We start from the raw sequence: 55561 nt of genomic DNA, 5'->3' as shown, positions 1-55561 counted from the left end.
ACCCCCGGATCCGTTGGGATACGACACGGATCCGATGGTACGAAGAAAGGTCGTCGCCGGGCATCGCGACGGCCCCTCCCGCCCTTCCATTGCGCTTCCCGACCACGCGTGAGAACATCATTCTCATTTCGAAGAATGAACTTCTTTGTGGTGGTTGAACTCAATGACGAGGGAGACACGTTGGAAGCGACGGAGTACGGGCAGGCGGCCGTCGGCAGGGTGCTGAAGGCTCAGGACCAGTTCCATCTCGGCATCGTCGTCGAGGACTTCGAGACGACCCTGGCCGAGTTCTCCTCCCTGTTCGGGTACAAGTGGTGCGGCGAGATCAGCGGACCGGTCCCGGTCACGCTGCCGGACGGAGTCGCGGTGGTCGAGCTCGGGTGCGTGTTCTCGACGACGACACCCCGCCTCGAGATCGTCCGGCGCGTCCCGGGGACCCTGTGGGAGCCGGCGGCCGACGGCGCCGTCCATCACGTCGGCTACTGGTCCGACGACGTCGCCGCGGACGCCGCCGAACTGGAACGCCAGGGGTTCGTCCGGGAGGCGACGCGCAAGGGTGCCGACGGCGCCCCGTTCGCGTTCCTCCGCAGCCCGGCCAGCGGCTACCGCGTCGAGCTGGTGAGCCGGGTGGCGCAGCAGAGCCTGGAGCGGTTCTGGGGGATGAGCGCATGACGACCGTCGGGATCGTCACCGGTGCCGGCCGAGGGATGGGGCTGGCCTGCGCGCAGCGGCTCACCGACCAGGTGGACAGGCTGCTTCTCGTCGACCGGGACGAGGCGACCGTGACCGCGGCGGCCAAGGACCTGTCCGCCACCGGCCGGGGCGCCGTCGTCGAGCTGTTCGTCCTCGACATCACCGATGCCGAGGGCCTGGCCGGGCTCGCCGCACGCGTCGGCGAACTGGGCACCCTGCGCGCCGTCGCCCACGCCGCGGGCATCTCGCCCACCATGGCCGACTGGCGTCGTATCTTCACCGTCGACCTGGTCGGGACCGCGCTGCTGGCCCGGACGCTCCGCCCGCTCGCCACCGAGGGCACGGCCCTGGTGTGCTTCGCGTCGATGGCCCCGCTGCTCGGCGGCACCGACCCCGACCCGGCCGTCGACGCCGTGCTGGACGACCCGCTCGACGAGCGGTTCCTCGACCGCGTCCACGAGGCCGTCGGGCCGGGCATCGAGGACACCGGTATCGCGTACGCGTGGGCCAAGCGCGGGGTGCACCGCTTCGTCCAGCGCGAGGCGGTGCGCATCGGGCCGCTCGGTGCCCGTGTCTGCTCGGTGTCCCCCGGGCTGATCGACACTCCTCAGGGGCGGCGGGAATCCGCGAGCCATCCGGGGATGGAGCTGCTGCTGCGGCAGACCCCGCTCGGCCGGCAGGGGCGGTCCGAGGACGTCGCCGCGGCCGTCGCCTTCCTGTTGTCGTCCGAGGCCGGTTTCCTCAGCGGGATCGACCTTCTCGTGGACGGCGGTGTGTGCGCCGCCGTCCGGACACGAGCCGACCGCAAGTGAGTTCGTACGAGCGCGCATGCGGCCTCGTGAGTGCCCGTGAGCTCCCGTGAGTTCAGTGGTCCGCCATCGGCCGCTGCCGGTGGGCGGTGGCGAAGGCGCGCAGTTCGCGGGCGACGTCGGGCCCGCTCGGCGTGTAGACGACCTCATGGAAGCCGAGGTCGGCGAGCCGCGCCAGGCTTCTGCCGACCCGGGCCGCGTCGCCGACCATCGTCTTGAGGTCGATATGGCCGAGGAGCCGGCGGTCGCGGTCGGGGAGGTGTGTGACATGGCCCTCGAAGGTGAGCAGATGGCGTTCGTCCTCGGGGGCGAGTTCCTCGAGGGCCGCCCGCCAGGCCCGGCCCCCGGGCAGGGCGTCGACCGCCTCGGCGCCGCCCTTGGCGTACGCGTTGTGCCAGTCGACGACCCGCCACGCTCCGATCGCCTTCAGGACGCGGTCCGAGTCGCGGTCCTCGCCGGGGTCGAGCACGGTGCCGGAGATGATGGTCGCGGTCGGGAGCGCGGGGTGCGGAGGTCCGATGACGCCGTCGGCCACCTTCTCGGCCAGCGCCGTGCCCCGGGGACCGAACACGCTGATCCAGAGCGGGACCCGAATCGGTCGCGAGGCGGTGAGGCCGCCCGCGTGCAGCATCCGCACCGGCTTGCCGTCCGCGATCGCCGTCTCCCCGGCGAGCAGCCGGCGCAGGGCCGTCATGTAGTCCGCGAGGGCGTCCAGCGTCATCGGACGCCGGCCCACCGCGAGCCGGGCCGTGAACCCCGTACCGAAGCACGCCCGGAAGCGCCCGCCGGAGACGCGGGCGACGGTGGCGATGCCGGAAGCCATGGTCATGACCGACCGCTGGCCGGGGATGAGGACGGCCGTGCTGAGCCCGATGCGGGTCGTCCGCCGCGCGGCGAGGGCGAGATGGACGAAGGGGTCCTCCCACAGCGGCGCCGAATCGTAGATCCACACCCTGGAGTAGCCGAGCTCCTCGGCCAGTACGGCGAGGTCCGCGAAGTCCGGGCCCGGCGGGAGCCCGCAGGACAGTTCGAGATCCCGCATAACTCATTTTCCTCTCGTAATTGACTTACCGTCATAAAATATTGCTCATCGATATAATCGATATGAAGGAGAACCAATGCCCAAGGGGTATGTCATCCTCACCGAGGCCATCAAGGACGAGGCCGGAATGGAGGCCTACGGCCGGGCGTCCGCGGGATCGATCGCGCAGGGCAGGGCCGCCGTCCTGGCGGTGGATACAGGGCCCCAGGTCCTGGAGGGCAGCTGGCACGGCAACCGTACGGTCGTCCTCGAATTCGAGTCCGTGGAAGCGGCGCGTGCCTGGTACGAGTCGGACGCGTACGCGGAGGCGAAGCCGCTGCGGCAGGCCGCGGCCGACTGCAACGTGGTCTTGGTCTCGGGTTTCGATCTGCCGGCGCGAACCGCGTGACGGTGGGGGCCGGGGCGGGGCCCGCAGGGGGGGCGCGGGCCACGACCGTCAGTCCAGCGCGATGGCGCGCTCGGGGCAACTGCCCATCGCCGTACGCACGGTGTCCTCGAACTCGACGGGTACTTCCGGCGTGAGCACCACCGCGTAGCCGTCGTCGGTCAGGTCGAACACCTCGGGGCAGAGCGACCAGCAGACCCCGTGTCCCCGGCAGCGGTCCTCGTCGACCTTCGCCTTCACCGCGCCGGCTCCTCGGCGAGGGTGAACTCGACGTTCAGGTTGGTCAGACCGCGCAGGATGTACGTCGGGATGTAGCGGTACCGGCGCTCGCCCGCGGGGCCGTGCACGCGCTCCGAGAGCCTGATGTCGGCCGTGCGGTCGAGGAGCCGCTCGATGGCCACCCGGCCCTCGGCACGGGCCAGCGGCGCACCGGGGCAGGTGTGGATGCCCCGTCCGAACGCGATGTGGTGGCGGGCGTTGGCGCGGGAGGGGTCGAAGGTGTCCGGCTCCTCGAAGTGGCGGGGGTCGCGGTTCGCGGCCCCGTTCAGCACCATCACCGTGGTGCCGGCCGGAAGGTCGACACCGCCCACCGTGGTCGGCACCCTGGACAGCCGGAAGTCGCCCTTGATCGGGCTCTCCACCCGCAGCGCCTCTTCGATGAAGTTGGGGATGAGGTCGCGCTCCTCGCGCAGTCGCCGCTGCAGCTCTGGGCGCTCGACGAGCAGCTTGAGGGCGGAGCTGAGCAGCCGGACCGTGGTCTCCTGGCCCGCCGCGAAGAGATTGGTCGCCACCCGGGCCACATCGGCGACGCCGGGTGTCGAGCCGTCCGGGAACGTCGCCGCGGCCAGACCGGAGAGCACGTCGTCGCGCGGTTCGCGGCGCCGTTCCTCGACATAGGACGCGAACCGCTCGTACAGGTACTCCAGCGGCGTGTGCTCCATCTCCCGTTCCGTGCTGCCCACACCGCCATCCGTCTGCGGCCGGTGCTCCAGCCCCCTGACGAACTCCTCGCGGTCCTCGTCGGGCACGCCGAGCAGATCGGTGATGACCTGCAGGGTGAACGGGCCCGCGAAACCGCTGATGAAGTCGCCCTCGCCCTGGGCGAGGAACGTGTCCAACTGACGGTCGGCCAGCCGCCACATCGCCGCCTCGTTCTCCTTGAGGCGTCTCGGTGTGATCAGCCGCATCAGCAGCGCGCGGTGGTCCGTGTGCGTCGGCGGGTCGAGGGTCGGAAGCTGGTCGCTGAAGGGGAGTTCGGCACGGTGCCGCTCGATGAGCTCGGTCACGTCGTCCCCTTCGAGCGGGACGGGGAACCCCGGGAAGGGGCCGGTCACCGAGAGGCACGACGAGAACGTCTCGCTGTCGTTGAACACTTGAACCGCTTCGTCGTACCCCGTCACCATCACCACGTCGTGGTGGCTCTCGCGCTGTACGGGACATTTGCCGCGCATCGCCTCGAAGTACGGGTAGGGGTCCGCGACGAGCCCGTCGTCCCGGAAGAAGTTCATCGCCTCGAAGTCGTTCACCGTGTGCAACGCTCCCTTCGGCACCGGGCGGGTGTGTCCCGGTGGTCGTGAATGGTGGGTCGGCTGGGCTCGGGCGGCCGTCGAGCGGGTCAGGGCAGTGGTTCGGCGACGCGGTGGATCTCGGCGTCGGCGCCGTCGACCACCCTGGGCTGGTGCCAGATTTCGACGCACATCGACACCATGATGATCGAATGCACCAGTTCGAGGAGACGGCGTGCCCGGTCGGGCAGCGCGTCGAGCGGGAACTTGTCGCAGTACGCGAGCGCTTCCTCGATGCGGGGGAACCCGACGTCGTAGAGCGCCTGGAGTTCGGTCATGTCGCTCGCCAGGCGGCGCTCGTAGCGCTCGGGCTCGGTGGCCAGGCACCAGGTCGCGGCGAAGGGTTCAAGCTCCGCGAACGCCTCGGGCAGGAGGGTGTCGGACACCGGTTCACACCCCCGCGGTCTTGCGCTCGTATTCCTCGACCCAGTCGGCGATCGACCTGTGGAAGTGCCGTACCAGCAACTCCTGGTCGCCCAGGGGGAAGTCGTCGCGGGCCGCCCGTGACTCCAGCGCCCGCTGGGTGCCCACGAGGGTGCCGGCGTCCTGGAGCGCGAACTCCTTGAACATGACGACCGCGCACTCCTGGGCGGCGCGCTCACTGGCGGTCGTGGCCTTCGGGAAGAACAGCGTGCCCTCGAAGCGGTGCGTGTGGTACGAGGTCGGCCAGTAGCGGTAGGCGAGGTACCAGCCGCTCGCCCAGATCAGGATCTCCATGTTCGGGAAGATCTGGAAGTTGTCCATGGCCCACTTCCTGACCTTGCCCGGGTTGGTTCCGCCCGGTTCGGTGCCCAGGTCGGGCTCGTCCCAGGGGCCGAACAGGCCGCTGCGCGTGGCGATCTCGATGGGGTACTGGTAGTCGGCGGGCCACAGCCGGCGGGGTGCGCCCGAGGTGGTGACCATGCGGTGCGGGCCGTCGAGCTGGTAGTGCGGTGCCTCGAAGCCGTTCATCCTGGGCCGGGCCGCCGGGGTGGCTTCCTGCGAGTGCAGCACGGGCACGTGGTAGTACTCCTGGAAGGCGTCCAGGAAGACCTTCCAGTTGCAGTGGACGTCGGCGCGGAAGTCGTAGCGCTCGGTCAGCCGGTCGAACGGGTAGCCTTCGAGCGGCGTGATCATCGGGCCGAGGAACTCCGGCAGGGTCTGCTCCGGTTCCTTCGCCAGATTGACGAAGACGAACCCCGCCCATACCTCGCAGTGCACCGGGAGCAGGCCGTAGTCGTCCTTGTCCAGGTCGAAGAACTCGCTCTCCTGCTGGACGAAGGCGAGCTTGCCGGTGAGGTCGTAGCGCCACGCGTGGTATTTGCAGGTGAACGCCCGGCACGACCCACGGGTCTCCGCACGCGGGAAGTCGTTCCACATCAGCTTGTTGCCCCGGTGCCGGCAGATGTTGTGGAACGCCCGTACCTGGCCCCGCAGATCGCGCACGACGATGACCGACGTGTCGGCGACCTCGATCTCCTTCGTGAAGTAACTCCCCTTGCGCGGCAGGTCCTCGACCCGACCGACGTTCAGCCAGGCCCGCTTGAAGACCGCCTCGCGCTCGACTTCGTAGAACTCGGGTGAGACGCAGTCCTCGTACGACACCACTCCCGTTCCCAGGTCCGGGTAGTGCTCGGTCCAGCTGCCCTCGGCCGGCTTCGGATAAAGGGCCATCGCGTCAGTCCTCCGATACGGGCGTTGCCTGAACAGTCACGATCGCGCGGGTGAGAATTCCATTCTCGTCATTGAGTATTAGATTTCCACGGTGTGGCCGCCCCGTCAACGGTCGGTGGGGGTCCAGGTGATTCCGGGGTCACGCGCGGGGCGATGCGGCCGTGGTGCCTCTCGCCGCGGCGGGGTGAGAGGTGCAGGTCGCCGGGGCGCCGGCGCGGCGTGGACGGCAACACCTCGGCCGGTCATCCGAATTGGGCATGTCGGCATCACGCCCCGCTATTTCGGTGCGCCTGCCCTGAAGCCCGTCCTGAAGCCCGCCCTGAAGCCCGTCCTCAAGGGCCGTCGACGTCCGCGCGGCAGACGTTCGGGACGGCCGCCGCGGCCGCGAAGTCGCGGTGACCGGCCTGTGGCGGGCGACTCGTGCGCGCGTTGTTCCGGCGGGTCGGCTCGCCGCGGGTGTCGGCGTGCCCCGCCTCGGATCCGCATCGCGAATCCGGCGCCGAATCGCTCGTTTCGTACGGCGTATTACGCGGTGAATTGCTTGGCGGAGCGTTCGTGGATCGTGCGGATTTTGCGCGGCGAATTCACGCCGCGCGGATGGCGTACGGATATGGATTCGCGGACGATTCGTGACGCTCCAGAATCGTCCACTCGCCCGGTGTCACGTTCTTTGGGTGATCCTCCGGGGAATGTTCGCGAATTGTTTGGCTGACCGATATGAGGGAATTGTCACCTTAGTGCTTCGGACAGGAGGCACGTCTGTGGGAGCTGGTTCGCCAGATCGCCGGTGTCTCCCGTCCGGTTCTTTTGTGCTTGCCCTCCCATGGGGACTGCCCCGTCGGCAACCCCTGAGGGAGTTGTGAGCACCATGCGCATGACGTCCGGCACCAAGCGACACCCCCACGACGACGCACCCGACACCGCCGCGGCGTTCGTCCGCCTCGCCGGCCTGCCCGCCGGGCCCGAGCGGCAGGCGCTGCGCGAGGAGATCATCCGGTCCTGGCTGCCCATGTCGGAACGTGTCGCCGGTCGCTACCGGGGCAAGGGCGAGTCCGTCGAGGACCTCAACCAGGTCGCCGCGCTGGGCCTCGTCAAGGCCGTCGACCGCTACGACCCCGAGCTCGGCAACGCCTTCGAGAGCTACGCCGTCCCCACCATCACCGGCGAGATCAAACGCCATTTCCGCGACCACATGTGGACCCTGCACGTCCCGCGCCGCGTCCAGGACGTGCGCAACAGAGTGCGCGCGGCCCTCAAGGACCTGTCGCAGACGATGCAGGGCCAACGGCCCACCGTCGCCGAGATCGCCGCGTACGCGCACCTGAGCGAGGACGAGGTACGCACCGGTCTCGAGGCCCTGGACAGCTTCTCCGCCCTCTCCCTGGACGCCGAACTGCCGGGTGGGGACGACGGCTACGCGCTCAACGACGCGCTGGGCGCGCCCGACACCGGATTCGACCTGGTCATCGACCGCGAGTCGGTGAAACCGGCCCTGTACGAGCTCCCCGAGCGCGAGCGGACCATCCTCTACCTGCGCTTCTTCCAGGGTATGACGCAGAGCTGCATCGCCGATCAACTCGGCATCTCGCAGATGCACGTCTCCCGCCTCCTCAGCGACTGCTGCTCCACCCTGCGCGAACAGGTGCTCGCCGATGCGGCCTAGGGCCTGTCGTCAAATTCCCGTCGTCCGCCCGGAGGGCGGGCCCTGCGGCGTCAGGCCTGTCTGGGCCGTGGGCGACACCCGACCGCCCGGGGGGTTGCCCCGTCCGGGCGGTCGGAGGCGAGCTCACTGCCGAACCCTCCCGGGAGTGGTTGGCCAGCGGGCCACCTCTCTTCGAACTACCTGGGTGGATCAGATCCAAACAAATTCCGCGGCTACGGGGCGGGGGGAGTGTCGGGGATTTGCGTGGGCCCGTACTTGTCGAGCGTGTCCTCCAGGGCCGCGCGAATATCGGGCGGCAGATCTCCCTGCCGCCCCCAGACGAGAATCATTTCCGCGACAGTGCGCAGCTTGATGTTCGTGTGCTGTGAGACTTCCCGGAGGACGGCCCAGCCCTGGTCGGGCGACACCCGGCCGAGGGCGACCATCATGCCGATGGCCTGGTCCACCGTGGCGTGCGAGGTGACGGCTTCCTTCAGCTGGTCGACCTCTTCCCGCAACTCGACGATCCGGTCCTGCGTGCCGGAGGGGGAGGCCGACTCCTGCGCGGCCTCGCACGGTTCGGCGCTTCCCGAACGGGCGTCTGACGTCATCGTCCCCTCCGGGGCCTGGATCCTGGCGGCGGAAACCGTCGTCCGCCGAGTCCATCGTGGCCACTCGGCCGGCCAGGTGCCAGTGCGCATCGCCCCACAGTCCGCCACCGCCCCCACAGTCCGCCCCCCGCTCACGCGACCAGGGTCACCGCCGCCACGGCCGACGTCCGCAGGGTGCGGCGGGCCGTGCACAGGACGGTCCCCAGGGTCACGGCCGCCGCGACCGCGACGACGGCGAGCCAGATGCCAGGTCCCTGGCCCGGCCACGGGGAGCCCGTGCGCACGGCGCTGAACGCCAGGACCCCGGCGAGCCCGGCCAGGGTGCCGAAGAAGACGCCCGTCACCGTCAGGATCAGTCCCTCGGCACCGACCACCCCGAGCACCTGCCCCGGCGTGGCACCCGCCAGCCGCTGCTGCCCGAACTCCCGGCCGCGGTAAGTCGTCGACGCGTACAGGGAGTTGATCAGCATGACGCAGCAGAAGACCACGATGATGCCGACGACCGTGAGGTTGAGCGTCTCGAGGTTCTTCGCATCGACCGACTTCGCAACACCGGAGGCCCTGATCGCGTCACTCTCGACCGCCTGCATGGTCAGCGTCGCCGACGCCATGCAGGTGAAGAGGATCAGCGGCATCAGGACACCGGACATCTCCGCGGCACGCCGACGCAGGTTCCGTACGGCCAGATACCCGCTCGGGCCCGCCAGGGGCAGCCGGTCGAGCAGGCCCTCCAACAGCCGCGGCGCCAGCAGCGCGCACCCCACGGACAGCAGGACCGCCCCGTACGCGGGAGGCGCCATCAGCGCGGCGTCCTCGGCCGAGAACGCGAAGGTGGAACAGACCGCCGCCCCACCGACGAGCAGAGCCGCATAGGCGAGGAACGTCCGTGCCCGATTCCTGGGGCGACGGCGGAGCGTCACCCGCCGCACCGCGAGGAACGCCGCGCCCGCCGCGGCCGCCACCGTGATGCCGATGCCCGACCCGAGGGCGACGGGGCCGAAGGAGTGGTCGACGGTCCGGGCGACCTGGCCGCTGTCCTGGAAGACGCCCAGCAGGGCGCGTCCGCCGAGCATCGCCGGACCGATCGCCAGTACCGCGCCCACCAGGGCGATCGCCACCGCCTCCCCCACGACCATCCGCCCGATCTGCGCGGGAGTCGCCCCGGAGCACCTGAGCAGCTCCATCTCGGCGCCGCGCTGACGGACGTTCACCGTCAGGGTCGAGGCGATCGCGAAGAACACCAGCAGGGTGCCGTAGCCGCCGACGACGCCCGCCGCGGTGGACAGCGAACCCGCGCTCACGGAGTCCACGCCCGGCTGCGCGGCCGTGTCGTGCAGGGAGTTGAAGGTCATGACGACCGCCGCGCCGAGGAAGGCGGACAGCAGGGTCGCCGTGGCGCGCCCGGGGCGCTGCCGGAGGGAACGCAGGGCCAGAGCGAACACGGCTCACACCCCCACCCTCGTGTCATCGCCGAGGTGTGCCAGGCGCTCGGCCACAGCGTCCGCCGTCGGCGCGTGCAGATGGCCGGCCATCCGCCCGTCCGCGAGGAACACGACCGCGTCGGCGTACGAGGCGGCGAGGGGGTCGTGCGTCACCATGACGACCGTCCTGCCGTGCACCCGTACCGCCTCCTGAAGCAGCCGCAGCACATCCCGTGCGCTGCGGCTGTCGAGGGCGCCGGTCGGCTCGTCCGCGAAGATCACCCGAGGCTCGGCGACCAACGCCCGAGCGATCGCCACCCGCTGCTGCTGCCCGCCGGAGAGCTGGTCCGGCAGGCTGCCGAGCCGGTCGCCCAGACCGACCGCCGTCAAAATCTCCCGCGCCCGGGCCCGGTCGACGCGCCGCCCCGCGAGCTTCAGCGGCAGGATCGTGTTCTGGGCGACGGTCAACGTCGGAAGCAGGTTGTACTGCTGGAAGACGAAACCGATCCGGCCGCGCCGGAACTTCGTCAGCTCGGCCTCACCGCCTTCCGCCAGCTCTACTCCGTCGACCCGCACGATGCCGCTGTCGGGCCGCTCCAGCCCGGCCGCGCACCGCAGCAGCGTGGACTTGCCGGACCCCGAGGGCCCCATGACCGCGGTGAAGCTGCCGCGCGCCAGGCCGAGGCTCACCCCGTCCAGCGCGGTCACGGCGCTCTCCCCGGCACCGTAGGTCTTCGCGACCTTGACCAGCCGCAGCGCCTCCTGGGCCGGTTCCGATTCGTTCGTACGTCGCGAGGTGCGGCGAAACATCGTCATCACTCTCCGTCCGGCACGCCCTGTGCCTCACTCACGACGCTACGGAGCGAACGCCCGACCCACATGGGGCGCAGAACCCGTATCGCGGGGTGTACCCAGTGACACCCCGTACGGGTCACCAGAACGCGCCTTCTCCCGCCCGCCCCGGATGGAATGGACGCGTGACCGCGCCCCCGGACGACTGTCTCGCCCGCAACGAGTGGATCTGCGGTGAGTATCTGAGAACGCGCCGCCAGATCCTCCTGGACGCGGTCGTCCAGCACCTTCAGCTCACGGCGGTCTCCGTGCTCGTCGGACTCGTCATCGCGGTGCCGCTGGCCGTCCTCGCCCGTCGCTGGGGCTGGGCGGCCGGACCCGTCCTCGCGGTCACCACGATCCTCTACACCATCCCGTCCCTCGCGATGTTCTCGCTGCTCCTGCCCGTGTACGGGCTGTCGGCCACGCTGGTCGTCTCCGGACTCGTCCTCTACTCGCTGACCCTCCTCGTCCGGAACATCCTCGCGGGCCTGCGCGCCGTCCCCGAGGAGACCCGGCAGGCCGCCCGCGGCATGGGATACGGGCCCATCCGCCTCCTGCTCACCGTGGAACTGCCGCTGGCGGTGCCCGCATCGATGGCCGGACTGCGCATCGCCACCGTCTCGGCCGTCTCACTGGTGACGGTCGGCGCGATCGTCGGCTTCGGGGGGCTCGGCAACCTCATCTACGCGGGCATGAACACCTACTTCAAGGCGCAGGTCCTCACCGCGTCCGTACTCTGCGTCGTCATCGCCGTAGCCGCGGACCTCCTCCTGCTCGCGGTGCAGCGGCTGATCACCCCCTGGACCCGGGCGGCCCGCGGGTGAGCACCCTGACCGGGGCCTGGGACTGGCTCGGCGACCCCGCGCACTGGTCCGGGGACGACGGCGTCTGGCACCGCCTCGCCCAGCACCTCGTCCTGACCGTCGTCTGCCTCGTCATCAGCTGCCTCATCGCGCTGCCCGTCGCCCTGGTCCTGGGCCACCTGGGCAAGGGCGGCGCGCTCGCCGTCAACATCTCCAACATCGGCCGCGCCGTCCCCACCTTCGCGGTACTGGTCCTCCTGCTGCTCACCCCGCTCGGCAAGTGGGGCGAGGGTCCGACCGTCGTCGCGCTGGTCCTCTTCGCCGTACCGCCGCTGCTCACCAACGCCTACGTCGGGATGCGCGAGGTCGACCGGAGCGTGGTGCGCTCGGCGCGGGGCATGGGGATGACCGGCCGACAGATGCTGTTTCATGTAGAACTGCCCCTTTCGCTCCCGATGGTCATGAACGGCGTACGGATCGCCGCGGTCCAACTCGTCGCGACCGCCACGATCGCCGCGCTCGCGGGCGGCGGCGGACTCGGCCGGATCATCACCGCGGGCTTCAATCTGGCGAGCACCCCGCAGGTCGTCGCCGGCGCGATCCTCGTCGCCGTCTTCGCCCTGATCGTCGAGGGGATCTTCGAGATCGCCGAACGGCTGGCACCGCGCTGGGCGAGGGGCATCCGATGAGGCGAGGCGGCGCCGCGCTGACCCTGGTCCTGCTGACCGGCTGCGGCACCGGCCCGTCCCTGGAGAACCGCGGTGCGGTCACCGCGCCGCCCGGCGACAGCAAGCGCCTGACCATCGGCTCGGCGGGGTTCACCGAGAGCGACCTGCTGGCCCAGATGTACGCGCTGCTGCTCGGCCAGGCCGGATACAAGACCTCCATGCTGACGGTCGCCAACCGCGAACTCTACGAACCCGCCCTGGAATCCGGTCAGATCGACGTCGTACCGGAGTACGCGGCCACCTTCGCGGACTGGCTGAACGCCAAGACCCACGGTGCGGGCGCGCCGCCAGTCGGCTCACCCGACCTCGCCACCACGATGAAGGCGCTCCGGTCGCTCGCCACACCGCGCGGCCTCACCGTCCTCGACCCGGGCAGGGCCGTCGACCAGAACGCCTTCGCGGTGACGGCGGCGTACGCCCGGCAGCATCACCTGAAGACGCTCAGCGACCTCGGCGCGTCCCGCCTTCCGGTACGGCTCGCGGCGGGCGACGAGTGCGTCCAACGGCCCTACTGCGAGCCCGGGTTGAAGAAGACGTACGGCATCGACATCACCGGCGTCGACCCGAAGGGTGTGGGCACCACCCAGGCGAAGCGGGCCGTGCAGAGCGGTCAGGACCAGATGGTCCTGACCACGACGACGGACGCGACGCTCGACGAGTTCGGTCTCGTCCTCCTCGCCGACGACAGACACCTGCAGAACGCCGACTACATCGTGCCCGTCGTCAACCGCTCGCGCGCCGGTGGCGAGGGTGTCACCAAGGCACTCGGCAAGCTCAACGACGTACTCACCACCGCGGACCTGGCATCGATGAACCAGCAGGTGGACAGCTGGCGACGGCTGCCCGAGGACGTGGCGCGGACCTATCTGAAGGACAAGGGCCTGCTGAAGTGACGCCCTCAGACCCGGCGCCAGCGCGCCATCGCGAAGGAGAACAGACCGAACAGTACGAGTCCGGCGGCGACGCACACCAGCAGCCACGGTCCCGCCGGGGAGTGGGCGAACGAGCGGATCGTGTCGTCCAGCCCCTTCGCCCGGTCGGGTTCGTAGTCGATCGCCGCGCGCACGGCGAAACAGCCCGCCGCGGCGAACACCAGCCCGCGCGCCGCGCCGCCGCCCACGCCGGTCACATCCACCAGCCGTCGCGTGCGCGCCGACATCTGACCGAGCTTCAGCTTCTTGTGGTACTTGCGCGACACGGCCCGCCCGCCGATCAGCAGACCCGCCACGACGATGCCGACTCCGGCGGCGCCGACGATCCACTGCCCCGCCGGCAGATCGAGCACCTTGGCCGTCACATCCCGCGACTGCCGGTCGCTCGAACCCTGCCCACCACTGCCCGAGCCCGCCGTGAACGACAGCACCGAGTAGGCGACGAAGGCGTAGAACACGAACCGTACGGCCGACAGCAGCCGCTTCTTCGCCGCCCGGCCGTCCGCTCCGGCGGAACCGAAGCACGCCTCGGACAGCCGCCACAGCGCCATGCCGACGAGTCCGGCACCCAGCGCCCACAGCAGCACCGCGCCGAAGGGCTGCTGCGCGATCTTCGCGACGGCGCCGTTGCGGTCCGCCTGGTTCTTCCCGTCCCCGAAGGCGATCCGCAGCGCCAGCACACCGACCAGCAGGTAGATCACGCCCCGAGCGGTCAGCCCCGCCCGGGCGGCGTACTCCATCACCGGGCCCCTCGCCGCGCGCCGAGCCTCGACGCGTCCGGTCCGTGCCGCCGTACTTGCGTTCATGTGGACCTCCCGCGGAACGGGTGCCCTCGCATCGGAGAGACACACGTGTGCGGAAGTGGCCAGATTGCGGTATTCCGGTGCTGGATGGGGCCTTCCTCCCGGCCCTTGGCTCGCTACGCTTGAGATAGGTGCTTTGCCACGGGGGGGTTCTCATGGGCGGTGCGCGATTCCGGACTCGGAGCACGTCGACTCAGGCCGAGGCCACGTCCCGGCCCACCACCAAGACTGAGCCGGAAGTGACGCAGCCGACCAGCCAGGGGCAGGAGGCTGAGGCATCGGTGAGGCAGCCGACCAGCCGGGAACAGGCGGTTCGGCGCGTGCGAGATGACTCGGCCGTGCTCCCGTTCATCGATTACGCCGACTACGACAGGTTGCTGCGCCTGGCCCGTGAGCCGAGTCCCGAGCAGATCAGCCCCCTGCATCCCGACGAGCCGACGACTCCGTTGGTCTACGTCTTCGGCCCGATCACCGGCAGCCAGGTGGCGATCGACTCCCAAGGGAATGTGACCCAGAATCGGACCGACGTACGGCCCGAGCAGTTCTACCGGGCGCAGTTCCAGTCTGCGCGGCGTGCCGACCCCGTACAGGTGGTGGAAACCCTGCGGGTCGAGGTCGATCGGCTGGGGCTGGACCTCCACTCGCAGTACGTCATTCGGCAGGCCGCAGCGGTGATCAAGGTGGAGCTGGCCCGCCCCCCGATCAATGAGGCGCGTGTCCGCGGGGCCGTCGAGCAGATCCTCGCCTGCCTGGCTCGGCAGCCCGGCGGCCGCCCTCTCACCGCCCGTCTGTCGGCCCTGGCCGCTCGCCTGGAGGCTGTCCTCGGTGTCGTCGGCAACGCGGCGGAAGAGAACTCCGGTTCGGGAGGCGTGCGTTGACGAGCTCGGGCGGTGCCCAGTTCCACGGGCCCATTCACGGCAGCCAGATCGCGATCGGCGGTCACAACGTCGCCCAGCGGCAGTATGTGACGGCCGACGAGGGGGAGAGCGCCCGGCTCGCCGAGGCCGTGCGGTCGGTGCTCGCGGCGCTGGAGACGCTCGGCCTGGCCGCCGAGGACGAGACCGCCGTGCGCCAGGACGCGCAGGCCGCTCTGGCGGAGGCCGCCCGGTCGCAGCCGGACTTGGGACGCCTGCGCGGTCTGCTGGGTCGGATCGGGGCCGTACTCGCATCGGTGGCGGCCGGCGCGGCCACGGGGGCTGCCACCGGTGACGGCACCGGAGCGGCCGAGCCGGCACACGCCGTGCTCGTCGACCTGCAGAACGCCCTGCCCTGACCCCGCCCCCTTCTTGCCGATAATGAAGGGTGACTTCGAACTCGCGTTCCTTCCTCATCCTGCACGGCTGGCAGAACCACCGCCCCGTGGACCACTGGGAGCACTGGCTGGCGAACGAGCTGACCGCCCGCGGCCACGCCGTCACCTACCCGCAGCTCCCGGACCCCGACCACCCGGACCTGGCGTTGTGGCTCGACCGGCTCCACGCCCACCTCGACTCCCTCGGGCACGAGCACGAACGGGTGGTCGTCTGCCACAGCCTCGCCGTCCCGCTGTGGCTGCACGCGGCGGCCCGCGGCCGGGCCCGCGCCGACCGGGTCCTTCTCGTGGCACCGCCGTCCGACGAGGTCATGGCCGGCTACGAGGACATCGCCGGGTTCGCCGGTTCCGGCGCGACCGCCGGGCACCTGCGTACCGCCGCCCCCGTGACCCGGCTCGTGGCCGCCGACGACGACCCGTACTGCCCGGGCGGCGCGGCCAAGGAGTACGGCGTACCTCTCGAACTCGACACCGACGTCATCCCCGGCGGCGCCCACCTGGACCTCGACGCGGGCTACGGCCCCTGGCCGTCGGCCCTCGACTGGTGCCTGACCCCCGAGGTACGCCTCTCGTGACGGGCGCGCGCCCCCAAGGGGCGCGGGGAACTGCGCGCCCAGCCACATCGGACCTGCATCGTCGAACAACCCGTATCCCCCGCCCAACCCAGCGGAGCGCTCACGCATCGGAGACCGAGTCGAACGACACCTGCCCCCGCCGCACCCCCCGCGCATCCGCGTCCACCGACCGCCGGAGCGCCTCGTGCAGTTTCGCCGGGGTGAGTACGCCGAGGAAGCGGGCCCCGTCCAGTACCGCGACCCAGCCCGCGTCGTGCTGGAGCATCACACCGAAGGCCTGCTTCAGCGGGGCGCCCACCGGGACCCATGAGTTCATAGGATGCGCTCGGTCGCCGACGTACCCACCCGCCGCCAACTCGTCGACGCCCACCCACCCGTGCAGATCACCCTCCGCGTCCAGGACGACCGCCCATCGCGCGCCCTGCGCGTGCAAGCGGGCGACCGCCGTCCCGGCGGGCTCGTCCAGGCGGGCGACGGGCGGTTGTTCCAGGTCGTCGGGCTCGATCTCGGTGACCGACAGCCGCTTCAGCCCGCGGTCGGCGCCGACGAACTCGGCGACGTAGGCGGTGGCCGGGGTGCCGAGGACGGCCCCCGGCGTGTCGAACTGCTCGATGCGGCCCTGCCCGTACACCGCGATGCGGTCGCCGAGCCGTACCGCCTCCTCGATGTCGTGCGTGACCAGCAGCACCGTCTTGCGCACGGCCTCCTGCATGCGCAGGAACTCGTCCTGCAACTGTTCCCGGACCACCGGGTCGACGGCCCCGAAGGGCTCGTCCATCAGCAGCACGGGCGGATCGGCGGCGAGCGCCCGGGCCACTCCGACCCGCTGGCGCTGGCCGCCCGAGAGTTGTTCCGGATAGCGCGAGCCGTACGTCTTCGGGTCCAGGCCCACCAGATCGAGCAGCTCGGCGGCGCGCGTCCGCGCCTTCGCCCTCTTCCAGCCGATGAGCGTCGGCACGGTCGCCGTGTTGTCGAGGATCGTCCGGTGCGGGAACAGGCCCACCTGCTGGATGACGTATCCGATACGCCTCCGCAGCCGCACCGGGTCGACCGTGGCGATGTCCTCGCCGTTCACGAAGATCCGGCCCGAGGTCGGTTCGATCAGCCGGTTCACCATCATCATGGTCGTCGTCTTGCCGCAGCCCGAGGGGCCGACGAGCGTGACGAGTTCGCCCTCCGCGACCTCGAACGAGAGGCCGTCCACGGCCGTCGTGCCGTCCGGATAGCGCTTGGTGACCTGTTCGAACCGGATCATCCCCTCACGCTAACCGCGCAGGTCACTCCCCGCTCACCAGCACCACTTCCAGGGTGCGCGGACCGTGCACCCCCTCGACCCGGTCGAGCTCGATGTCGCTGGTCGCCGACGGGCCGGAGATCCAGGTCAGCGGGCGGGTCGGGTCGAGGCGCTCCAGGGCCTGGGGGACGGAGGAGACGACCTGGTCGGGGACACGGACGACACAGATGTGGTGATCGGGGACCAGCGTGATGCGACGGCGCCCCTGATCCGGGCCGCCGTCCAGGACGAGGGTGCCGGTCTCGGCGATCGCGAGCGCGCAGCCCGTGACCACGCTCTCGACCTTGTCGAGTTCGTGCGGCGTGCTCACGGCGCGGTCGTGCACGCGGGTGGGATCGGCGGCCGACATCCACTCCGGCGGGAGCCCCGGGGGAACGAGTACATACTGGGGTCCCCGCTCGGCAAGCAGCCGCATGATGAGGTACGGCAGTTCCTCCGCGCCTGTACGGTGCACGATCGCCCGGTAGTCCGCCAGGTTCTCCGCCAGCAGATCCACCGTCTCCGCGACGCTCCGCCCCCCGTGCTCGCGCAGGTACCCCCGCTCGATGGCCTGTTCGTACGGCGTGTCGTCGCGCGGCACATCGGCGAGCGCACGCCGCACCCGCCCCAGGATCAGATCCCTGCTGCTCACTTGGCCGTGTCCTTTCCGCCGTGCGTACGCTGCCACCAGTCACGGAACGGCTCCGCGGGGACCGCCGGTAGATCCCGGGTGCCGCTCCACGCCTTGCCGGGGCCGGGCAGCGAGCGCGGATGGAAGCGGCGGGTCCGGGAGGCGAGCCGCTGACCGGTGCGCAGCGCGCCGGGGTGGCTGAACGCCCAGCGTGCCGCCCGCATCGCCGCCCGCTCGGCGGCGTGCCCCTTTGCGGGCTTGAGGACGACCTTGTTGCCCTCCCGCGTCACCTGACCGCCCTCGGCGATCCGTTCGCGCAGGTGGACGAGGACCTCCGGGATGTCGATGGCGACCGGGCAGACCTCGTAGCAGGCGCCGCAGAGCGAGGAGGCGTACGGGAGCGAGGCGTCGATCTCGCTTGCGGTGCCCCGGAGTTGAGGGCTGAGGATCGCGCCGATCGGGCCGGGGTAGACCGAGCCGTAGGCGTGGCCGCCGGCGCGCTCGTACACCGGGCAGACGTTGAGACACGCTGAGCAGCGGATGCAGCGCAGGGCCTGGCGGCCGACCTCGTCGGCGAGCGTGTCGGTGCGACCGTTGTCGATGAGGACCAGGTGGAAGGTCTGGGGGCCGTCCTCGTCTGTGGTACCCGTCCACATCGAGGTGTACGGGTTCATGCGCTCGGCGGTCGAGGAGCGGGGGAGGGTCTGGAGGAAGACCTCCAGGTCCTGCCAGGTCGGCACGATCTTCTCGATGCCGACGACGGAGATCAGCGTCTCGGGGAGGGTCAGGCACATCCGGCCGTTGCCCTCGGACTCCACAACCATCAGGGTGCCGGTCTCGGCGACCATGAAGTTGGCGCCGGAGATGCCGACCTTGGCGCGCAGGAACTTCTCGCGCAGGTGCAGTCGGGCGGCCTCGGCCAGTTGGGCGGGTGTGTCGGTGAGGCCTTCCGGCGCCGGGCGGCCCCACTCGCTCATCTCGCGCGCGAAGATGTCGCGGATCTCGCCGCGGTTGCGGTGGATGGCCGGGACGAGGATGTGGGAGGGCCGGTCCTTGCCCAACTGCACGATGAGCTCGGCGAGATCGGTCTCGTAGGCGTGGATGCCCTCGGCCTCCAGGGCTTCGTTGAGGCCGATCTCCTGCGTGGCCATCGACTTGACCTTGACGACCTCGCTCTCCCCGGTCATCTTCACCAGGTCGGTGACGATCCGGTTGGCCTCGTCGGCGTCGGCGGCCCAGTGCACGATGCCCCCGGCCGCGGTGACCGACTCCTCCAACTGCACGAGGTAGCGGTCGAGATGACGGAGCGTGTGGTCCTTGATCTGCTTGCCGGCCTCGCGCAGGGCGGCCCAGTCGTCGAGTTCGGCGACGGCGACCGCCCGTTTGGCGCGGATCGTGTGGGTGGCGTGGCGCAGATTGCCGCGCAGGGTCGGGTTGTTGACCGCCTCGTGCGCCGCCTTGGGAAACGCGGGCATACCGACGAACGTGCCACCGCTCATGCGCTCGGCTCCTCTTCCGTACTGGCCAGGATCTCCGCGATGTGCACGGGCCGCATCCGCGTCTCCAGCCGGGCCATCGTGCCGCCGATGTGCATCAGACAGGAGTTGTCGGCGGCGCACAGCACCTCCGCGCCCGTCGACTCGGCGTTGTGCACCTTGTCGGCGCCCATCGCGGCCGAGACATCGGGGTTCTTGACGGCGAACGTGCCGCCGAAGCCGCAGCACTCGTCCGCGCCGGGCAACTCGCGCAGTTCGAGCCCCTTGACGGCCTGGAGGAGCCGGCGCGGCCGGTCGCCGAGCCCGAGACTGCGCAGCCCGTGGCAGGTGGGGTGGTAGGTGACGGTGTGCGGGTAGTACGCGCCGACGTCCGTCACGCCGAGCACGTCCACCAGGAACTCGGTGAGCTCGTACGTCTTCGGCACCACCGGGGCGAGGGTGGCCGCGAGGGTGTCCCCGCGGCCCTCCGCCCGCGCCCGCTCGCCCATCCGCGGATACAGCTCCCGCACCATCGCGCCGCACGACCCGGAGGGCGTCACGATCGCCTCGTACTCACCGAAGACATCGGAGAAATGCCGGGCCAGTGGCTCGGCCTCATGCCGGTACCCGGTGTTGTAGTGGGCCTGCCCACAGCAGGTCTGCGCCATCGGGAAGTCGACCTCGACGCCCAGCCTGGTCAGCAGTTTCACCACGGCGCGGCCGGTGTCCGGATAGAGCGTGTCGTTGACACAGGTCAGGAACAGGGCGACACGCATCGCAGCTCCTTGGGATCGATCATCGGATGAGTGCAGGGTACGCGGAGGGCGAGCGGCAGGGGAGCCCCCGTTCATGGACACGGGCGAGTCCCCCTCGCGGACGGGTGAAACGCCCCCGTCACGGCGGGCGGGAGTTCCCGTTCACCCGAGAGTGAGCCGGTCCTCCGCGGCGCGCCAGGCCGCCGCGTCGCCCCGGGGTTCGTACCGCCGCAACGGCTGCGTACGGGCGAGGAGTCGCCGCATCGACGTACGGTCGCCGACCAGACCGTGTGCACGGGCCTGTACGAGGACGTTGCCGAGCGCGGCGGCCTCCGCCGGGCCGGCCACGACCCGCAGTCCGCAGGCGTCGGCCGTCAGTTGGCACAGGAGCTCGTTGCGGGTGCCGCCGCCGACGATGTGGACGACGTCGACCGGGTGGTCGGCGAGAGCCTCGGCCTCGCGGATCGCCCTGCGATGGGCGAGTGCGAGGGAGTCGAGAATGCAACGGGTGATCTCGGCGCGCGACTCGGGCACGGGCTGTCCCGACTCCCGGCAGGCGTCGGTGATCCGGTCCGGCATCCGGCCGGGGGCCAGGAAGGCGGCGTCGCCCGCGTCCACCACCGACCGCAGCGCAGGCACCTCCGCGGCGGCCCGCAGCAACTCACCCAGGTCGGGCCGGCCCCATTCCCGTACGCACTCCTGGAGCAGCCACAGTCCCATGATGTTCCGCAGATGGCGGACCGTGCCGTCCAGGCCCAGTTCATTGGTGAAGTTGGCCGCGCGGCTCGCCTCGGTGAGGACCGGCCGCTCCAGCTCCAGGCCCGCGAGGGACCAGGTGCCGGTGCAGATGTACGCGAACCGCTCACCCGCCGCCGGCACGGCGGCGACCGCGGACGCGGTGTCGTGCGAGCCGACGGTCGTCACCGGGACCGGGCCCCTCAGCCCGGTCTCCTCCAGGACCCGCGGGAGCAGCAGACCGGCCGGGTCGCCCGGCTGCCGCAGCGGCGCGAACAGCGTGAGGTCGATGCCGAGCCGGTCCGCGAGGTCGTGGGACCAGTCACGGGTGCGCGGGTCGATCAGCTGGGTGGTCGAGGCGTTGGTGATCTCCGTGCCCGCCTCGCCCGTGAGCCAGTACGCCAGCAGGTCGGGAATGAGCAACAGCCGCTCGGCGGCGGCGAGTTGAGCCGTCGAGCGGGCCGCCGTGAGCTGGTACAGGGTGTTGAAGGGCGCGTACTGGAGCCCGGTCGTCGCGTACAGCTCGGCGGGGGGCACGGTGGCCCACACCTTCTCCGCGACACCCTCGGTGCGGGCGTCGCGGTAGTGCACCGGGTTGCCGAGCAGCGCGCCGTCGGCATCCAGCAGCCCGTAGTCCACGGCCCAGCTGTCGATGCCGACGGAGTCGACCTGCCCGGCCGCCCGCAGCCCGTCGAGCACCCCCGCGTACAGCGAGAGAATGTCCCAGCGCAGCCCTTCGGGAACCCGCACCGGCCGGTTCGGGAAGCGGTGCGCCTCCGTCAGCTCCAGGGCCGCCGGGCCGACGCGGCCGACCATGACGCGCCCGCTGGACGCGCCGAGGTCGACCGCGGCGAAGCTCTTCACATGCTCGCTCATCGCAGGAATGCCGCCGCGACACCCGCGTCGACCGGGATGTGCAGACCGGTGGTGTGGGTCAGGTCCCCGCCCGTCAGGGCGAACACGGCGTTCGCCACGTGCTCGGGCAGCACCTCGCGCTTCAGGATGGTCCGCTGGGCGTAGAACTCGCCGAGCTTCTCCTCCTCGATGCCGTACGTCGCCGCGCGCTGCGCGCCCCAGCCGGCCGCGAAGATGCCCGAACCGCGCACGACCCCGTCGGGGTTGATGCCGTTCACCCGGATGCCGTGCTCGCCCAACTCGGCGGCGAGGAGCCGGACCTGATGCGCCTGGTCGGCCTTGGTCGCGGAGTACGCGATGTTGTTCGGACCGGCGAAGACCGCGTTCTTGGACGCGATGTAGACGATGTCCCCGCCCAGCTTCTGCTGGATCATCACCCGCGCCGCCTCCCTCGACACGAGGAAGGAGCCACGGGCCATGATGTCGTGCTGGAGATCCCAGTCCTTCGCGGTGGTCTCGAGCAGCGGCTTGGAGATGGAGATTCCGGCGTTGTTCACCACCAGGTCGACGCCGCCGAAGGCGAGCACCGCCGCCTTGAAGGCCTCCGCGATCTGCTCCTCGGAGGTCACGTCGACAGTGACGGCGACGGCCTTGTCGGGCCCGCCCAGCGAGGAGGCGACCTCGGCGGCGTTCTCCGCGTTGAGATCGGCGATCACCACGCACGCGCCCTCGGCGACGAGCCGCTCGGCGATCGCCTTGCCGATCCCGCTGCCCGCCCCCGTCACCAGCGCCACCCGGGTGGCCAGCGGCTTCGGCTTGGGCATCCGCCGGAGCTTGGCCTCCTCCAGCGCCCAGTACTCGATGCGGAACTTCTCCGACTCCTCGATCGGCGCGTAGGCCGAGACCGCCTCGGCGCCCCGCATCACGTTGATCGCGTTGACGTAGAACTCGCCGGCCACGCGCGCGGTCTGCTTGTCCTTGCCGAAGGAGAACATGCCGACGCCGGGGATCAGCACGATGGCCGGGTCCGCGCCGCGCATCGCGGGGGAGTCGGCGTCGGCGTGCCGCTGGTAGTAGGCCGCGTACTCCTCGCGGTACTCGCCGTGCAGCTCTTCGAGCCGCGCGATCGCCGCGTCCAGTTCCACGGTCGGCGGCAGGTCGAGGACGAGCGGCCGGACCTTGGTCCGCAGGAAATGGTCGGGGCAGGAGGTGCCGAGCTCGGCGAGGCGCGGGTGCCCGGCGCTCGCGAGGAAGTCGAGGACGACGTCGGAGTCGGTGAAGTGGCCCACCTGCGGCCTGTCCTGCGAGGCGATGGCCCGGATGTACGGCGCCAGCGCCGCGGCCCGCTCCCGGCGCCGGGAGGCCTCCAGGGCCGTGTACCCCTCGACGACGGGCCCGAAGGGCTCCGCCTTGCCACGCTCGACGAGGAAGGCCTCGGCGGTGCGGATGATGTGCAGCGAGTTGCGCTCGCACTCCTGAGCCGTGTCGCCCCATGCCGTGATGCCGTGCCCGCCCAGGACGCAGCCGATCGCCCGCGGGTTGGCCTCCTTGACCGCCGCGATGTCCAGACCCAGCTGGAAGCCGGGCCGGCGCCACGGCACCCACACCACACTGTCGCCGAAACACTCGGCCGTCAGCTTCTCGCCGTCCGCCGCGCAGGCCAGCGCGATTCCGGAGTCGGGGTGCAGATGGTCGACGTGGGCCGCGTCCACCAGCCCGTGCATCGCCGTGTCGATGGACGGGGCCGCGCCGCCCTTCCCGTGCAGGCAGTAGTCGAAGGCGGCGACCATCTCGTCCTCGCGCTCCACCCCCGGGTAGACCTCCGTCATCGCCCGCAGCCGGTCCAGCCGCAGCACGGCGAGCCCCGCCTCGGTCAGGGTGCCGAGATCCCCACCGGACCCCTTCACCCACATCAGCTCGACATCACCGCCGGTCACAGGGTCGGTGTCGGTGCCCTTCGCGGAGGCATTGCCGCCGGCGTAGTTCGTATTGCGCGGGTCGGCACCGAGCCGGTGCGACCGGGCCAGCAGAGCGGCGGCTTCGGGATGGGATGCCATGTTCTTGGTCCTTAGAGAAAAGAAGAGTGAAGGGAGCCGACAAACCTGTGCTGAGCGCCCCGTCAGGGGCGCGGGGAACTGCGCGACCAGCCACATACGGCCCGCAGCCTGCAACGGTCCGCACAGGGCAGACGAGATTCAGCCGCTCACGCCCCCCACCCCGCCTGCTGCCCACCAACCCGCTCCGCCGCGATCTTCTCCCCCCACCCGGATCGGCGGTACGCCGAGACGGGATCCGCATCCAGCCCCAGCTCCTCACGCACCTCACCCAGCAACGGCCGCACATCGGTGTTGTACGCGTCCATGATCACCGCGTTCGCGGCGAGCACATCCCCCGCACGCTGAGCGTCGGCCAGCGCCGCACCGTCCACGAGCAGCGCCTTCGCCGTCGCCTCCTGCACGTTCATCACGGAACGAATGATCGCCGGGATCTTCGCCTCGATGTTGTGGCACTGGTCGAGCATGAAGGCGACGTCCGGAGTGAAGCCACCGCCCCGGATCACCTCGTACATGATCCGGAAGAGCTGGAAGGGATCGGCCGCACCCACCATCAGGTCGTCGTCGGCGTAGAACCGCGAGTTGAAGTCGAACGCGCCGAGCTTCCCCTCGCGCAGCAGCGTCGCGACGATGAACTCGATGTTGGTGCCGGGCGCGTGGTGCCCGGTGTCGACGACGACCTGCGCCTTGGGGCCGAGCTTGAGGCAGTGCGCGTACGCCGTGCCCCAGTCCGGGACGTCCGTCATGTAGAAGGCGGGCTCGAAGAACTTGTACTCCAGCAGCATCCGCTGGTCGTCCCCGAGCCGCTCGTAGACCTGGGCCAGGCCCTCGGCCAGCCGGTCCTGGCGCTCACGGATGTCGTCCTGACCGGGATAGTTCGTACCGTCGGCGAACCAGAGCTTCAGGTCCTTCGAACCCGTCGCGTCCATGATGTCGACGCACTCCAACAAGTGATCGACAGCCTTACGGCGGACGGCGGCGTCCGGGTGGCAGATGGAGCCGAGCTTGTAGTCGTCGTCCTGGAAGGTGTTGGAGTTGATCGCGCCCAGCTTCAGGCCGCGCTCCTGCGCGTACTTCGCCAGCGCCCCATAATCGTCGACCTTGTCCCAGGGGATGTGCAGCGCGACGGTCGGCGCGGCCCCCGTGAAGGCGTGCACCTGGGCGGCGTCGTCCAGTTTCTCGCGCGGATTGCGCGGGACTCCAGGCTGCGCGAACACCTTGAAGCGGGTTCCCGAGTTCCCGTACGCCCACGAGGGCGTCTCTACTGCCTGGGTCTTGAGGGCGGTCTTCACCGCGGCAAGCTCGGTCACTTCGGGGCTCCTGTGACTTCGGGTGTGGCTTCGGTTTCGAACGACTTGCGGAGTCGGGTCCGAACTGCGCTTCTGCCTGATCGGAACGGCTCTTCCGTCTGAAACGATCTGAAACGATTCAGAACGCCGAAGCTATGAGCCCACCGAAGGTGTGTCAACCCCCTGGGCGAAGGCCGCCGTCCGTGACTCGGTTGTGACCTTCGGCTATCGAAAATTTCGAACCGAACCCATTGACGTGACCTGGGCTACCTGCCTAACGTCCCGGCAACCTAGTTGAAACCTTTCACGGCGTCGTGAGGCCTCTCCGCCCGCGTCGTTGAGGAGCTCACATGACCCACCGGTCCGACGCGGGTCCGGCCCCCGTACTGGCGCTGGAGGACATTTCCAAGTCCTTCGGCGCGGTACGCGCCCTGCGGGACGTGTCCCTGGAACTGTTTCCCGGCGAGGTGCACGCTCTCGCCGGTGAGAACGGCGCGGGCAAGTCGACCCTCATCAAGACGCTCGCCGGCGTGCACCGACCGGACGCCGGTCGGGTGCTGCTGGACGGTGAGCCCACCGTCTTCCACGGTCCCGCCGACGCCCGCGACGCGGGCATCGCGGTGATCTACCAGGAGCCCACCCTCTTTCCCGACCTGTCGATCGCGGAGAACATCTTCATGGGCCGCCAGCCCCGGCGCGCCCTCGGCCGTATCGACCACAAGGCCACCCACGAGTCGACCGCCGCCCTGATGAAGCGACTCGGTGTCGAACTCGACCCCGACCGTCCGGCGCGCGGACTGTCCATCGCCGACCAGCAGATCGTCGAGATCGCCAAGGCGCTCTCCTTCGACGCCCGGGTCCTGATCATGGACGAGCCGACCGCCGCCCTCACCGGCAGCGAGGTGGCCCGCCTCTTCGGTGTGGTGCGCACCCTGCGCGAGCAGGGCTCGGCGGTGCTGTTCATCTCGCACCGCCTGGAGGAGATCTTCCAGATCTGCCAGCGGGTCACGACCCTGCGCGACGGCGCCTGGATCTCCAGCGAACCCCTCGACGGCATGACCGAGGACGACCTCGTGCGCCGGATGGTCGGCCGCGACCTCGACGAGCTCTACCCCAAGCAGGACGTCGAGGCGGGCGAAGTCGCCCTGAGCGTGCGCCGGCTGACCCGTGAGGGCGTCTTCACCGACGTCTCCTTCGACGTGCGGCGCGGCGAGATCGTCGGTCTCGCCGGACTCGTCGGCGCCGGGCGCACGGAGGTCGCCAGGGCCGTCTTCGGCGTCGACCGCTGGGACGCCGGAGAGGTCGAGGTCGACGGGAAGCCGCTGACGAACGGGGCGCCCTCCACGGCCATGGCCGCGGGGCTCGCCCTCGTCCCCGAGGACCGGCGCGCCCAGGGCCTGGTGATGGACATGTCCATCGAGCGCAACATCGGGCTCACCGGGCTGCGTACGACCGTGAAGGCGGGGCTGGTGGACCGCGGCGCCGAGCGCAGCCGCTCCCTCGACTGGGCGGTCAAGCTCCAGGTGAAGTACGCCCGGATCGCCGACACGGTCAACACGCTCTCGGGCGGCAACCAGCAGAAGGTCGTCCTCGCCAAGTGGCTCGCCACCGGCCCCAAGGTGCTGATCGTCGACGAGCCCACCCGGGGCATCGACGTGGGCACGAAGGCGGAAGTGCACCGGCTGCTCTCCGAGTTGGCCGCCGACGGGGTGGCCGTCCTGATGATCTCCTCCGACCTGCCCGAGATCCTCGGCATGGCCGACCGCGTGCTGGTGATGCACGAGGGCCGCCTCACCGCCGAGATACCCCGCTCCGAAGCCACCGAGGAGACCGTGATGGCCGCCGCGACGGGGAGGGTTGCCGCATGACAGCCACCAGGCACGCCACCCTCGGCGCAACACCGGCGGATGTCGAGTGGGCCGCCGGTGAAGAGTCCGGAGTCGCCGGCTCGGCCGCCCGCGCCACGCCCGCCTCCCCGCAGGGGGCCGATCCCCGCACTCGGACGGCCGACCGCCAGACCCCGAACATCCCCCGGAGGGCCGCCGTATGACGGTGACCGCACCCAATCCCGCGCCCGCCGCCGAGGTGCCCAAGTCGAGTGGCACCCGGCTGGTGGACCGTGTCTTCAAGATGCGTGAACTCGCCATCCTGGTCGTCTTCCTGGTGATGATCGCCATCACCCAGATGGGCAACAGCGAGTTCCTGTCCGAACAGGGCATCAAAGACCTGCTGTTGAACGCGACGATCCTGGTCCTGGTCGCCACCGGTCAGTCGCTGGTCGTGATCACCCGGAACGTCGACCTGTCGGTCGGCTCCACCCTCGGCATCAGCGCCTTCGCCGCCGGCACCTATCTGCACGGCGGCGGAAACCCCGTCGTCGCGATCTTCCTGGCCGTCCTGCTCGGCATCGGCTGCGGACTGGTCAACGGGCTGCTGGTCAGCCTCGGTCAGGTGCCCGCGCTGGTCGTCACCCTCGGCACGCTCTACATCATCCGTGGCGTCGACTCCATCTGGGTCGGCTCCCGCCAGATCACCGCGGCCGACCTCCCCGGCGGCTTCGTCGACTTCGGCTCCGGCGGCATCTCCGCGGTCCCGTACCTCGCCCTGATCGCGCTGGCGGTCGTGCTGGTCACCGCGTACTACCTCAAGCACTTCGGCAGCGGCCGCGAGCTGTACGCGCTGGGCTCCAACCCGGAGGCCGCCCGGCTCGCCGGCATCCCCGTCCGCAAGCGGATCCTCACCGCGTACGTCGTGTGCGGCGGCCTCGCCGGACTCGCGGGCGCCCTGTACCTCGCCCGGTTCGGCAACGTCGATTCCGGCACCGGAACCGGCTACGAACTCACCGTCGTCAGCGCGGTCGTGGTCGGCGGTGTCGTCTTCACCGGCGGCTCCGGCAGCGTCTACGGCGCCGCGCTCGGCGCGCTGCTGCTGACCTCCATCAACAGTGTGCTGCCCGCCCTCGGCGTCAGCTCCGTCTGGGTGCTCGCCATCAACGGCATCCTGCTCATCCTCGCCATCGCGGTCGACCGGATCGTCGCGCTGCGCGTGGCCTCCGCACTGAAGAAGAGGAACGCCCGCCATGGCTGACTCGCCCCTCGCGCGCGCCGTCCGCTGGGACACGGTCGTCGGCGCCCTCCTCATCGTCCTGCTGCTGTTCTCCTTCGGCTTCGTCGACGGATTCGGCAACGCCCTCAACCTGTCGTTCCTGATCGGCAACACGCTGCCCATCGCGCTGATCGCGCTGCCGATGACCCTGCTCGTGGTGGCCGGGGAGATCGACCTCTCGGTCGCCTCCACGGCCGGTCTGTCCGGCTCGGTGATGGGAGCCCTGTGGAACCAGGGCATGACCATCGAGACGATCATCCCGCTGTGCCTGCTGCTCGGCGTGGTGTGCGGACTGGTCAACGGCCTGCTGGTGACCCGGCTCGGACTGCCCTCCCTCGCCGTCACCATCGGCACGCTCGCCGCCTACCGGGGCATCGCGCAGATCGTGCTCGGCTCGGACGCGGTGACCGACTTCCCCGCCCAGTACCAGGACTTCGCGGCCGGGCGCATCGGGAACACCTTCATCCCGCAGGCCTTCCTGCCCTTCCTCGTGCTCCTCGCGATCGCCGTGGTGGTACTGCACGCCACCCCGTTCGGGCGCTCGGCCTTCGCGGTCGGCGCCAACGAGGAGGCCGCCCGGTTCGCCGGCATCCGCGTCAAGCGGCAGAAGCTGATCCTCTTCGTCGCCACCGGCTTCATGGCCTCGCTCACCGGCATCTTCTGGGCCCTGCACTACGCCAGCGCCCGTTACGACAACGCCAACGGCCTCGAACTCTCCGTCGTCGCCGCCGTCCTGCTCGGCGGCATCGACTTCGACGGCGGCAAGGGCACGCTCGGCGGCGCGATCGCGGGAGTCTTCCTGCTCGGCGCGCTGCAGAACGTGATGAGCCTCCTGAACGTCTCCGCGCAGTCGCAGATCGTCGTCACGGGCGTTCTGCTCGTCATCTCCGTACTCGGCCCCCGGGTCGCCCGGCAGATCTCCGTAGCGAGGGCGGCACGCTCCGCCGGATAGACCGTTCGAGAACTGCGGGCCGCCCGTGGCCGCTCTCGCCCACGCGGCGGAGCCGCATATCCGATACAGCCCTGCGCCCTTTCAGGGGCGCGCCGCACTCACCTCCGTCAAAAGGAACCCGCCATGCGCAAGTCATCCCTCCGCCGTACCGGCGCGGCGCTCGCCGCCGTCACCTCGCTCGCCCTGGCCGTCACCGCCTGCGGCGGCACCACCAAGAACGACGTGAAGAGCGGGGGCGGCTCGGCCGCCGCGACCGGCAAGGCCGACCCGAACGCGGCCACGAAGAAGGGCCTCACGGTCGGCTTTCTGCCCAAGGCGGTCAACAACCCGTACTTCACCTCGGCGGACAAGGGCGGCGAGAAGGCGCTGACGGAGCTCGGCTCCAAGTACAAGGAGGTCGGCCCCAGCAGCGCCACCGACACCTCCGGTCAGGTGAGCTACGTCAACACGCTCACCCAGCAGCAGGTCAACGCGATGGCCGTGTCCGCGCAGGACCCGGGCGCCCTGTGCACCGCGCTCAAGCAGGCCATGAGCAACAAGATCAAGGTCGTCACCTACGACTCCGACACCAACCCCGAGTGCCGCAACGCCTTCGTCTCACAGGCCAGCGCCGAGGACCTGGGCCGTACCGAGGTGCAGCTGCTCGCCGAGCAGATCGGCTACAAGGGCGAGATCGCGATCCTGTCCGCCGCGCAGACCGCGACGAACCAGAACACCTGGATCGACTTCATGAAGGAGGAGCTGAAGGACCCCAAGTACAAGGACGTCAAGCTGGTCAAGGTCGCCTACGGCAACGACGACGCCCAGCAGTCCTTCCAGCAGACCCAGGGTCTCCTCCAGGAGCACCCGAACCTCAAGGGGATCATCTCCCCGACCACCGTCGGCATCAAGGCCGCGGCCCAGTACCTCTCCGGCTCCAAGTACAAGGGCAAGGTCAAGCTGACCGGCCTCGGTACCCCCAACGACATGCGCAAGTACGTCAAGAACGGCACCGTCGACGCCTTCGAGCTGTGGGACCCGGCGAAGCTCGGCGAACTCGCCGCGCGTACGGCCGTGGCGCTGTCCTCGGGGCAGATCACCGGAGCCGAGGGCGAGACCTTCAAGGCCGGTGACATGGGCTCGTTCACCATCGGCAAGGACGGCGTGATCAACCTGGGCAAGCCGACCGTCTTCAACGCCAAGAACATCGACCAGTTCAACTTCTAGGATCCGGGGGTCCCTTGATGCAGCGTGTGTGCTTCCTGCTGAAGGTCCGTGCGGACCGCCTCGACGAGTACCGCGAGCGGCATGCCGCCGTGTGGCCCGAGATGCTCGACGCGCTCTCGGCCACCGGCTGGCACAACTACTCGCTCTTCCTGCGCGAGGACGGCCTGCTGGTCGGCTACTTGGAGACCGAGGACTTCGCGGCCGCGCAGGCCGGCATGGAAGCCACCGACATCAATGCCCGTTGGCAGGCGGAGATGGCGCCGTTCTTCGAATCGCTGGACGGCGCCAGACCCGACGAGGCCATGAAGCCCCTCACCGAGGTCTTCCACCTCGTCTGATACCCGCTGCCCCCCCTCTGCCGCCCGCGCGAAGCCCTACCCAGGAGTCCGGACATGAAGAGACGCACCCTGCTGGCCACCGCCCTGCTGACCGGTGTGGCAGGCCCCGGAATCGGCGCCGGTACGGCACGCGCGGCCGACCCCGGCCCCTCGGTCACCCTCACCGGCAGCACCCAACTCGACGCCCACGCCCTGTACTTCGTGTCCTACGACGGCCTGGTCAACAACAACTCGTTCCAGAAGAACGGTCTGTTGACCTACAAGGGCTACCAGTACGCCGTCTGGTACACCACCGACAGCAGCGCGGTCGTCGCCCGCCGGGCGCTCGGCGCGTCCAGCTGGTCGACACTCACCCTCGCCCATCGGCTCAAGAGCTCCGACTCCCACAACGTGATCTCCATGGGCGTGTCGAAGACCGACGGCCGGCTGCACCTCAACATGGACTCCCACAGCGACGGCTTCTTCTATGTGAAGTCGGTGGCCGGGCTGCTCGACAACCCCGCCTCCACCGCCTGGACCTCCGCGGTCTTCGGAGCCGTACAGACCTCGCTGGACGGTCTCGCGCTCACCACGCAGTTCACCTACCCCCAGTTCATCTCCACGCCCGACGGCAAGCTCCAGCTGAGCTACCGCGTGGGCATCTCCGGAAACGGGCGCAACGCCCTCGCGGAGTACGACGGCTCGTCCTGGACCGCTCTCGGGGAGTGGTCCGGCTCGACCGGCACGTACACCAGCGAGCACGGCTCCAGCACCGCCCGCAACATGTACCTGCACGGCATCGACTACGACGTCAACGGACGCCTGCACTCCTTCTTCACCTGGCGCGAGCAGAACGGCGCCGTGATGTGCAACAGCGGCGGCATCACCAACCACGACACCGGCTACGTCTACTCGACCGACCGCGGCCGCACCTGGCGCAACAACGCGGGCACCCTCGTCGGCACCACGGGCGGCTCCGACACGGTGGCCGTCACCGACGCCGGACTCGTCGTCGACGCGCTCAACCCCGACCACTCCCTGATGAACCAGGAGAGCCAGGCCACCGACTCCACCGGCCTGCCGCACGCGATCATCAGCTACGTTCCCGGGCGCTTCGGCCAGTGCACCACCAACTACGTCACCGACCGGACGAACAACGGCCGCGCCTTCCACCTCCGTAAGAACGCCTCGGGCAGCTGGACCAAGACCGAGATCCCGATCGCCCTCGGCTCGAGCCAGCGCACGAAGCTGATCCTGGACAAGTACGACAACGCCTACGCGATCATGCCCTTCGGCCGGATCGCGGGCGCCTCGAAGTCCTCCGGGTACACGGACTGGAAGCTCCTGTACGACGGCAGCGGCCTCGACGCCTTCGGTGAGGTGGTGATCGACGAGACGCGCGTCTCACAGGACGGGACGCTGTCGGTCATGTACCAGGAGAAGTCCAGCGGGACCACGCCCTCGGCGCTCCATGTCGTCGACTTCCGGCTGCCCGCATGACCAGCGAAGTCGGCGGACTCGCGGGTAATGTGAAGGCCCGCCCGCCGCTTCTCGTCCCCCTGGAGGTTCCTGCCTGATGGCACAGTCGGTGGGTATCAAGGACGTCGCCCGCGCCGCCGGAGTCTCCGTGGGCACGGTCTCGAACGTCATCAACCGCCCGGACAGCGTCGCCTCCGAGACCCGGGCCCGTGTCCAGTCGGCGATAGACCGGCTCGGCTATGTCCGCAGCGAGTCCGCGCGCCAGCTGCGGGCCGGACGCAGCCGGATCATGGGCCTGCTCGTCCTCGACATGGGCAACCCCTTCTTCGTGGACGTGGCCCGCGGCGCCGAGCGCGCCGCGCGGGACGCCGGGCTCGGCGTGATGGTCTGCAACAGCGCGCAGAGCGCCAGCGAGGAGGCCGACTATCTGTCGCTCTTCGCCGAGCAGCGGGTACGCGGCGTGCTGCTGACGCCCGCCGACGCGACCGGGCGCAACATCGCGACGTTCCGCCGCAACGGCATCCCCTTCGTGCTGGTCGACCGGGTCGCCGAGGGCACCACCGAGTGCTCGGTCTCGGTCGACGACGTGGCGGGCGGCGCGCTGGCCGTACGGCATCTGGTCGACGCGGGCCATCGATCGATCGCCTACGTCAGTGGCCCGCCCGGCCTCAACCAGGTCAGGGACCGCCGCGTGGGTGCCCTGAACGCGCTGGCCGAGGCAGGCCTCCCGCCCACCGCGATGCGGGAGCTGCCCACCCAGCGCCTCGACGTGGCCGCGGGCCGCGACGCGGGCGCCCGGCTGCTGGGCCTCGCCGAGCGGCCGACCGCCGTCTTCTGCGCCAACGACCTGCTCGCGCTCGGCGTCCTGCAGGCCATGTACGCGGCGGGCGTCGGCGTCCCCGACGACCTCGCGATCGTCGGCTACGACGACATCGAGTTCGCCGCCGCCGCGGCCGTCCCGCTCACCTCCGTTCGGCAGCCCGCCATGACCATGGGCGCCCTCGCCGCCGAACTGCTGCTGGAGGAGACGGAGGCCGAGACGGCACCCACACCGCACGAGCACCGGCGCGTGGTGCTCCAGCCGGAGCTGGTCGTGCGCCGCTCCAGCCTGTCGGCGCGCTGACGCGCGGCACGGTCCGCGCGCCTGGCCTGCTGAGCGACCATTCAGTACGACTTTCTTGATCCCCGGTCTCGGCCGGTCGGCGATCATGTGCTCAACTGGGACGCAGCCTGGATCCGTACGTCTCGGGAGCCCTGTTGACCGTCAGCTACCGCCAGCCCGGTGTCGTCCTCACCGACCACCGTTTCACCGTGCCCCTCGACCACGACGACCCGGCGGGGGAGAGCATCGAACTGTTCGCCCGCGAGGTCGTCGCGAGCGACAAGGCGCACCAGGACCTCCCCTGGATGGTCTACCTCCAAGGCGGCCCCGGCTTCGGCGCCAACCGCTTCGTCGGCAAGCAGGCCTGGCTCGGCCGCGCGCTGAAGGAGTTCCGGGTGCTGCTGCTCGACCAGCGCGGCACCGGCCACTCCACGCCCGCCAATCGCCAGACGCTGCCGCTGCGCGGCGGCCCCGGCGCGCAGGCCGACTACCTCGCGCACTTCCGCGCCGACTCCATCGTCCGCGACTGCGAGGCCATCCGCCCCCGGCTCACCGGCGGCGACCCCTGGACCGTACTCGGCCAGAGCTTCGGCGGCTTCTGCATCGTGCACTACCTCTCGACCGCCCCCGAAGGTCTGCGCGCGGCCCTCATCACCGGCGGCCTGCCCTCCCTCGACGCGCACGCGGACGACGTCTACCGGGCCGCGTATCCCCGTATCGAACGCAAGGTCGCGGCACACTACGCGCGCTACCCCCAGGACATCGAGCGGGCCCGGCAGATCGCCGATCACCTCCTCCGCCACGAGATCGTCCTGAGCAACGGCTACCGCCTGACCGTCGAGGCCTTCCAGTCCCTCGGCATCCTCCTCGGCGGTGGCGAGGGCAGCCACCGTCTGCACTATCTCCTGGAGGAGGCCTTCGTCCGCACCCCGCAGGGCCCGGCCCTCTCCGACGCCTTCCAGGAGGAGGTACAGGGCCTCCTCTCGTACGCCGGCCACCCCCTGTACGCGCTCGTCCACGAGGCCTGCTACGCCCAGGACGACCGGCCGACCGCCTGGTCCGCCGAGCGGGTGCGCGCCGAGTTCCCGCAGTTCGACGCGGCGAAGGCCCTCGCGGACGACGGACCGCTGCTGTTCACCGGCGAGTCCGTGCACCCCTGGCTGTTCGACACCGACCCCGCGCTGCGTCCCCTGCGCGAGACCGCCGAGGAACTCGCCGCGCGCACCGACTGGCGGCCGCTGTACGACCCCGCTCGCCTCGCCGCCAACGAGGTGCCGGTGGCCGCGGCGGTCTACCACGACGACATGTACGTCGACCCGGAGCACTCCCTGCGCACGGCCCGTGCCATCGGTGGTCTGCGGACCTGGGTGACCGACGAGTTCGAGCACGACGGTGTACGGGCCGGGGGGTCGCGCGTCCTGGACCGGTTGCTGGCGCTGACGCGCGACGAGGTCTGACCGGGCGCCGTTCGGGGGAGAGGGCAACGCAATGGACGACGACGAACTCCTCGAACACCTCGCGGACCGGTTCCAGGAGCACCGCGGTCGCCTGAGGGCGGTGGCCTACCGGATGCTCGGCTCGCTGAGCGAGGCGGACGACGCGGTCCAGGAGGTGTGGCTGAAGCTCGGCCGCACGGACGTCGGCGAGATCAGGAACCTAGCGGGCTGGCTGACCACGGTGGTCGGCCGGGTCTGCCTGGACATGCTGCGTACGCGTGCCGCGCGCCGCGAGGAGCCGCTGGACACCTATGTCCCGGACCCGCTGGTCAGCCCCCTGGAGCGGATCGACCCCGAGCAGGAGGTGCTGCTCGCCGACTCGGTGGGGCTGGCCCTGCTGGTGGTCCTGGAGACACTGGAACCCGCGGAGCGCCTCGCGTTCGTCCTGCACGACATGTTCGCGGTGCCCTTCGACGACATCGCGCCCGTCGTGGGACGCTCGTCGGCCGCGACGCGGCAGTTGGCGAGTCGGGCGCGGCGGCGGGTACGGGGCGCTGCCGCGCCGGAGCCCGAGACCGATCTCGCTCGGCAGAAGCTGGTCCTCGACGCCTTTCTCGCGGCCTCGCGCGCCGGGGACTTCGAGGCGCTGGTGTCCGTCCTCCATCCCGATGTCGTGCTCCGTGTCGACTCCGGTGTGCTCGTCGGTGGGGCGGCGGCGTCCAAGGTGGTCCACGGTGCGACCGGCGTCGCCCAACAGGCGCTCATGTTCCGCCAGTTCGCGGAGTTCTCCCGGCTCGTGCTGGTCAACGGGGCGATCGGCGTCGTCACGGCCCCCGAAGGCCGCCCCCTGTCCGTCATGGGCGTCACCATCACCGACGGCCGCATCGTCGAGATGTACATCCTCGCCGACCCCGAACGCCTGACCGACCTGGAGGGCTGACCCCGGTTTCCTCGCCCCCGCCGCCCCTACCCGTCCCATCCCTGGGGGCTCCGCCCCCAGACCCCGCAGGACGGTCTTCCGGCTGCGGGCCCGTGGGGGCTGGTCGCGCAGTTCCCCGCGCCCCTTGAGAGCGCTGGCGCGCATCTTTCAGCCCGTCCGGCGTTTGAGGACGAGGCCGTTCAGGCCGATCGGGGGCTTGGGGGGCGGAGCCCCCAGGTGGGGATGGGACGGGCGGGGGCGGCGGGGGCGAGAGAACCCCTCACGGAGGGCGCCTGCCGCCTCAGTACGCTGGTGACATGCAAGAAGACAGCGTGACGGCAGTCGATGAACGGCTCCTTGAGTTGCGGGCCGACTGCAGTCGGTGTTTCGGGTTGTGCTGTGTCGCCCTGCCCTTCACCCGCTCGGCGGACTTCGCGATCGACAAGGACGCCGGAAAGCCCTGCCAGAACCTGCGGACGGACTCCCGGTGCGGAATCCACACGCAGCTGAGGGAGAAGGGGTTCAACGGGTGCACGGTGTACGACTGTTTCGGCGCCGGCCAGCAGGTCTCCCAGGTCACCTTCGCCGGCCAGGACTGGCGCACAGGCCCGCGAGAACGAGCCCGGCAGATGTTCGACGTGTTCCCGGTCGTCCGCCAGCTCCACGAACTGCTCCGGTACCTGAACGAGGCCCTGACCCTCCCCGCGGCCCGCCCGATCCACGCCGACATCCGCCGAGCCCTCGCGGAGACGGAGCGGCTGACGAACCAATCCCCCGAGGAACTGGGGGAGTTGGACGTGAACGCACACCGGCAGCACGTCAACACCCTCCTGCTGCGGACCAGCGAACTCGTGCGCGCGGGAGTCGGCCGCGGCAAGAAGAAGGAGCGGCGCGGCGCCGACCTCATGGGCGCCCGCCTCAAGGGCGCCGACCTGCGGGGTGCCAACCTGCGCGGCGCCTACCTCATCGCCGCCGACCTCACCGGTGCCGATCTGCGCGGCGCGGACCTGATCGGCGCCGACTTCCGCGACACCGATCTGACGGACGCGGATCTGACCGACGCGTTCTTCCTGACCCAGCCCCAGCTGAACGCGGCCAGGGGCAGTGCCGGGACCAGGCTGCCGCGGTCAGTCACCCGCCCGGGCCACTGGACCACCGACGAGTGAGTCGGCAGCGGACGCACGGCTGTCGAGGTGCAGCCGCAGTCCCTCCGGCATCAGCGTCAGCCGCTCGGAGATCCGCAGTCGGTAGTCCGGTTCCGGCCGCAGATCGTAGCGGCGCAGCAGCAGCCCCAGGACGAGCGTCGCCTCGTGCAGCGCGAACTGCCGGCCGATGCAGGCCCGAGCCCCCGTGCCGAACGGCTTGAAGGTGTGGGCGGCCCGGGACCGTACGGCCCCCGGGTCGAAGCGGTCCGGGTCGAATTCCTCGGCGTCCGCGCCCCACACCTCCGGGTTGCGGTGCAGCAGCGCCGTCAGGACCAGGGTCCAGGCACCCGTCCGCATCGGGTGGACCCCGCCCAGCACGGTGTCCTCGCGGGCCTCGCGCGCGAAGCCGGGCGCCGTCGGCCACAGCCGTAGCGACTCGTCGAGGACCCGGCGTACGTACCGCAACTTGGCGACCTGGTCGTAGGCGGGCAGGGGAGTGTCGCCCCAGACCCGGTCCACCTCGGCCCGTGCGCGGTCGGCGACGTCCGGGTGCTGGGCGAGGTAGTGCAGGGCGAAGGAGAGCGCGCCCGAGGTCGTCTCGTGGCCGGCGATCAGGAAGGTGATCACCTGGCGTCGGATGTTCTCGGGCGTCAGCCGCTCGCCCGTGTCCGGGTGGGCGGTCTCCAGCATCCGGTCGAGCAGGTCCCCCTCGCCGGAGGAGTGCTGACGGGCGGCCACGACGGCGTCGACCGTCTGGTTCAGATACGCCATGTGCGCCTTGTTGCGGCGGGTGGCTCCGCGCAGCAGGACCGGGGCCAGCGGCGCGGGGAGCACGTTGAGGCGCTGCGCGTAGGTCAGGGTGCCGACCATCGCGGTGACGAAGGGGTGCGGCCTGGAGCGCTCGAAGGAGCCGAAGTCGTGGCCGAAGCCGGTGCGGGCGATCGTCTCCAGCGTCAGTTTCGTCATGTCGCCGGGTACGTCCACCGCCCGGCCCGCCGCGCGTTCCCCGTCCCAGCGGTCCATCAGCCGCTCGGTCACGGCGAGCATCATCGGGTGGTAGCCCTCCATCGCCTCACGGCTGAAGCCCGGGGCGAGGACGTCGTGGGCCAGCTGCCAGTTCGGTTCGTGGTTGTACGCCGTGAACAGACCGTCCCCGGCGACCGGCCGGAGGTTGGCGACCCCGAGGCCGACGTGCTTGGCGAACCGTGTCTCGTCCGCCAGCTCGGCCGCGAGCTCGGCGCCCCACACGAAGACGATCTCCTTGCCGAAGCCCTTGCGCCGGAAGATCGGCCCGAGCCTGCGCCCGAATCGCATCGAGTCCTGCACCGGAGAGCGGACGTTCGCGCCGATCACATCCCCGACGAGGGGGAGCCGGTAGGGCGGGCGGGGGATGCGGTGCAGCTCGGGCCAGCCCAGCTCCGCGCTCCGGAACCCCTTGGGCAGCACGGCCCCTGTCGTCTCCGCCATGACGCGATCTCCCTAGTGCCTGCGGCACGTCGACGCTGCTGTCCTGACCATGTTGTACGCGAGTTCAATAGCGGTTTTCAGTGTGATCCCGTTGTTGAACCGACGTCAAGTAAGGTGCGGCCATGATGGGCAAACAGGGGGAGCGAGGAGAGCGGACACGCCGTCGGCTCAGTACCGAGGAGCGCAGGGAGCAGCTGCTGTCCGTCGGGGCGCGGCTGTTCTCGGAGAGCCCGTACGACGAGGTGTGGATCGAGCAGGTCGCCGAGATCGCCGGGGTCTCGCGCGGGCTCCTGTACCACTACTTTCCCACCAAACGGGACTTCTTCGCGGCGGTCGTGGAGCGCGAGAGCGAGCGGATGCTGCGGCTGACGGCCGCGGTGCCCGGCATTCCCGTCCGCGAGCAGCTGAGCGCCGGACTCGACACCTTCCTGGCGTACGTCGAGGCCCACGCGCACGGCTTCCGCGCCTTCCACCGCGCCGACGCGGCCGGTGACCAGGCCGTGCGCAGGGTCTATCAGCGGGCGCTGGCCGCGCAGGAGCAGCAGATCCTGGCGGCGCTCGACGCGGACCCCGACGTCCCCGGGGGGATCGAGGACCGGCCCGAGCTGCGGATCGCCGTCCGTGGCTGGCTCGCCTTCACCACGGCCGTGTGTCTGGAGTGGCTCAGGGGGGCGGAGCTGACCCGGGAGCAGCTGCGGGATCTGTGCGCGCGGGCTCTGCTGGGCGCCATCACGCCGTAACTCGTGAGAGGGACGAAGGTATGGCGCGGTTGGCGTACGCCCGGATCTCCGATAGGTTAGGCAAGGCTTACCTAAGGGAGGTTGGGATGGGTGACCGCATGGGTGACCGTCATAGCTGGACGGCCGCGCCCGCCGCTGCCGAGCGCGCCCGCTCGGTGCTCGCCACGGCCTGGTCCTGCGCGGTGACCGCGGAGGGTGGCAGGGAGGAACTCGTCGGCGCGCACACCGTCACCGCGGACGGTCGGGTTCTCCTGCATGTGCCGGACGACAGCACGCTGACGGCCGCGGCGGTCTGTGCGCCGCGCGGAGAGCCCTCCGCCGTCCTGGAGTTCGCGGACGTCGCGCCCGTGCCGGTGCGCAACCGGATCCGCGCCCGGCTCTGGATGGCCGGCCGGTTCGTCCTGGCGGACGGGCATCTGGAGTTCCAGCCCTCGCGTGTGGTGCTGCGCGAGGCGTCCGGCGCGCTCGTGGTGGACCTCGACGAGTTCGCGGACGCCGTCCCCGATCCGCTCACGACGGCCGAGGCGAGCCTGCTCACCCACCTGGCCGACGCGCACCCCGACGCCGTCGAGCGGCTGACCCGCCTCGTCGAGCCCGAGAGCCTGCACGGCGCGGTCCGCGTCCAGCCGCTCGCCGTCGACCGGCACGGACTGACACTGCGGATCGAACGGGCGCGCGGCAACGGTGACGTACGTCTGTCCTTCCACTCGCCCGCCGACGATGTCTCGCAGCTCACCGAGCGGATGCATGTGCTGCTCACGCAGGCGAGCTCCGCGGCCTGCCCCCGCGCGCTACAGCGGCAGCGCACAGACGGCGACGGGTGAGGCGAAAGGCTCGCCCGCGAGCCGGAGTTCACCGCTTGCGCCCTCGACGTGGAAGATGCTGACCGTGCTCGAGCGCTGGTTCGCCGTGAACAGCAGCCGCTCGTCCGGCGAGAAGGCGAGCTGGCGCGGGAAGTCGCCGCCGACCGGCACGGTGTCCAGGAGCCTCAACCGGGCACCGGCCGCCTCGACCGCGTACCGCGTCAGGCTGTTGTGGCCGCGGTTGGCGAGATAGGCGTACGACCCGTGCGACGTCACCAGGATCTGCGCCGGGTAGTTCGTGCCCGTGCCCGTGCCGGTGGACTGCGGGTCGCCCGGGGTGAGCCGTCCGCTCGCCGGGTCGTACGCGCAGACCACGACCGTGTTGTCGACCTCGTTGGCGAGATAGGCGAAACGGCCGTCGGGGTGGAAGGTGAGATGGCGTGGCCCCGCGCCCGGCCGGGTGTGCGCCTGGGAGACCTCGGTGAGCGTGCCCTTCGACTGGTCCAGGCGGTAGGTGTAGACCGTGTCGGTGCCCAGGTCGACGGCGAGGAGGTGCCCGCCGTCCGGGCTGGTCACGAACTGGTGCGCGTGTGGGCCGTCTTGGCCGGGGCCCGGTGCCGGACTGGAGTGGGTGACCAGGTCGGTGCGTTCGCCGAGTGCGCCCGAGGCGTCGACGGGGTGCACGGCCACGCTGCCCGAGGTGTAGTTGGCGCTCAGCAGCCACCGTCCGCTCGGATGCACGGAGAGGTGGCAGGGGCCCGCGCCGCCGGTGCTCCGGGTGCCCAGTACCCGGTTGTCGGCGAGCCGTACGGCCGTCACGGCGCCCTCCGGCCGCTCGTCGACGGCGTACAGGGTGTGGCCCTTCGGATGCGTGGCGAGGTACGACGGGTCGCCGATGCCGGTGAGCGTGCCGGTGGCCGTGACGGCACCCGTCGCCGGGTCGTACGTGGCCAGGCCGATCCCCTTTCCACCGCCCGCGACCGAGGTGTACGTGCCCAGGAACAGCCGGCGGACGGTGGGGGAGGAAGAGGTCGGCCCGGGGGCCGAGGTGGCGGGGGAGCCCCCGGCGGGCGGGGTCGTGGTGGCCGCGGGGCGGGTGCGTGGCGCGGCCGGTGCCGGAACCGTCGTCACCGCGGTGATCCCCGCCAGCGCCCCGAGGAACCGGCGCCTGCCCCAGCCGCCGCCCGCGTCCCGCGCCGGATCTGCGCCACTGTTCATGCCTGCACCTCGGGTGTCGGTTGCCTCGGTCGTCACAGCCACCTTGGCGTGCGACACCCGAGAAGTGCAAGAACGGCAACGCTTGTTGCATCCTGTGCAACGATGGGCGGGGTTGCCCGACGACCGGGTGCGGCCGCCTACCAGTCACCGTCCCCGACCGGCTTGCCCGGCGCGTCGCCCAGCTGTTTCACCTGGTGGGGCGAGGGCTCCTGCCAGGGCTCGTGGTCGTCGCCGAGCCACTCGCCGACCGGCCGCACCGAGCTCAGCGTGTCGGTGGGGGCGACGTCCTGGGCCGCGTCGTCGTAGTACTCGAACCAGGGCAGCCCGGCCTTTGTGTACGCAGCGCGGTCGACGGGGGACGGCGGGGGAGCCTCGCCCGTGATGCGGCGCCACTCGGGAGGCGTCACGAGATGCACGAACACCCGGCCGGCGGGCTCCCTGGCCCAGGCGCCGCGCGATCGCTCGTCCACGTAGACCTCCTGGCGCATCGAGCCTCCGACGCCGAGTCCCATGGCCGGGGCGCTCCTCGGGCGGGCCGCGGAGGCGGGTGCGGCGGCCATGGCGGCGCCGGGAGCGGGCGGGGCGGCGCCATAGGCGGACACGCTCTTCACCGACCTCGTGCTCACGGTCCGGCGGCGCTCCAGCTCACGCCACTTCGCGAGCTCCGCGTCATTCAGCCGGAAGGACTGCAGCTGCAGGCCGCCCCACACCTCCTCGCCGGTGACCTGGCCCTCGACCGTGGCACCGAGCCCCAGCGGCACGGCCACGAACTGGCGGACCGTGCCCTTCCCGGAGTTGATGCCGTCGAGCCAGGGCTGGCGGGGGAGCACCACGTAGTTCTGCGGGTCCTGGGCGAGCAGGGAGCTCCACGGCATGCCCGAGACCGCGCACACCTTGCCCACGCCGACCTGGAGCGCGGCCGGCTCCGTCGAGCCCGCAAAGCTCAGCCACATGGCCTCGCGCAGATACACCGGCAGCATCACACCGCCGCGCGCACGCCACTCGGCGGGCACGGTGTCCGCGTGGTCCTCGACACGGCGCACAGGGAACTCGCCGAGCCCCGGTGGCAGTTCGTGCGTACCCGTCTCGGGCAGGCGCAGCGTCCGCATGAAACGGACCCGCACCCCGCCCGGCAGGCGCAGTGTGTTCCCGTCGATCCGCACAGCGTCGTCGGCCATCCGTCCGCTCCCCCCGTCGTCGCGCCCGTCCCCGACACGGAACGGCTGTCCTCAGAGAGAACGATCGGAGACGGGGGGACGGTTCCGGTCCGAGCGTGGCTGTCGCGGCCCGCGGGGCATCCGAAGGCGCTGCCTCAGTCGGATGAGGTGGTGATGGCGCTCGCGCTCTTCGCGGGTGCCGCGGTCGAGTTCCTCCATGAGCCGTCGCGAGCGGTGCTCCGTGTCCAGCTCGTCCAGGATGCGGTTGACCTCGGTGAGGACGGCGCCGTGCAGCTGCCACTGCCGGGCGTCCCGCTGCACCTCGTCGAGCAGCAGCTGGGCCAGCTTGTCGCGGGTCGCCGTGGCGGTGGACAGCTCCGCGGCGAGCCGGGCCTCGGCGGACTCGGCGTTCTGACTGATGTCCGTGGTCACCAGGACCGCGAAACTCACCACGGCGTCGCCCACTTCGGACAGCAGCTGCTCCAGCGTCGCCCCCACCTGCGGCTCGAACAGTGGCTCGGGATCGCGCTCCTTGGCGAGGTCGGTGAGGGTGCGGGCGAGTACCCGCAGCACCACCGTGCAGATCTCCAGCGTGTCCAGGCCGGTGCGCAGCACGATCCGGTGCAGCAGGCCCTCCCGTACACGCGGATTGAGCTTGAGGCTGTCCTCGGCCTGCCGGAGCGCCGCGTCGACCTGGACGATGTCGTGGTCCAGGCGGCGCGCCTCGTGCAGCCGGGCGGTCGCGTGCTCGACGGGGGTGCGGCCGGCCGCCTCCTCGCCCATGCGCAGTATCAACTGGCGTACCCGCCGCGCCAGATCCTCGATGGACTCGCCGGCCGCGCCCACCCACACCGGCGGAGCGAAGAGCAGATTGCAGCCGAGTCCGACCACCGCGCCGATCAATGTCTCCAGCACCCTGGCCCAGGCCGTGTCCCCGACCCTGGTCACGCCGAGCACGAGCATGGCGCTGATCGCCACCTCGGGCACGAACTCGCTGACCCGGACGAGATGGCCGACGGCCAGCGAGGCGAGGATGAGCAGGGCCAGACTCCACCATGTCAGACCCACGAGAACGCTGAAGGCGATGGCGACGACGACACCCGCCACCACGGAGTTCACCCGGCGGATCCCGGTGGTGAGGGTGGCGTAGAGCGTGACCTGCACGACCAGGAGCGCGGTGAGCGGGGCGGTGAGCGGCGCGGGCTCCGGACTGAGCCGCAGCGCGATCACGTACGCGACGGTCGCGGCCCCCGCCGACCGCACCGATTGGACGACCACGGGTTCCTCGTGCCACTTCCGGAGCTGTGCGCCTGCCACGGCCCACGCACCACGTACGTCTCGCATCCTTGGCCTTTTCCCTTTTCGCAGGCGTACCGAACGTGCTGATTGAGGACCGTAACTGTCCGCAAGGGAGCCTAGTTTGTTCTCATCGGCCGGAAGGCAACCAGGAGGGGACCAGGAATGCGCGATCTCGCGGGCTTCGAACTGCTGACCAGGGCACATGTCTACCTGAGTGAGGTGGCCGCCGCCGTACCGGAGCGGGCGTGGGGGGCGCCGACGCCGTGCAGCGAGTGGACGGTGCGCCAGGTCCTCAACCACGCGCGACTGGATCAGCAGGCGTACGGCGCCGCGATCACCGGCGCTGACCGGCCCGACTCCGACCCCTTCCGGCCCGCCGACGTGCTGGACGCCGACGCGCAGACGGTGCTGGAGAAGGTGCTGCGGGGCGTGGCGGACGCCTACGCGCAGCTGCCGGCCGACTCCCCGGAGGTCGCGACCCCCCTGGGACCGATGCCGTTCCCGTTGGCCGCCGCCGCTGCCGCCATGGACGCCGCCGTGCACGCCTGGGACATCGCTGTCGCCACCGGCCAGGACGCGCCGCTGGAGGAGGAGCTGGCGGAGGGGATCAGGTTGGCGGCGGATCGGCTCGCCGGTCATCTACGCGACTCGTACGGGGTGTTCGCCGCCGCCCGCGAGGTGCCGGCGGCCGCCGGCCGGGCGGAGGCGCTGCTCGCCTTCCTCGGCCGGGACCCGCACTGGACGCCCGCCGTGGCCTGACCTGCGGGCCGCGAGGCGGCGGACACCGCGGCGTGGTCGACCGGTCGACGCCACGGGCGCGGACGGCGCGGCCCACCGTCACCGGTTGGAGCGGGCGCGGACGGCGCGGCCCACCGTCACCGGTTGGAGCCGGTGCGGCTGCGGGACCGGTAGCCGGCCACCTTCGCGAGGTTGCCGCAGCGGTCCATGGAACACCAGCGGCGCCGACGGGCCTGGGAGTCGTCCAGGAAGAGCAGCGAGCACTCGGGGTTCTCGCACTCCTTGACCCTGGCGAGGAGCGGGCCGCCGACCAGCAGGACGGCATCCCGGGCCACGGTCGCGAGGGCCGCGGGTCCGGGATGCCCGGCCGTCCAGCGCAGGGGCTGCCGGGGGCCCGCGCCGTCGTCCTGCGGCTCGGCGAGTTGGGGGGCGAGGTCGGGGCGGGCCGCCGCCTCGTTGGCCCGCGCGACATCGGCCGGGTCGGGTGCCTCCCCTGCCATCGCGGCGCGTACGAGCCGGTAGAGCGCCTCGCGCAGGGTGCGAGCGTGGGCGAGATCGCCCTCGGTGACGTGCACCGGTGTGTCGTCGGCCCCGGCGCTCAGGCCCGCGTCGGCGATCCAGCGGGCGAGGGCGTCGGGATCAGGGAGTCGCTCCAGGGGGGTGGCGTGCCGCTTGCCGAGCGTGGCCACGAAGTTCAGACAGGGGCGTCCGCCGATGAAGGGGAACGGCGAGGCGGGCTCGGGGACGGCGGCGGGAGCGGAGGGCATGGTCCGAGTGTAGCGCCTTGACACCGGTTGAAGCGGTGTTGCATGGTGACACCACTTCAACCGGTGTCACCGCTCCCGTGGATCTCCTCCGATTCCGCGGTGCTCCGGTGCGTCCACCAGGAAGCAGGTGCGGTATGCGTGCGGTGCGGATCGACGAGTTCGGCGGACCCGAGGTGCTGGTGCCGGTGGAGGTCCCCGACCCGGTCGTGGGCCCCGGCCAGGTGCTGCTGCGGGTCGTGGCGGCGGGGGTGAACCGGGCGGACGCGCTGGTCCGTGCCGGGCGGTACCACCGGGCCGGACGGCCGCCGCTGATCCCGGGCGTGGAGGCGGCCGGAGTCGTCGCCGCAGTGGGGGAGGGGGTGACCGACATCGAGATCGGACAGCGGGTCATGGCCCTGGACGGGGTGAACGCACCCGGATTCTATGCCGAGTTGGCCGTCGTGCCCGCCCGGCAGGTCACGGTCGTGCCGGACGGTCTGGAGCTGACCGAGGCCGCCGCCCTGCCCGTCGCCTGGCTCTCCGCCTGGTACTGCCTGCGCCATCTGGCGAAGGTGACCAAGGACGACACCGTGGTGGTGAAGGCCGCCGCGAGCGGAGTGGGCAGCGCGGCCGTCCAGATCGCCGCCGGGACCGGCGCCCGTGTCATCGCGCTCGCGGGTTCACCCGACAAGACCGCCTGGGCCGCCGGATTCGGCGCCCAGGACACCCTCGACACCTCCGCGCACCCGGGCGACGCGGAGGTCGAGGAGGTGCTGCGGCTCACCGGCGGGCGCGGTGCGGACGTCGTCCTCGACACCGTCGGCGGCCCCGCCTTCGCACGGAGTCTGCGCGAGGTCGGGCACGGTGGGCGGGTGGTCGCCCTCGCCAATGTCGCCCTGGAGCCGAGCACGATCGACACCCGCGACTTCTATCCGAAGAACGCCGCCGTCCTCGGATTCCAGCTCACCAATCTGCAGATCCACGGCTACGACCCCCGCGAGGACCTGCGCGAGCTGGCCAGGCGGGTCGCGGTGGGTACGTACCACGTGCCGGTCGAGACGGTGGTCCCGCTGGACCAGGCGCGCGCGGCCCACGAACGTCTGGAACGGCGCGACAACCGGGGCAAGATCGTGCTGGCCGTTCAGGAGAAATGAGTTGCGGATGTCCCGCCCGACGAGTGACCTCCAAGGGTCCCGGAGTGGGGCGAAGACGTGCGGAAACGGGGCGGGGGAGGGGTCGAGTGGACTTCAGGGACGGCCGCACACCCCAGGAGCGGGCGCTGCGCCATGTCGCGGCTCTCTCCCGCGGCCCGGCGGTGGACCCGGCGCTGCGCATCACCCTGAACTTCCACCCCGACCGGCTGGTGGGCGGGCTGCCGATCCTGGAGGTGCTGGCCCGGGACGGCGCGTACGTCTCGCAGTTCGTCACCGGCACGAGCAACGGCGGGCTCACCGCACATCCCGGCGGCGACCGCTGGCGCTGGGAGAGCCGGATCTTCGGCGGGGCGTACGACGCCGAACCCGCGCACGAGCGACCCGTGTACGGCGGACTGAACTTCCGGCGCCAGCTCGTCGGCGCGGCGCCCCGCTTCGGCTCCTCGCACTTCCGGCTGACCGGCGCGGCCCTGCGACGGGCCACCTTCTGCTACCCCGACAGCGCGGCCGAGCCGTCCGCGTTCGGGGTCGCCGCCGGGATGTCCCTGATCGAGCCGGCCGAGGCGGACGAGCAGGACGCGCTCGACGACTACATCGAGGCGCAGGTGCACGGCCCCGTCGACCTGGCGCGGGACATGGAGGCCCTGGTCCTGGACGCGAGCTACCGCGGCACGGCCGTCGAGGCGGCGGCCCGGCGGCTCCCCTGCCCCGTGGAGTGGCACCCCGGCTACCAGCTCCCGGTCGAGGAACTGCGGCGCCACCCGGACTTCCGCGGCCCGGAGTTCGTCGCGCTCGGCGTCCGGATCGCCGAGGACGGCCGGCTCGACCCCCGGATCATCGGGGACGCCGCCCGTACCGGCCGCCACGAACTCCAGGACCTGAAGAGGGTCTGGCACTGCCTCGCGCGCTTCGGCGCCCCTCAGGGAGCGGGCACGGCCGTGGGCGGCCACACTCCCGGAGTCAGTACGCCCAGCGCGTAGGCGCGCGCGACCAGTTCCGTACGGTTGGCCGCGCCCCAGCGCTCGGACAGGCGCCGCAGATGGTAGTTGACGCCGTCCACGGTCAGTCCCGTCTCCTGGGCGGTCCGCGCGCTGGTCGCGCCCCCGGCGAGCAGCGCCAGAATGCGGATCTCGGCGGTGCCGGCCGCGGGCTCGGGCGAGCGCTCCACGACCGGGCACTCGCCGAGCACGCGGACCATGACGAGCAGTGCGGTGCTCGTCTCGACGGAGTCACTGACCGGGTCCGCGGTCAGCTCGCCCTCGCGCCGCACCCCGTCGGCCGCCTCCCAGCGCACCGAGACCGGACAGCGCGAGCGACGGCGCAGCCGCAACGCCTGTGCGATCCGCTCGATCTGCCAGGACTCCTGCGGCCGGAACAGGTCCAGAACCTTGCGTCCCCGCAGCCCGCTCGACGTGGCGCCCCACTCCGCAGCCATGGCCGGATTGGCCAGGTGATCGCCCCGTACACATCACAGACCGCGACCGGCATGGGGATGCGGTCGAACAACGTCATGGCCCGGTTGCGCCACACCACCGCGTCCACCGTGTCCATCGCCACCTCCCGGCCTCCTGCCATCCCGCCGCGGCTGTGACAAGCGCGACCCGGCCTCGGTGACTACAGAATCATGTAGTGCGGCGGTGCGGGCACGCCGGGTCCGACGAGCAAGCTGGGAGAGCAGGACTTCCGTACCGCGAAAGGAAGTTGTCGCGCCATGTCCCCCACCGCGCCGCACCCGCAACCCACACACTCCCTCCACGACATACCGGTCGTCGACATAACCGACACCGGACCCGGCCGCGACCGACCCCGGCCACGCCGACCTGATGGTCTCCCTGCTGGAGGCCCCGGCCCGCTCCGGCCGGGGCACGTACACCGGAGTCGGCTCCCGCCACCTGCACACGGTCAAGCCCGGCGACACCGTCCTCGCCCGCGTCCAGCCCTGCCGGGAGGCCTTCCGGATCGACGGCTGCGCGCCGGTCGTGATGGTCGCGGCGGGCACCGGACTCGCCCCGTTCCGCGGCGCCATCGCCGACCGCCGCGCCCGGCTGGCCTCGGGAGCCGAACTGCCGCCCGCCGTCTACTACTTCGGCTGCGACGCCCCGGACGCGGACTACCTCCACGCCGAGGAACTCCACGCCGCCGAGGCCGCCGGTGCGGTCTCCCTGCGCCCGGCCTTCAGCCTGGCGCCCGTCGAGGGTGTGACCTTCGTGCAGCACCGGATCGACGCCGAGGCGGACGAGGTCTGGGAGCTGCTGCGGGCCGGGGCCCGGGTGTACGTGTGCGGCGACGGCTCGCGCATGGCACCCGGAGTCCGCGAGGCCTTCCGTACGCTGTACCGGGACCGTACGCCGGACGCGGACGAGGCGACCGCCGAGACGTGGCTGAACGAGCTGATCGCGAACGGGCGTTACGTGGAGGACGTGTACGCGGCCGGGTGACCGAAGGGGCGGGTGGGGTGCATGACGGAGGACTCCTGGGAGCGGGCGCGGCGGATCCTCGCGGCGGCCGGACTGGCGCCGGACCGCCTCGTCCGCTGCCGTCCGCTCGACGGTGGCACGTACAACACCGTCGAGGAACTCCTCCTCACCGACGGCACCCGCCATGTGCTGAAGGTCCCGCCCCCGCAGACCGCCCCTGGCATGCGCCACGAGCGCGAACTCCTGGTCTCCGAGGCCGAGTTCTACCGTTCGGCGGCCACCGTCGACGTACCGGCGCCGCGTGTCGTGGCCACCGGGGGCCGTCACCTCCTCATGACGGCCTGCCCGGGCCGGTCGTGGAACGGCACGCTCACTCCCGCCGAACAGACCGCTCCACGTGCGGAGTTGGGCGGCCTGGTGGCCCGGCTCCACCAGGTCACCGGACCCGGGTTCGGCTACCCGTCCGGGGCCCTCGGCCCGCTCGCCCCCGACTGGCGCACCGCCTTCACCACCATGTACGACGCCGTCCTGGACGACGCCCGCCGCTATCGGGCCTGGCTGCCCCGGCCCGTGGACGAGGTGGCCCGCACCGCGAGGGCGGCGTACGACGCCCTGGAGGAGGTCACCACCCCCCGCCTGGTCCACTTCGACCTGTGGCCGGGCAACATCCTCGTGGACCAGCCGGAAGGAACACCCCGGATCGGCGGCCTGATCGACGGCGAGCGCATGTTCTGGGGCGACCCCCTGGCGGACTTCGTCTCCCTCGCCCTCCTCGGCGACATCGAGGACGACACGGCCTTCCTGACCGGCTATCGGAAGGCGGGAGGCCGCGCGGACTTCGGCCCCGCGGCCCGCCGACGCCTCGCCCTCTACCGCAGCTACCTCTACCTGATCATGCTCATCGAGACCGTGCCCCGCGCCGTGGGTGACGACGATGCCGTCTGGACCCGGAAGGTGGTGGCTCCGCAGCTCGTGGCGGCCCTGGACGACATGGGCCGGCATGGAGCCGGCAGGTCGAAGGGGTGACCTCGTGCCTCGTCTTCGGCTGGACGCGAGCTCCGTCCGAGAGAACACACGCGTCCAGCGCGAAGGCCGGGACGTATGTCAGGCCGCGCTGCGCCTGCGCTCCCCGTGGGCCCGGATGATGTCCGCGTACCGGTGCCCGCTCCCCTTCACCGTGCGCCGCTGAGTCTCGTAGTCGACGTGCACGAGGCCGAAGCGCTTGTCGTAGCCGTAGGCCCACTCGAAGTTGTCCAGCAGCGACCAGGCGAAGTATCCGGCGAGGGGGACGCCCTTGCCGGCCGCCGCGGCACAGGCGGCGAGGTGCTGCTCCAGATACAGCGTGCGCTCGGGGTCGTCGACGGAGCCGTCGGGGCGGACGACGTCGGGATAGGCGGAGCCGTTCTCGGTGACGTACAACTTGCGGGCGCCGTAGTCGTCCGTGAGGCGGAGCAGCAGGCGCTCGATGCCGGAGGCGTCGACCTCCCAGTCCATGCCGGTGCGGGGAACGCCCGGGCGGCGCACCGTGCGCACGCGCGGCGCGGGTCCTGAGGGGTCGTCGGCGACGGAGGACGGGAAGTAGTAGTTGAGGCCCAGCCAGTCCAGGGGCTGCGCGATGGTCTCCAAGTCGCCCGGCAGCTCCGGGAGTTCGACGCCGTAGACCTCACGCATGTCCGCAGGGAACCCGCGGCCGTGCACCGGGTCCAGCCACCAGCGGTTGGTGTGTCCGTCCAGTCGGCGGGCCGCCGCGACGTCCTCGGGGCGGTCGGTGGCGGCCTCGATGCTGGAGAGGTTGTTGACGATGCCCACCTGGGCGTCCGGTGCCGCCGCGCGGATGGCCTGCACGGCCAGGCCATGGCCCAGGAGCAGGTGGTACGAGGCGGGGACCGCGACCGCCAGATCCGCGAGGCCGGGAGCCATCCGGCCCTCCAGGTGGCCGATCCAGGCCGAGCACAGCGGCTCGTTCAGCGTCGTCCAGTGCTGGACGCGGTCACCCAGACGCTCCGCGACGACCGACGCGTAAGAGGCGAAGTGGTGTGCCGTGTCGCGGGCCGGCCACCCGCCGCGGTCCTGGAGCACCTGCGGCAGGTCCCAGTGGTAGAGGGTGACCGAGGGGGTGATGCCGGCCTCCAGCAGGGCGTCGGTCAACTGGTCGTAGAAGTCGAGCCCCTTCGCGTTGACCGGGCCGTCGCCGCCCGGCACCACCCGGGGCCAGGCGATGGACAACCGGTAGGCGTTGGCGCCCAGTTGCCGCATGAGCGCGATGTCCTCGCGCCAGCGGTGGTAGTGGTCGCAGGCGATGTCGCCGTGGTCGCCGTTGTCGATCTTGCCCGGGGTGTGCGAGAACGTGTCCCAGATGGACGGCGAGCGGCCGTCCTCGGCGACGGCTCCCTCGATCTGGTAGGCCGACGTGGCCGTGCCCCACAGGAAGTCCTCGGGGAGTGCGGCAAGGTCGATGGTCACGGAAGTCCCTTCAGGGGATGAGGAGTCGGTCACTTGACGGCTCCCGCCGTCAGGCCGGCGACGAGGTAGCGCTGGAGCAGCAGGAACCCGGCGACCACCGGGACGCTCACCACGAGCGAGGCGGCCATGATCTGGTTCCAGTACACGTTGTTGAGCGTGGAGTAGCCCTGGAGCCCGACGGCGAGCGTGCGCGTGGTGTCGTTGGTCATCACCGACGCGAACAGCACCTCGCCCCAGGCGGTCATGAAGGCGTAGACGGCGACGGCGACGATGCCGGGGATCGCGGCGGGCACGACCACCCGCAGCAGCGCGCCGAACGGCCCGCAGCCGTCCACCAGCGCCGCCTCGTCCAGATCGCGCGGCACCGAGTCGAAGTACCCGATCAGCATCCAGATCGAGAACGGCAGGGAGAAGGTGAGATACGTGAGGATCAGGCCGCCGCGCGAGCCGAACAGCGCGATGCCCGTGGCGTTGCCGATGTTGACGTAGAGAAGGAAGAGCGGGAGGAGGAAGAGGATGCCGGGGAACATCTGCGTCGACAGCACGGTCACCGTGAAGACGCGCTTGCCGCGGAAGCTGTAGCGGCTCACCGCGTACGCCGCGAAGACCGCGATCACCACCGAGCAGACCGTCGCCGCGCCCGCCACGATCAGCGAGTTCACGAAGTACCTCGCCAGCGGGACCGTCGACCAGATGTCGATGTACGGGCGGATCGTCAGCCCGCTCGGCAGCCAGCGGAACTTCCCCGAGACGTCCGCGAGCGGCTTCAGCGAGCTGGAGACCATGACGTAGACCGGTACCAGGACGAAGCCGGTGAGCAGGGTGAGGAAGATCCTGCGGGACCAGAGGAAGGATTGCGGGGGAGCCATCGGCGAGCGGGGCGCCTTCGAGGCGCCGGTCGCCGTCTGCGCGGTGCTAGACATCGGCCGTCTTCCTTCCTCGGGAGGTCAGCAGCAGGTAGACGCCCGTCACGACGAGCAGGAAGAGCAGCAGCAGGACCGACATCGCGGATCCGGTGCCGAAGTTCCAGGTGACGAACGACGCCTGGTAGATGTGCACCGAGATGAGGTCCGCGGCCTCCGGAGCGGTCCTGCCGAACAGGACGAACGGCGTGTTGAAGTCGTTGAACGTCCACAGGAACAGGACCAGCACCAGCACCTGGTTGACCGGGCGCAGCGACGGCAGGGTGATGCGGCGCAGCTGCTGCCACAGACCGGCGCCGTCGAGGGCGGCGGCCTCGTACAGCTCCCCGGGGATGTTCTGGAGGCCGGCCATGACGATGAGGAACGCGAACGGCCAGCCCTTCCACACCGACACGGTGAGCAGGGCGTAGAAGCTGTTGTCGCCGATGAGCCAGAAGGACGGCTTGTCGGTGAGGTGCAGCTGGTCGTGCAGGACGTGGTTCACCAGGCCGTTGTCGTGCTGGAACATGAACACCCAGGTGATGACCGCCGCGTACACGGGCAGCGCGTACGGGACGAGGAAGAGGGCCCGCAGCAGACCGCGGCCGCGGAAGGTGTCCTGCATGTAGATCGCGGCCGCCGTGCCGATCAGCCAGCACAGGCCCACCGACAGCAGGGTGAAACCGACGGTGACGAGGAACGAGTGCAGCAGCGCCTTGCCGACCGGCGCGCTGAAGTCCACCGACACCTTGTAGTTGTCGAAGCCGGACCAGGGCGCGGTGCCCCAGTCGCGGATGTAGAACTGGGTGAGCTCCTTGAAGCTCATGAAGATGCCGATCACCATCGGCACCAGGTGGACCAGGAGTTCGAGGAGCAGGGCGGGCAGGAGCAGCAGATAGGGCAGTGCGATGCGCCGGACCCGCCCGGGGCGGCGCGGCCCGCGCGCCGCCCCGGGGGAGTCCTTGGGCACCGCCCGTTCGCCGGAATCGGCGGAGGCGGCGGTCGTGGTGGTCATGAGGGAGTCCGCGCTCACTTCGCCGGCATCTGCTGCTGGGCCTTCTCGAGCTCCGCCTTCACCGAATCCGTGGTCAACGCGCGTCCGGCGGCCGCGTCCGCGAACAGCGCCTTGATGGCCGTACCGACCGCCGTCTCGAACTGGGACTCGTCGGCGACCTGCGGAAGCGCGGCGGCGCTCTTGGCCAGGGTGTCCTTGAGGACCGCGTTCGCGGGGGTGTTGAAGGTGGCGTCCGTCTGGGCCGTCTTCACCGGCGGGATCGAGCTGTACGCCGTGTTGAGGACCTTCTGCTCGGCGTCGCTCGTCATGAACTTCACGAACTTGGTGGCGCCGTCGAGGTTGTGGGTGTTCTTGAAGACGGCCAGGTTGATGCCCGCGACCATGGAGTTGACGTTGGTGCCGGTTCCCGGGGTGCCGGACTGCACGGGGACCGGGGCGATGCCGTACGCGTCGTCACTCATGCCCTGTGACTTGAGATTGGCGGACGCCGACTGCCACAGCAGCATCGCGTTCTTGCCCTTGGCGAAGTCGCTCACGGACTGGTTCTGCGCGTATTCGGCGTTGCCGGGCGCGATGATCTTGTCCTTGGCCATCAGGTCGACGTACTGCTTGACCGCCGCGACCGTGCCGTCCGAGGTGAAGTCCGGCTTGCCGTCGGCGGTGAAGAAGTCGGCGCCGTGCTGCTTGGCGAAGACGAAGGCGTGGTGGATGTTCTCCGAGGGGTTCGAACCCTCGGCCCCCAGGCCCCACTTGCCGCCCTTGGACAGCTTCTTGCCGTCGGCGACCAGCTCGTCCCAGGTGGTCGGCGGCTTCGCAAGCCCCGCGTCGGCGAACATCTTCTTGTTGTAGTAGAGCGCGTACGCCATCGAGTACAGGGGGACCGCGGCCGGGTCCTTGCCCTGGGCGCCCGTCGAGCCGAGCGCCGAGTCGACGAAGCGGTCCTTGCCGCCGATCTTGGCGAAGTTGTTCGCGTCCCACGGCAGCAGCGCGCCGGTGGCCTGCAGAGAGGCGCTCCAGGTGTTGCCTATGTTCAGGACGTCGGGGCCCTGACCCGACGTGGTTGCGGTGAGAATCCGGTTCAGCAGGTCCGACCAGGGGACGACCTCCACCTTCACCTTGATCCCGGACTGCTTCTCGAACTTGTCGAGTTCGGGCTGGAGGACCTTCTTGTCGACCTCGATGCTGGCGCCCTGGTTGGAGGCCCAGTAAGTGAGCGTCTTCGGCGAGTCGTTGGACCCGCCGCCCGTCGACGAGCCGCCACCACAGGCGGTCACGGCGGTCAGCAGGGAGACGGTGACCGCACCGGCGGCCGCGGCTCGGATTCTGCGCATGGCTGCGTTTGTCCCTTTCTCGGAGGGAGAGCCATGAGGGGCGCCCGCGTTCACTTCTCGAACGACCCTCATGGCTTAATTTAGGACGTGAGTTAAGACCCGGAAGAAAGTCGCGTCAAGGGATCGCGCAGGGGTATCTTGCAGGTCGGGCTGGCCGGAAGGGAATCACATGGCGGTGCGGAACGGGCGGACAGTGCGTGACCTGCGACGCGGCAATCGCACCGCCGTGCTGCAACGGTTGTATTTCGACGGCCCCATGAGCCGCTTCGAGCTGGGGCCGGCCACCGGACTGAGTTCCGGTTCCGTCAGCAACGTGGTCGCGGAACTCGTCGCGGACGGTCTGGTCGAGGAGGCCGGCAGCGTCGACTCCGACGGCGGCCGCCCGCGTACGTTGCTGCGGGTCGTACCCGGCAGCGGCCACATGATCGGCGTCGACGTCGGCGAAACCCGCGTCCGTGTCGAGCTCTTCGACCTGACCCTCACCGAACTCGCCCGCACGGAGAGGCCGCTGGAGCGGCAGAGGTACGGGGGTGACTGGGCGTCGGAGGGCGAGGGGGCGGCCCAGGGGGAGGGGCCGTCTCTGGGCGGCGGACCGTCGTCGAAGCGTCGGGAATACGACGTCGATGTCATCGTCGGGCACATCCGGGACGGCATCGCCGAGGTGCTGGACGAGGCGGGCATCGCCCCCGAGCGGCTGCTCGGCGTCGGGATCGGCGTCCCGGGAATCGTCGCCCGTACGCCCGAGGCGGGTGCGGTGGTGCACGGTCAGACAATCGGCTGGGACGCCGTCCCGCTGGAGTCCCTGCTCCGCTCGGCCTGCCAACTCCCCGACACCGTCCCGTACTTCGCGGACAACGGCGCCCGGACCCTGGGTCAGGCCGAGATGTGGTTCGGCGCCGGACGCGGCGCGCGCAACGCGGTCGTCGTCCTCTTCGGCTCGGGCGTCGGTGCCTGTCTGGTCACCGAGGACGTGGAGCACGGCCGCTCGGTGGAGTGGGGCCATCTGACGGTACGGGTCAGGGGGCGCCGCTGCCGGTGCGGAGCCCTGGGCTGCCTGGAGGCGTACGCGGGCGCGGAGGCGCTCCTCGACCGCTGGCGCGAGGAGGGTGGACGCCCGCCGGAGGGCACCGACGAGGAGACCGCGCTCACCGCGATGCTCACCGCGGCCTACCCGACCGAGGAGGGAGTCGAGCCCGACCCCGTGGCGCTCGCCGTCCTGGAGGAGACCGCCGAGTACCTGGGCGCGGGCCTGTCCGACCTGATCAACCTCTTCCAGCCCGAGCGGATCCTGATCGGCGGCTGGGCGGGCCTCCAGCTCGGCACCCGCTTTCTGCCCGCCGTCCGCCGGTACGCGGCCTCGTACGCGCTGCGTTACCCGGCCGAGCGCGTCTCCATCGACCTGGGCCGGCTCGGTCCGGACGCGGTCACGGTCGGTGCCGCGATCCTGCCGCTCGCCGACTTCTTCGCGCGCGGCGGCCGCCGCGCCGAGCCGGTGAGCGAGGGCCCCTCCCCGGCGTGGCGCACCGCCCTGGAGGAGCGCGCCCCGCACTGACCCGCAGCCGGGGGTTCACGACG

53 protein-coding genes and 2 pseudogenes are annotated in these 55561 nt (G+C 70.8%); 29 read left to right on the top strand and 26 right to left on the bottom strand.

The window, feature by feature from the left end:
• Nucleotides 1-180: 180 nt before the first annotated feature.
• Nucleotides 181-672 (top strand): VOC family protein, encoded by a 492-nt coding sequence (locus tag ACFVWD_RS16015; protein ID WP_389596605.1) that lies wholly within the window; start codon nt 181-183, stop codon nt 670-672.
• Entirely contained in the window at nt 669-1505 is an 837-nt protein-coding gene (locus tag ACFVWD_RS16010; RefSeq protein WP_389596604.1) for an SDR family oxidoreductase, read from the top strand. Before ACFVWD_RS16015 ends, ACFVWD_RS16010 begins: the two co-directional genes overlap by 4 nt.
• 52 nt (nt 1506-1557) lie before the next feature.
• Here ACFVWD_RS16010 and ACFVWD_RS16005 read toward each other — a convergent pair whose 3' ends face one another.
• Nucleotides 1558-2544 (bottom strand): LLM class flavin-dependent oxidoreductase, encoded by a 987-nt coding sequence (locus tag ACFVWD_RS16005; RefSeq protein WP_389596602.1) that lies wholly within the window; start codon nt 2542-2544, stop codon nt 1558-1560.
• A gap of 76 nt (nt 2545-2620) precedes the next feature.
• Here ACFVWD_RS16005 and ACFVWD_RS16000 point away from each other — a divergent pair, with 76 nt between their 5' ends.
• Nucleotides 2621-2932 carry a DUF1330 domain-containing protein gene (locus ACFVWD_RS16000; RefSeq protein ID WP_389596600.1) on the top strand — a complete coding sequence of 104 codons (312 nt, stop codon included), beginning with the start codon at nt 2621-2623 and terminating at the stop codon, nt 2930-2932.
• A 48-nt stretch (nt 2933-2980) separates the two neighbouring features.
• Here the strand turns inward: ACFVWD_RS16000 and ACFVWD_RS15995 are convergent, their stop codons facing one another.
• The 4 genes from ACFVWD_RS15995 to ACFVWD_RS15980 all read right to left on the bottom strand — a co-directional run bounded on the left by ACFVWD_RS15995 (nt 2981) and on the right by ACFVWD_RS15980 (nt 6147).
• Nucleotides 2981-3169: a ferredoxin gene (locus ACFVWD_RS15995; protein WP_389596598.1), complete on the bottom strand. Its 189-nt coding sequence runs from the start codon at nt 3167-3169 to the stop codon at nt 2981-2983.
• The gene (locus tag ACFVWD_RS15990) at nt 3166-4455 is read right to left on the bottom strand and encodes a cytochrome P450 (protein WP_389596596.1); all 1290 of its coding nucleotides are present in this window, start codon (nt 4453-4455) and stop codon (nt 3166-3168) included. The genes ACFVWD_RS15995 and ACFVWD_RS15990 overlap by 4 nt, the downstream gene beginning before the upstream one ends.
• Before the next feature lie 89 nt (nt 4456-4544).
• Entirely contained in the window at nt 4545-4880 is a 336-nt protein-coding gene (locus tag ACFVWD_RS15985; protein ID WP_389596594.1) for a hypothetical protein, read from the bottom strand.
• 4 nt (nt 4881-4884) lie between these two features.
• A complete protein-coding gene (locus ACFVWD_RS15980; protein ID WP_389596592.1) occupies nt 4885-6147 on the bottom strand; it encodes an aromatic ring-hydroxylating dioxygenase subunit alpha in 1263 nt (420 codons plus the stop codon).
• An 868-nt stretch (nt 6148-7015) separates the two neighbouring features.
• Here ACFVWD_RS15980 and ACFVWD_RS15975 point away from each other — a divergent pair.
• The gene (locus tag ACFVWD_RS15975) at nt 7016-7810 is read left to right on the top strand and encodes a SigB/SigF/SigG family RNA polymerase sigma factor (RefSeq protein WP_389596590.1); all 795 of its coding nucleotides are present in this window, start codon (nt 7016-7018) and stop codon (nt 7808-7810) included.
• A 212-nt stretch (nt 7811-8022) separates the two neighbouring features.
• On the opposite strand, the gene ACFVWD_RS15970 is transcribed toward ACFVWD_RS15975, so the two are convergent.
• The 3 genes from ACFVWD_RS15970 to ACFVWD_RS15960 all read right to left on the bottom strand — a co-directional run bounded on the left by ACFVWD_RS15970 (nt 8023) and on the right by ACFVWD_RS15960 (nt 10637).
• Nucleotides 8023-8400, bottom strand: a complete 378-nt coding sequence (locus tag ACFVWD_RS15970; RefSeq protein WP_389596588.1) for an ANTAR domain-containing protein — start codon at nt 8398-8400, stop codon at nt 8023-8025.
• 131 nt (nt 8401-8531) lie between these two features.
• On the bottom strand, nt 8532-9842 hold the full coding sequence (locus ACFVWD_RS15965) for an FtsX-like permease family protein (RefSeq protein ID WP_389596586.1): 1311 nt from the start codon (nt 9840-9842) through the stop codon (nt 8532-8534).
• 3 nt (nt 9843-9845) lie between these two features.
• Nucleotides 9846-10637 carry an ABC transporter ATP-binding protein gene (locus ACFVWD_RS15960; RefSeq protein WP_389596584.1) on the bottom strand — a complete coding sequence of 264 codons (792 nt, stop codon included), beginning with the start codon at nt 10635-10637 and terminating at the stop codon, nt 9846-9848.
• Between the two features lie 161 nt (nt 10638-10798).
• On the opposite strand from ACFVWD_RS15960, the gene ACFVWD_RS15955 reads away from it, so the two are divergent.
• From ACFVWD_RS15955 to ACFVWD_RS15945, 3 genes are read left to right on the top strand one after another with little or no spacing between them, the layout of a single operon-like run.
• Entirely contained in the window at nt 10799-11479 is a 681-nt protein-coding gene (locus ACFVWD_RS15955) for an ABC transporter permease (protein WP_389596582.1), read from the top strand.
• Nucleotides 11476-12147 (top strand): ABC transporter permease, encoded by a 672-nt coding sequence (locus tag ACFVWD_RS15950; protein ID WP_389596580.1) that lies wholly within the window; start codon nt 11476-11478, stop codon nt 12145-12147. Before ACFVWD_RS15955 ends, ACFVWD_RS15950 begins: the two co-directional genes overlap by 4 nt.
• Nucleotides 12144-13079 (top strand): ABC transporter substrate-binding protein, encoded by a 936-nt coding sequence (locus ACFVWD_RS15945; RefSeq protein WP_389596578.1) that lies wholly within the window; start codon nt 12144-12146, stop codon nt 13077-13079. The genes ACFVWD_RS15950 and ACFVWD_RS15945 overlap by 4 nt, the downstream gene beginning before the upstream one ends.
• A gap of 5 nt (nt 13080-13084) precedes the next feature.
• Here ACFVWD_RS15945 and ACFVWD_RS15940 read toward each other — a convergent pair whose 3' ends face one another.
• Entirely contained in the window at nt 13085-13924 is an 840-nt protein-coding gene (locus ACFVWD_RS15940; RefSeq protein WP_389596576.1) for a DUF1206 domain-containing protein, read from the bottom strand.
• A gap of 317 nt (nt 13925-14241) precedes the next feature.
• Between ACFVWD_RS15940 and ACFVWD_RS15935 the strand changes: the two genes are divergently transcribed.
• Genes ACFVWD_RS15935 through ACFVWD_RS15925 form a run of 3 tightly spaced genes read left to right on the top strand, consistent with a single transcriptional unit; the run spans nt 14242 to nt 15808 of the window.
• Complete coding sequence (locus ACFVWD_RS15935; protein WP_389596574.1) at nt 14242-14799, top strand: hypothetical protein; 558 nt, start codon at nt 14242-14244, stop codon at nt 14797-14799.
• Complete coding sequence (locus ACFVWD_RS15930) at nt 14796-15194, top strand: hypothetical protein (protein ID WP_389596572.1); 399 nt, start codon at nt 14796-14798, stop codon at nt 15192-15194. Before ACFVWD_RS15935 ends, ACFVWD_RS15930 begins: the two co-directional genes overlap by 4 nt.
• A gap of 29 nt (nt 15195-15223) precedes the next feature.
• Nucleotides 15224-15808, top strand: coding sequence for an RBBP9/YdeN family alpha/beta hydrolase (locus ACFVWD_RS15925; protein WP_389596570.1), 585 nt, complete (start codon nt 15224-15226; stop codon nt 15806-15808).
• Nucleotides 15809-15908: 100 nt separating this feature from the next.
• On the opposite strand, the gene ACFVWD_RS15920 is transcribed toward ACFVWD_RS15925, so the two are convergent.
• From ACFVWD_RS15920 to rhaI, 7 genes are all read right to left on the bottom strand, one after another.
• Nucleotides 15909-17063 (bottom strand): ABC transporter ATP-binding protein, encoded by a 1155-nt coding sequence (locus ACFVWD_RS15920; protein WP_389596568.1) that lies wholly within the window; start codon nt 17061-17063, stop codon nt 15909-15911.
• 22 nt (nt 17064-17085) lie between these two features.
• Entirely contained in the window at nt 17086-17733 is a 648-nt protein-coding gene (locus tag ACFVWD_RS15915) for a lactate utilization protein C (protein WP_389596566.1), read from the bottom strand.
• The gene (locus tag ACFVWD_RS15910; protein ID WP_389596564.1) at nt 17730-19211 is read right to left on the bottom strand and encodes a LutB/LldF family L-lactate oxidation iron-sulfur protein; all 1482 of its coding nucleotides are present in this window, start codon (nt 19209-19211) and stop codon (nt 17730-17732) included. Before ACFVWD_RS15910 ends, ACFVWD_RS15915 begins: the two co-directional genes overlap by 4 nt.
• Nucleotides 19208-19963, bottom strand: coding sequence for a (Fe-S)-binding protein (locus ACFVWD_RS15905; protein ID WP_099919136.1), 756 nt, complete (start codon nt 19961-19963; stop codon nt 19208-19210). The genes ACFVWD_RS15910 and ACFVWD_RS15905 overlap by 4 nt, the downstream gene beginning before the upstream one ends.
• Before the next feature lie 141 nt (nt 19964-20104).
• Nucleotides 20105-21553 (bottom strand): rhamnulokinase family protein, encoded by a 1449-nt coding sequence (locus ACFVWD_RS15900; protein ID WP_389596562.1) that lies wholly within the window; start codon nt 21551-21553, stop codon nt 20105-20107.
• The gene (locus ACFVWD_RS15895; protein ID WP_389596560.1) at nt 21550-23589 is read right to left on the bottom strand and encodes a bifunctional aldolase/short-chain dehydrogenase; all 2040 of its coding nucleotides are present in this window, start codon (nt 23587-23589) and stop codon (nt 21550-21552) included. Before ACFVWD_RS15895 ends, ACFVWD_RS15900 begins: the two co-directional genes overlap by 4 nt.
• A 146-nt stretch (nt 23590-23735) precedes the next feature.
• Nucleotides 23736-24896 carry an L-rhamnose isomerase gene (gene rhaI, locus ACFVWD_RS15890; protein WP_389596559.1) on the bottom strand — a complete coding sequence of 387 codons (1161 nt, stop codon included), beginning with the start codon at nt 24894-24896 and terminating at the stop codon, nt 23736-23738.
• 329 nt (nt 24897-25225) lie between these two features.
• Between rhaI and ACFVWD_RS15885 the strand changes: the two genes are divergently transcribed.
• The 11 genes from ACFVWD_RS15885 to ACFVWD_RS15835 all read left to right on the top strand — a co-directional run bounded on the left by ACFVWD_RS15885 (nt 25226) and on the right by ACFVWD_RS15835 (nt 36557).
• Nucleotides 25226-26743 (top strand): sugar ABC transporter ATP-binding protein, encoded by a 1518-nt coding sequence (locus ACFVWD_RS15885; protein ID WP_389596558.1) that lies wholly within the window; start codon nt 25226-25228, stop codon nt 26741-26743.
• Nucleotides 26740-26925 carry a hypothetical protein gene (locus ACFVWD_RS15880; RefSeq protein WP_389596556.1) on the top strand — a complete coding sequence of 62 codons (186 nt, stop codon included), beginning with the start codon at nt 26740-26742 and terminating at the stop codon, nt 26923-26925. Before ACFVWD_RS15885 ends, ACFVWD_RS15880 begins: the two co-directional genes overlap by 4 nt.
• Nucleotides 26922-27962 carry an ABC transporter permease gene (locus ACFVWD_RS15875; protein WP_384915263.1) on the top strand — a complete coding sequence of 347 codons (1041 nt, stop codon included), beginning with the start codon at nt 26922-26924 and terminating at the stop codon, nt 27960-27962. Before ACFVWD_RS15880 ends, ACFVWD_RS15875 begins: the two co-directional genes overlap by 4 nt.
• On the top strand, nt 27955-28932 hold the full coding sequence (locus ACFVWD_RS15870) for an ABC transporter permease (protein WP_168498846.1): 978 nt from the start codon (nt 27955-27957) through the stop codon (nt 28930-28932). The genes ACFVWD_RS15875 and ACFVWD_RS15870 overlap by 8 nt, the downstream gene beginning before the upstream one ends.
• Before the next feature lie 123 nt (nt 28933-29055).
• On the top strand, nt 29056-30138 hold the full coding sequence (gene rhaS / locus ACFVWD_RS15865) for a rhamnose ABC transporter substrate-binding protein (protein WP_101402492.1): 1083 nt from the start codon (nt 29056-29058) through the stop codon (nt 30136-30138).
• 17 nt (nt 30139-30155) lie between these two features.
• Nucleotides 30156-30476 (top strand): L-rhamnose mutarotase, encoded by a 321-nt coding sequence (locus ACFVWD_RS15860; protein WP_389596756.1) that lies wholly within the window; start codon nt 30156-30158, stop codon nt 30474-30476.
• A 54-nt stretch (nt 30477-30530) separates the two neighbouring features.
• Entirely contained in the window at nt 30531-31955 is a 1425-nt protein-coding gene (locus ACFVWD_RS15855; protein ID WP_389596554.1) for a BNR repeat-containing protein, read from the top strand.
• Nucleotides 31956-32031: 76 nt separating this feature from the next.
• Nucleotides 32032-33057, top strand: a complete 1026-nt coding sequence (locus tag ACFVWD_RS15850; RefSeq protein WP_075028038.1) for a LacI family DNA-binding transcriptional regulator — start codon at nt 32032-32034, stop codon at nt 33055-33057.
• A 134-nt stretch (nt 33058-33191) separates the two neighbouring features.
• Complete coding sequence (locus ACFVWD_RS15845; protein WP_389596552.1) at nt 33192-34493, top strand: alpha/beta fold hydrolase; 1302 nt, start codon at nt 33192-33194, stop codon at nt 34491-34493.
• A gap of 31 nt (nt 34494-34524) precedes the next feature.
• Entirely contained in the window at nt 34525-35412 is an 888-nt protein-coding gene (gene sigJ / locus ACFVWD_RS15840) for an RNA polymerase sigma factor SigJ (protein WP_389596551.1), read from the top strand.
• 296 nt (nt 35413-35708) lie between these two features.
• Nucleotides 35709-36557: a pentapeptide repeat-containing protein gene (locus ACFVWD_RS15835; RefSeq protein ID WP_389596549.1), complete on the top strand. Its 849-nt coding sequence runs from the start codon at nt 35709-35711 to the stop codon at nt 36555-36557.
• On the opposite strand, the gene ACFVWD_RS15830 is transcribed toward ACFVWD_RS15835, so the two are convergent.
• Nucleotides 36519-38003, bottom strand: a complete 1485-nt coding sequence (locus ACFVWD_RS15830; RefSeq protein ID WP_389596547.1) for a cytochrome P450 — start codon at nt 38001-38003, stop codon at nt 36519-36521. The genes ACFVWD_RS15835 and ACFVWD_RS15830 overlap by 39 nt on opposite strands.
• Nucleotides 38004-38125: 122 nt before the next feature.
• On the opposite strand from ACFVWD_RS15830, the gene ACFVWD_RS15825 reads away from it, so the two are divergent.
• Both ACFVWD_RS15825 and ACFVWD_RS15820 read left to right on the top strand, forming a co-directional pair.
• On the top strand, nt 38126-38743 hold the full coding sequence (locus ACFVWD_RS15825; RefSeq protein ID WP_101402498.1) for a TetR/AcrR family transcriptional regulator: 618 nt from the start codon (nt 38126-38128) through the stop codon (nt 38741-38743).
• A 98-nt stretch (nt 38744-38841) separates the two neighbouring features.
• Nucleotides 38842-39567 (top strand): DUF2470 domain-containing protein, encoded by a 726-nt coding sequence (locus ACFVWD_RS15820; protein WP_389596754.1) that lies wholly within the window; start codon nt 38842-38844, stop codon nt 39565-39567.
• Here the strand turns inward: ACFVWD_RS15820 and ACFVWD_RS15815 are convergent.
• From ACFVWD_RS15815 to ACFVWD_RS15805, 3 genes are all read right to left on the bottom strand, one after another.
• Nucleotides 39535-40764: a lactonase family protein gene (locus ACFVWD_RS15815; RefSeq protein WP_389596546.1), complete on the bottom strand. Its 1230-nt coding sequence runs from the start codon at nt 40762-40764 to the stop codon at nt 39535-39537. The genes ACFVWD_RS15820 and ACFVWD_RS15815 overlap by 33 nt on opposite strands.
• A 137-nt stretch (nt 40765-40901) precedes the next feature.
• A complete protein-coding gene (locus tag ACFVWD_RS15810; RefSeq protein ID WP_389596545.1) occupies nt 40902-41942 on the bottom strand; it encodes a hypothetical protein in 1041 nt (346 codons plus the stop codon).
• Nucleotides 41943-41993: 51 nt separating this feature from the next.
• A complete protein-coding gene (locus ACFVWD_RS15805) occupies nt 41994-43265 on the bottom strand; it encodes an aromatic acid exporter family protein (protein WP_389596543.1) in 1272 nt (423 codons plus the stop codon).
• Between the two features lie 117 nt (nt 43266-43382).
• Between ACFVWD_RS15805 and ACFVWD_RS15800 the strand changes: the two genes are divergently transcribed.
• Nucleotides 43383-43979, top strand: a complete 597-nt coding sequence (locus ACFVWD_RS15800) for a TIGR03086 family metal-binding protein (RefSeq protein ID WP_389596542.1) — start codon at nt 43383-43385, stop codon at nt 43977-43979.
• A gap of 116 nt (nt 43980-44095) precedes the next feature.
• Here the strand turns inward: ACFVWD_RS15800 and ACFVWD_RS15795 are convergent, their stop codons facing one another.
• Nucleotides 44096-44725, bottom strand: a complete 630-nt coding sequence (locus ACFVWD_RS15795; protein ID WP_389596541.1) for a CGNR zinc finger domain-containing protein — start codon at nt 44723-44725, stop codon at nt 44096-44098.
• 134 nt (nt 44726-44859) lie between these two features.
• Here ACFVWD_RS15795 and ACFVWD_RS15790 point away from each other — a divergent pair, with 134 nt between their 5' ends.
• A complete protein-coding gene (locus tag ACFVWD_RS15790) occupies nt 44860-45858 on the top strand; it encodes a zinc-binding alcohol dehydrogenase family protein (RefSeq protein ID WP_389596539.1) in 999 nt (332 codons plus the stop codon).
• Nucleotides 45859-45944: 86 nt separating this feature from the next.
• Nucleotides 45945-46838 (top strand): DUF3626 domain-containing protein, encoded by an 894-nt coding sequence (locus ACFVWD_RS15785; RefSeq protein ID WP_389596537.1) that lies wholly within the window; start codon nt 45945-45947, stop codon nt 46836-46838.
• Here the strand turns inward: ACFVWD_RS15785 and ACFVWD_RS15780 are convergent.
• A pseudogene (locus tag ACFVWD_RS15780) lies at nt 46778-47370 on the bottom strand (helix-turn-helix transcriptional regulator). The gene ACFVWD_RS15785 and the pseudogene ACFVWD_RS15780 overlap by 61 nt on opposite strands.
• A 284-nt stretch (nt 47371-47654) precedes the next feature.
• Here ACFVWD_RS15780 and ACFVWD_RS15775 point away from each other — a divergent pair.
• Nucleotides 47655-48296 (top strand): annotated as a pseudogene (locus ACFVWD_RS15775) (reductase); the annotation flags it as partial.
• Between the two features lie 21 nt (nt 48297-48317).
• A complete protein-coding gene (locus tag ACFVWD_RS15770; protein ID WP_389596536.1) occupies nt 48318-49301 on the top strand; it encodes a phosphotransferase family protein in 984 nt (327 codons plus the stop codon).
• A 78-nt stretch (nt 49302-49379) separates the two neighbouring features.
• Here the strand turns inward: ACFVWD_RS15770 and ACFVWD_RS15765 are convergent, their stop codons facing one another.
• Genes ACFVWD_RS15765 through ACFVWD_RS15750 form a run of 4 tightly spaced genes read right to left on the bottom strand, consistent with a single transcriptional unit; the run spans nt 49380 to nt 53986 of the window.
• Nucleotides 49380-50738 (bottom strand): GH1 family beta-glucosidase, encoded by a 1359-nt coding sequence (locus ACFVWD_RS15765; RefSeq protein WP_389596535.1) that lies wholly within the window; start codon nt 50736-50738, stop codon nt 49380-49382.
• Nucleotides 50739-50767: 29 nt separating this feature from the next.
• The gene (locus ACFVWD_RS15760) at nt 50768-51661 is read right to left on the bottom strand and encodes a carbohydrate ABC transporter permease (RefSeq protein ID WP_389596534.1); all 894 of its coding nucleotides are present in this window, start codon (nt 51659-51661) and stop codon (nt 50768-50770) included.
• Nucleotides 51654-52655, bottom strand: coding sequence for a carbohydrate ABC transporter permease (locus tag ACFVWD_RS15755; protein WP_101403979.1), 1002 nt, complete (start codon nt 52653-52655; stop codon nt 51654-51656). The genes ACFVWD_RS15760 and ACFVWD_RS15755 overlap by 8 nt, the downstream gene beginning before the upstream one ends.
• 14 nt (nt 52656-52669) lie before the next feature.
• On the bottom strand, nt 52670-53986 hold the full coding sequence (locus ACFVWD_RS15750) for an ABC transporter substrate-binding protein (RefSeq protein ID WP_389596532.1): 1317 nt from the start codon (nt 53984-53986) through the stop codon (nt 52670-52672).
• A gap of 169 nt (nt 53987-54155) precedes the next feature.
• Between ACFVWD_RS15750 and ACFVWD_RS15745 the strand changes: the two genes are divergently transcribed.
• The gene (locus ACFVWD_RS15745) at nt 54156-55538 is read left to right on the top strand and encodes an ROK family protein (RefSeq protein WP_389596530.1); all 1383 of its coding nucleotides are present in this window, start codon (nt 54156-54158) and stop codon (nt 55536-55538) included.
• Nucleotides 55539-55561 lie beyond the last annotated feature (23 nt).

It is taken from the genome of Streptomyces sp. NPDC058086 (assembly GCF_042885015.1).
In the GTDB taxonomy this organism is placed as follows: domain Bacteria; phylum Actinomycetota; class Actinomycetes; order Streptomycetales; family Streptomycetaceae; genus Streptomyces.
Note: the sequence above shows the minus strand (reverse complement) of the source record. Positions and strands in the feature narration are given on the sequence as shown.

Coding starts and splice junctions, on each gene's coding strand:
- ACFVWD_RS15970 (WP_389596588.1), bottom strand. CDS start 8,400: ATGACGTCAGACGCCCGTTCGGGAAGCGCCGAACCGTGCGAGGCCGCG.
- ACFVWD_RS15745 (WP_389596530.1), top strand. CDS start 54,156: ATGGCGGTGCGGAACGGGCGGACAGTGCGTGACCTGCGACGCGGCAAT.
- ACFVWD_RS15855 (WP_389596554.1), top strand. CDS start 30,531: ATGAAGAGACGCACCCTGCTGGCCACCGCCCTGCTGACCGGTGTGGCA.
- ACFVWD_RS15800 (WP_389596542.1), top strand. CDS start 43,383: ATGCGCGATCTCGCGGGCTTCGAACTGCTGACCAGGGCACATGTCTAC.
- ACFVWD_RS15960 (WP_389596584.1), bottom strand. CDS start 10,637: ATGACGATGTTTCGCCGCACCTCGCGACGTACGAACGAATCGGAACCG.
- ACFVWD_RS15940 (WP_389596576.1), bottom strand. CDS start 13,924: ATGAACGCAAGTACGGCGGCACGGACCGGACGCGTCGAGGCTCGGCGC.
- ACFVWD_RS15905 (WP_099919136.1), bottom strand. CDS start 19,963: ATGCGTGTCGCCCTGTTCCTGACCTGTGTCAACGACACGCTCTATCCG.
- ACFVWD_RS15795 (WP_389596541.1), bottom strand. CDS start 44,725: ATGCCCTCCGCTCCCGCCGCCGTCCCCGAGCCCGCCTCGCCGTTCCCC.
- ACFVWD_RS15870 (WP_168498846.1), top strand. CDS start 27,955: ATGGCTGACTCGCCCCTCGCGCGCGCCGTCCGCTGGGACACGGTCGTC.
- ACFVWD_RS15810 (WP_389596545.1), bottom strand. CDS start 41,942: ATGGCCGACGACGCTGTGCGGATCGACGGGAACACACTGCGCCTGCCG.
- ACFVWD_RS15920 (WP_389596568.1), bottom strand. CDS start 17,063: ATGATCCGGTTCGAACAGGTCACCAAGCGCTATCCGGACGGCACGACG.
- ACFVWD_RS16010 (WP_389596604.1), top strand. CDS start 669: ATGACGACCGTCGGGATCGTCACCGGTGCCGGCCGAGGGATGGGGCTG.
- ACFVWD_RS15880 (WP_389596556.1), top strand. CDS start 26,740: ATGACAGCCACCAGGCACGCCACCCTCGGCGCAACACCGGCGGATGTC.
- ACFVWD_RS15830 (WP_389596547.1), bottom strand. CDS start 38,003: ATGGCGGAGACGACAGGGGCCGTGCTGCCCAAGGGGTTCCGGAGCGCG.
- ACFVWD_RS15895 (WP_389596560.1), bottom strand. CDS start 23,589: ATGGCATCCCATCCCGAAGCCGCCGCTCTGCTGGCCCGGTCGCACCGG.
- ACFVWD_RS15750 (WP_389596532.1), bottom strand. CDS start 53,986: ATGCGCAGAATCCGAGCCGCGGCCGCCGGTGCGGTCACCGTCTCCCTG.
- ACFVWD_RS15875 (WP_384915263.1), top strand. CDS start 26,922: ATGACGGTGACCGCACCCAATCCCGCGCCCGCCGCCGAGGTGCCCAAG.
- ACFVWD_RS15850 (WP_075028038.1), top strand. CDS start 32,032: ATGGCACAGTCGGTGGGTATCAAGGACGTCGCCCGCGCCGCCGGAGTC.
- ACFVWD_RS15975 (WP_389596590.1), top strand. CDS start 7,016: ATGCGCATGACGTCCGGCACCAAGCGACACCCCCACGACGACGCACCC.
- ACFVWD_RS15815 (WP_389596546.1), bottom strand. CDS start 40,764: ATGAACAGTGGCGCAGATCCGGCGCGGGACGCGGGCGGCGGCTGGGGC.
- ACFVWD_RS15805 (WP_389596543.1), bottom strand. CDS start 43,265: ATGCGAGACGTACGTGGTGCGTGGGCCGTGGCAGGCGCACAGCTCCGG.
- ACFVWD_RS15835 (WP_389596549.1), top strand. CDS start 35,709: ATGCAAGAAGACAGCGTGACGGCAGTCGATGAACGGCTCCTTGAGTTG.
- ACFVWD_RS16000 (WP_389596600.1), top strand. CDS start 2,621: ATGCCCAAGGGGTATGTCATCCTCACCGAGGCCATCAAGGACGAGGCC.
- ACFVWD_RS15980 (WP_389596592.1), bottom strand. CDS start 6,147: ATGGCCCTTTATCCGAAGCCGGCCGAGGGCAGCTGGACCGAGCACTAC.
- rhaS (WP_101402492.1), top strand. CDS start 29,056: ATGCGCAAGTCATCCCTCCGCCGTACCGGCGCGGCGCTCGCCGCCGTC.
- ACFVWD_RS15760 (WP_389596534.1), bottom strand. CDS start 51,661: ATGTCTAGCACCGCGCAGACGGCGACCGGCGCCTCGAAGGCGCCCCGC.
- ACFVWD_RS16005 (WP_389596602.1), bottom strand. CDS start 2,544: ATGCGGGATCTCGAACTGTCCTGCGGGCTCCCGCCGGGCCCGGACTTC.
- ACFVWD_RS15885 (WP_389596558.1), top strand. CDS start 25,226: ATGACCCACCGGTCCGACGCGGGTCCGGCCCCCGTACTGGCGCTGGAG.
- ACFVWD_RS15945 (WP_389596578.1), top strand. CDS start 12,144: ATGAGGCGAGGCGGCGCCGCGCTGACCCTGGTCCTGCTGACCGGCTGC.
- sigJ (WP_389596551.1), top strand. CDS start 34,525: ATGGACGACGACGAACTCCTCGAACACCTCGCGGACCGGTTCCAGGAG.
- ACFVWD_RS15825 (WP_101402498.1), top strand. CDS start 38,126: ATGATGGGCAAACAGGGGGAGCGAGGAGAGCGGACACGCCGTCGGCTC.
- ACFVWD_RS15820 (WP_389596754.1), top strand. CDS start 38,842: ATGGGTGACCGTCATAGCTGGACGGCCGCGCCCGCCGCTGCCGAGCGC.
- ACFVWD_RS15790 (WP_389596539.1), top strand. CDS start 44,860: ATGCGTGCGGTGCGGATCGACGAGTTCGGCGGACCCGAGGTGCTGGTG.
- ACFVWD_RS15860 (WP_389596756.1), top strand. CDS start 30,156: ATGCAGCGTGTGTGCTTCCTGCTGAAGGTCCGTGCGGACCGCCTCGAC.
- ACFVWD_RS15900 (WP_389596562.1), bottom strand. CDS start 21,553: ATGAGCGAGCATGTGAAGAGCTTCGCCGCGGTCGACCTCGGCGCGTCC.
- ACFVWD_RS15910 (WP_389596564.1), bottom strand. CDS start 19,211: ATGAGCGGTGGCACGTTCGTCGGTATGCCCGCGTTTCCCAAGGCGGCG.
- ACFVWD_RS15755 (WP_101403979.1), bottom strand. CDS start 52,655: ATGACCACCACGACCGCCGCCTCCGCCGATTCCGGCGAACGGGCGGTG.
- ACFVWD_RS15770 (WP_389596536.1), top strand. CDS start 48,318: ATGACGGAGGACTCCTGGGAGCGGGCGCGGCGGATCCTCGCGGCGGCC.